This window comes from Methylosinus sp. is20ea, assembly GCF_059718135.1.
The window spans coordinates 1,691,398-1,746,624 of the sequence record NZ_AP046088.1 but is presented as its reverse complement, the minus strand read 5'-3'; the positions used below and the strand labels follow the sequence as shown (position 1 = coordinate 1,746,624).

The window sequence follows — 55,227 nt, the reverse complement described above, 5'->3', positions numbered from 1 at the left end:
GTGACCGAGGCCTATTACTCGCAGAAGACCCATGGCCCGTTCGAAACCGAGGAACTCGGCGATTTCGAGCTCCTGAGCGGCGAGAAAATTCGCGGCCTGAACATCGCCTACGCCACATTCGGAAAGCTCTCGCCGGCGCGCGACAACGCCGTGCTGTTTCCGAGCTGGTATTCCGGCTCGTCGAAAATTCTCGAGCTCGCCTATGTCGGCGCCGGCCGCGCGCTCGATCCAGAAAAATACTTCATCATCCTGGTCAATCAGATCGGCGCCGGCCTCTCGAGCGCGCCGAGCAATACGCCCTCGCCTTTCGGCGCGGCGCGCTTTCCGAAGGTCGAGATCGCCGACGATGTGCGCGCCCAGCATCGTCTGGTGACGGAGAAATTCGGGATCGAGCGCCTCGCTCTCGTGCTCGGCGGCTCGATGGGCGCGCAGCAGACTTACGAATGGGCGGTGCGCTTTCCGGGCGCGCTGCGCCGCGCCGCGCCCATCGCGGGCCTCGCGCGCGGCACGCCGCATAATCGGCTGCTGGTGCAGACATTCATCGACGCGATCACCTCCGATCCCGCCTATGAGGACGGCTGGTACGAGAGCGCCGCGCGCGTTCATCGCGGCCTGCGCCGTCACGCGCGCGTCTTCGCGGCCTCCGGCTTCTCGCCGGCGCTCTACAACACGCGCGGCTTTGCGGAGCTGGGCTTCACGACGACGGATGATTTCGTCACCGGCTTTGTCGAAAATCACTTCCTGCCGCAGGACCCGAACAATTTGCTCCTGCTGCTGCGCAAATGGCGCGACGCCGATGTGTCGCGAAGCACGAACGGCGATCTCGCGGCGGCGCTCGGCGGCGTGCGCGCCAAGACCTTCGTCATCGCCATCGACGAAGACGGATTCTTCCCGCTCGCCGACATAGAAGCCGAGCAGAAGCTCATCCCGGGGAGCGAGTTGCGACGCGTGTCGTCGCCATGGGGCCATCTCGCTCTGTTCGGAGCCGACCCCGCCTACAACGCGAGCGTCGATCGTCATCTGAGAGAACTGCTCGCCGCGTGACACGCGCGCTAAGCCTCTGTGCAAGCGTAAACCAAGCGGAAGCCAAGCGTAAACAAGGAGCACGCAATGTCGAACAGCACCGCCGAGGCCATCGCCATTCCCGCGGATCGCCCGCCGATCGATCCCTATCCGCTGAGCCCCTATGTCGCCTGGGCGGGAAATCGCAATCGCGATCCCATTCTGCAGGTGTTCAAGGAGATTTTTCCCAAGAGCGGAAACGTGCTCGAGCTGGCGAGCGGCGCGGGCAACCACATCAATTATTTCGCGCCGCATTTTTCGGAGCTGTTTTTCCAGCCCTCCGATTATGATGCGGATGTCTTCGAGACGATCAAGCAAAAGCGCGCGGAAGCCGGCAACGCCAATGTCGCCGATCCGCTGAAGATCGATCTCACGAGATCGGAGAGCTGGCCCGACGCGAAGGATCGCCTCTATGACGTGATCTTCGTCGTCAATCTGTTCCAGGTCGCGCCGGTCGCCATCGCCAACGGCATTGCGCAGCTCGCCGCGCGCGTGCTGGCGAAGGATGGATTCGTCGCGATCTACGGTCCGTTCAAGGTGGAAGGCGGCTATACGACCGCCTCCAACGAAGCCTTCGACAAAGAGATTCTCGCCGCCAAGGTCTCCGAATGGGGATTGAAGGATGTGAAGGATCTCGAGAAGGCGGCGGCGCCGCATGGAATCGCGCTGAAGAAGATCCTCGATCTTCCCGCCAATAATTTCATCCTGGTCTTCGGACGGGCCTGAATCTCAGGCGCCGACGAGGCGCGAGGACCAGTCCTCCACGGCGCCGCGCGCGAGACGGCGCGCGGCGAGCTCGCGCCAGGAGGGCGCGAGCTCATGCAATTGCGCCATTTGCGCCAGCGCGTCGCGATCGAGCATGCGCAGATAGAGCAATTCATTGAGCCGCGACAATGGCCAGTCCGGCAGAGGCCGCTCGACGCGCGCGAGACTTTCGCCGGGCTCGGCGACGCCCTCGCGCAGCACGCGATAATACCAGCCGGTGCGCCCGCTCGTCTGCACGCGGCGCGCCATATCCGGCCGCGCGAAACGGGCGTTGAGCTTCCAGCAGGGCTGGCGCCCCTGGCTCACCTGCAGCAGCGCCGAACCGAAGGCGAAGACGTCGCCGATGCAGACGTCGCTCTCCGTGACGCCCAGCGTCGAGATATTCTCGCCGAAGACCGGCGGCGCGCTGAGCGCCTCGACCAGTTCCGGCCCCTCCTTCGCCCAGGCGTCGTAATGATCGCGCGGATAATGATGCAGCGCCTTTTCCGGGCCGCCGTGGTGACGCAGATCGCCCTGATGGTCGCCGGCGAGACCGTCGCGCAGAATGCGCCAAGGGGCAGGCGCCGCGATCTTGACGATGCCGCTCGGCGCGTCGCGCGGGCCGAGCGGGACGAGAGCGGGCGCCGCGAACATGGTGGTGATCGTCGGGGACATCATGACAATCTCGCTTAAAAAAGGCCTCGCGCGAGCAGGGCTCGGCGAGGCAGTTCGGAGTCGTCGAAGTGACATCGGTAGGCGGGGGGACGCCCCGCTTATTTCAGCGCAGCGAGATCCGCGCCGAAATTAATGTGATAGGCGCGCCCGTCGATAACGAAGGCGGGCACGGATTTGACGCCGGCGGCCTCGGCCTCTCCGAGCCGCGCCTTGTTCTCGCCGAGATGGACGATCTCGACATCGAAGACGTGCGGGTCGAGCGATTGCGCGAAGGCGGTCTCGGCATCCGCGCAAACCGGGCAACCCGCATGGTAGAATGTCGCTTTCTTCGCCATGGCCTTGGTCCTCCTCTCTCCTGCATTCGGCGCGCCGAAATCATGTGGCGAGCCGTTCTTCTGCGAGGCCGCCGACGGCTTCTGGCGGCGGCGCCATATGCCTTTGCGCCTCGAGAAACTGCGATACATCGGCCCCTCCGGCGGCTAAGGAGCGCGGCGCTCGAAGACGCGCCACGCCTCTTCGAGAAGCGGCGGCGGAGCCGCATCATGTTCCGGGCAATCCAGCCGCAAATGGCGGCCGCCGAAGGCCGCGTCGACGAGCGCGCAATGATGCGGAAGCTCCGCATCCTCATGCGCATAGGGCCGGAAATGGCGGCAGGTGACGCAGAGCCGCTGCGGCGGAATGGCTTTGGCCTGCTGCAAGGCGCGGATCGTCTTGATGACGAGCTCGAGCAGCGTCTGCTGCTCGGGCGGCGTCAAGCTCTCGAGCGCCCGCTCGGCGGAGGTCATGGCGAGGCCGATCGCGCGAACGACGTCGCAGCCGGCCAGGGTGACTCGAATGGCGACGGCGCGCTTGTCCTGCGCGTCGGTGAGCTTGACGACGAGACCCTTGCGCGCGAGCGCGGCGATGGAATCGGTGGCTGTCGGCTGGGTGACGCCCAGATGCTCGGCGACGGCGCGCAGACGCAGGCCCGTCTCGCCGCGTCCGGCGATGAAGGTGAGCGCGTGCAATTGCGTCGGCGTGAGGCCCGCCTCTTCCGCGACGCCCCATTCATCGGCGCGCATGGCGGCGGCGATGCGGTCGAGCCCCTCGCGCAAGCGGCGCGGCAGCGGAGTGGAGATGGCGTCGAAAAGCGTCATGGGTTTTTAATTAGGAATCCTATCTATATTTGTCAAGCGTCATGCGCGCTTGCGGTTCGCCATGCGCTTGCGCTAGGCCATCGGGGCCCTCGCCCACCGCAGGATCGCCCCCGATGCTCCGTCCCGCCGCCGCCTGTCTGCTCGCCCTCGCCGCCGCCCTGCCCGCGCACGCCGCGGACCTCAATGATTATCCGACCTCGGCGCGGGCGGATTATGTGTTCGGCTGCATGAAGGCCAATGGCGATTCGCGGCAAGCGTTGGAGCAATGCTCCTGCTCGATCGACATCGTCGCCACCATTCTTCCCTATGACCGCTATGTTTCGGCGGAGACCGTCGCCAGCATGGACCAGCAAGCCGGGCAGATCGGCTCCTTGTTCCGCAACTCGCGCCTCGCCAAAGAAGCGCTGGAGGAGCTGCGTCGCGCCCAGGCCGAGGCGCAGGTGCGGTGTTTCTGAAATAGCTCCGGAACGGGGCCTGCCTCACGCCCCCGAGAGCCGGGCCACGGCCCGCGCATGGCCGATCAGCGGCAATAGAAGCGACAGCTCCGGCCCATTCTCGGCGCCCGTCAGCGCCAGCCGCAGCGGATGGAACAGCGCCTTGCCCTTGCGGCCCGCGCCCGCCTTCACCGCGCTGGTCCAGGCCGACCATGTGGTCTCGTCCCAGGGCTCGGGCGGCAGCAGCGCCAGCGCCTCGGCCAAAAATCCCGCGTCCTCGCGGACGGGCGCGATCTCGCCCTCGACGACGCGCCACCAGTCCAGCACATCGGCGAAGCTCGTCAAATTCCCGCGCACGGCGCGCCAAAAGGGCTCGACCTTGAAGCCGACGATGTCATGCGCCTCGAGCCGCTCGCGGACGTCGTCGCAATCGAGAATCGCCAGAGTGCGATGGGTGAGCGGGCCGAGATCGGCGGGATCGAAACGCGCGGCGTTGCGCGAGAGATGCGCGAGATCGAAAGACGTCGCGAGATCGGCGAGCGAGCGCACCGCATGGACGCTGTCCGACGAGCCGGTCAGCACGGCGAGCGCGGCCACGGCCAGCGCCTCATAGCCCTCCTCGCGCAGCGAGGCGATGGCGAGCGAGCCCGTGCGCTTGGAGAGCGCCTCGCCGGTTCCGCCGACGAGCAGATTGTGATGGGCGAAGATGGGATAGGGCCGTTCCGGCGCCAGCGCCTGGAACAGGCGGATCTGCACCGCCGTATTGGTCACATGATCCTCGCCGCGAATCACATGCGTGACGCCGAGCTCTATGTCGTCGACGACCGAGGGCAGCGTGTAGAGAAAGCTGCCGTCCTCGCGCAGCAGCACGGGATCGGAGAGCGTGGCGCAATCGATCGCGCAATCGCCGCGCACGAGATCGCGCCAATCGACGACGCCCGCCGGCAGCCGGAAGCGCCAATGCGGCTTGCGTCCTTCCGCCTCGAGCCGCGCCCGATCCTCGGCCGAAAGCTTCAGCGCGGCGCGGTCATAGACCGGCGGCAGGCCGCGCGCCTGCTGCAATTTGCGGCGCTTCTCCAATTCCTCCGGCGTCTCGTAGCATGGGTAGAGCAGCCCCGCCGCCTGGAGCCGCGCAGACGCCGCCTCATAGAGCGCAACGCGCTGCGACTGGCGGACCACCATGTCCGGGCGCACGCCGAGCCAGGCGAGATCGACCTCGATCGCCTGCGCGAACTCCTCGCTCGAGCGGGCGAAATCGGTGTCATCGAATCGCAGCACGAATCTTCCATGGTGGGAGAGGGCGTATAGATAGTTCAGCAAAGCCGGGCGCGCATTGCCGATATGAATGCGGCCGGTCGGCGAAGGCGCGAAGCGAACGATCGGAGTGGTCATGAGCAAACTTCGGCAGGAGGAGAATGCGAGGGCCGCGCGACGCGACAAGATTCTCGCGCCGCCCCCCTTTTGCCAAGAGCTGAGCGAGTTGTCAGGCGGAATATCGGTCTGGCCCGCTCCGGGGCTGCGCAGCCGTCGCCGCTCGCCGGCGCAGGCCAAGGCCGTCGCCGCCGCCCGTCTCGAATCCCGCAAGTGACAGGCAGGGACCACGCATGATCATCGCCTATGTGTGCGCCGCCTTCTGCGCGACGCTGCTCACGCTCAACCTCGCCAGCATCGCCATCACCGCCTTCCGCTGCAAAGCCCGTCCCCGCACCCGGCCCGTCCCCGCCCATGCGCCGCCGGTCAGCATCGTGCGGCCTCTGCGCGGGCTCGAGACCTTCAGCGAGGAGACGCTCGGCTCGACCTTCGCGCTGAATTATCCGAGCTATGAGGTCCTCTTCTGCGTGCAATGCGCCAATGATCCGGTGATTCCGCTGGTCGAGCGGCTCATCGCGGCGCATCCGCAGGTTCCGGCGCGGCTGCTCGTCGGCGATGATTTCGTGAGCGTCAATCCCAAGCTCAACAATTGCGTGAAGGGCTGGGACGCCGCGCGCCATTCCTGGGTCGTGCTCGCCGACTCCAACGCGCTGCTGCCGCCGGACTATATCCAGACCATGCTCGCCGCCTTCCGCAAGGACACGGCGCTGTCCATCTCCATGCCGATCGGCTCGCGGCCCAAGGGCTTCTGGGCGGAGGTCGAATGCGGCTTCCTCAACACCTTCCAGGCGCGCTGGCAATATGGCGCGGAGGCCGTCGGCATCGGCTTCGCGCAGGGCAAGAATATGATGTGGCGCCGCGAGGTGCTGGAGCGCGCCGGCGGCATCAGAGCGCTCGGCGCCGAGATCGCCGAGGACGCCGCCTCCACTAAGATCATCCGCGCGCAGAAGATGAAGGTGCGGCTCGTCGACATGCCCTTCGAGCAGCCGCTCGGCCATCGCAGCGCGCTCGAGGTCTATTCGCGCCATGTGCGCTGGGCGCGGCTGCGCCGCGTGACCTTCCCGGCCTATTTCGCGCCGGAGTTCATGAATGGCAGCTTCATGCCCGTGGTGACGGGCGCCTATGCCGCGCATCTGCTCGACGCCAATGTGGCGCTCACCGCCGGCGCCATTCTGGCGTCGCTCTATGGCGCGGAATGTCTCCTGGCCCGCGTCGCCGGCTGGCGCCTGTCCTGGCGCAGCCCGCTGGCGCTGCTGACGCGCGACATTCTGCTGCCGGTAATGTTTGTCGACGCCTGCCTCTTCGATGATTTCGTCTGGCACGGCAACGCCATGACCGTGCGCGACCAGGAAGAGCAGACGACCGGCTGAACCATCCCCCACGACCCGCGAAGACGAAGGGGCGCCGCGAGGCGCCCCTTTTTCATTTCGCCGGCTCCTCCGGCGTCGCTATGTCGATCTTGCGAATGACGCGCTCCGGCTCCGGCCGCACGAGATCGATGGACAAGAGTCCGTTGACGAGATCGGCGCCCAGAACCTGCATCCCTTCCGCCAGCAGAAAGGCGCGCTGGAACTGCCGCGCGGCGATGCCGCGATGCAGGAACTGCCGCTCACGATCGTCCACCTGCTTGCCGCGAATGACGAGCTGGCTCTCCTCCAGCGAGATCTCGAGCTGGTCGCGCGTGAAGCCGGCGACGGCGAGCGTCAGCCGCAGCCGATCCGGGCAGGACTCCGAGCGCGGCAGCCTTTCTATATTATAGGGGGGATAGCCGTCGGAGCCCGAGCGGGTGACGCGGTCCAGCGCGCGTTCGATCTCGTCGAACCCCAAGAGGAAGGGGGAATTCAGCGTCGGCAGTCGTGCCATGTCGAAGCCCTCGCGGCGCTTCTCTCTTGCGAAGATTGCGAGGCCCGGCGTCGGCGCCTCGCGGCGTATATGGAGCCGAAGCTCAGCGCGATCAAGCGGGGCCGAAACGCGCCGAAAACTCTTCGCGGAACCGCCGAGCGCCGCCCTCGAGAGCGATCGGCGGCCCAGTCGAGGCTAGCCATGCGCGCCGATTTGTTGTATGCGCCCCACACGAGTTTTCACCCCGCCCCCGATGCGGGGAGTTGGAGATCGAGACAAATGGCCGTTCCGAAGCGAAAAACCTCCCCGATGAAGCGCGGGTTCCGCCGCTCCGCCGACGCGATCAAAGCGCCGACCTATGTCGAGGACAAGGATTCGGGCGAGCTGCGCCGTCCGCATCACATCGACCTCAAGACCGGCATTTATCGCGGCCGGCAGGTGCTGAAGGTCAAGGCTCAGGAAGCCTGATCCATTCAGCCGGTGGGAATTTGCGAGCCCGACGCGCGAAAGCGCCGTCGGGCTCGCGGCGTTTCAATGCGCCTGCTATTCAGCGCGCCTGCTGCGCCTTGGCCAGCAGCGGCAGTAGAATCGCGCGCGGCGCCGCGCGTCCCGCCGCGACGAAGAATTTGTTGACGAGCCCCGGCACCACGACGCGCCGGCCGGAGAACAGCGCCTCATAGCCCTGCCGCGCGACCTCCTCGGCCGGCAACAGCGCGGGCTTCACCGCTTTCATCTCGCCCTTGTAGTCGAAGCCGGCGCGCGCCTGGAAACCGGTCTGCACCGGGCCGGGGCAGAGCGCAGTGACGCGCACGCCATGCGGCTTCAGCTCCTCGGCCAGAGCCTCGCTGAAGGAGCGGACATAGGCCTTGCTGGCGTAATAGACGGCGAAGCCCGGCCCCGGCATGAAGGAGGCGACGGAGGCGACATTCAATATGCCGCCGCGCGCCTCTATGACCGAGGGCAGAAAGCGCAGGGTCAGCGCCGTCAGCACGCGGATATTGAGATCGACGATCGACAATTGCTCGGCGGCGTCCAGCTCGGCGACCCGGCCGACGAGGCCGAAGCCCGCATTGTTGACGAGAATGTCCGGCTTGCGCCCGGCCGCGCTCAGCGTCTCGGCCAGACTCTCGCAGGCGCCCGACTCGCAGAGGTCGAGGTCGACGACCAGCGGCCGTTCGGGAGCGCCCGCGGCCTCGATCTCGCCGGCCAGCGCCTCCAGCCGCTCGCGGCGGCGGGCAACCAAGGTCACATGATGGCCCTTGCGGGCGAAGAGCTTGGCCAGCTCGAGGCCGATGCCGTCCGAGGCTCCGGTGACGATTGTGGTGGTCGCGGCGTCGCTCATGGCTCTAGCCTCCCCAGGGTCCGGGCCGGACCGGCTTGCCCACGTCCTTCGCGGCCTGACGCAGCGCGACGCGATCGCGCGTCGAGACGCCGAGCAGCTCGGCGACGCGCCAGATCACATTCTCCTCGAACTCATGCACCTCGCCGTCGGCATAGGCCATTTCCCACAACATGCCGATGACGGCGCGGCGTCCGTCCTCGTCGAGCAGCCGCTTCAGCACTTGGGTGAAGCGATAGAGGTCGACGGCCTCGCGCTCGCTGTCGGCCGCGGCCTCGATGAGCGCGCGGGCGGCGGCGTGATCGAGGCCGAAACGGCTCTCCACCAGCTTTTGCAGCAATGCGCGCTCGCCGGCGTCGAACTCCCCGTCGATGGAAGCGAGATGCACCAGCAGCGCGACGGCGGCCAGACGATAATCGGCCGCCTCGAGCGGCCGCGGCCGCCCGGCGCCGGAGACTTCGTCGAGAAAAGCGCGGAGGGCGTCGAGCATGGAAGGCGCGGCCTCGAGGTCAGGGGACGTCCCAAGCTCTATATGGCGGCCGGCGCGCGAAGCATAGCCCGCGACTGCGCCCTCTTTGTGCGCCGCCGGGCGCCGCGGACTCGCCGCGACGACAGGAACTGCGCAATTGGCGATTGACAATGCTTTGAATTCTCTTTACCTACGTTGTTGCTGCAATGCAGCGTGACTCGTTCCGGCCGCGTGGATCGCTTCCCACAGGGGATCGGAGCCGTAGAGCGGGTCCTCTTCACGACGACGGCCCGATACGCGGGGCAGGTCTCCCATCCATCGCTGCATGGCCACGCGCGGGAGCCGTTTTCGCGCGCATGCCGCCCATTTCGAAAGTTACGCAGTGACCAATTTCGCAGATCTCGGCTTCGCCGAGGTCATTCTGCGCGCGCTCGCGCAGGAAGATTATGTGACGCCCACGCCCATTCAGGCCCAGGCGATTCCCGCGCTTCTCCAAGGCCGAGACCTGCTCGGCATCGCCCAGACGGGCACCGGCAAGACCGCCGCATTCGCACTGCCGATCCTGCAACGGCTGCTCGACGAGCGCCGCCGTCCGGCCCCCAACACGACGCGCGCGCTGGTGCTCGCGCCGACGCGCGAGCTCGCCGCGCAAATCGCCGAAAGCTTCCGCGCCTATGGGCGCTTCGCCCGCATGAACATCGGCGTCATCGTCGGCGGCGTCGCCCATGGCCCGCAGATCCGAATGCTCGCCGGCGGGCTCGACGTGCTCGTCGCGACGCCCGGCCGCCTGCTCGATCATGTCGCCGCCGGCCATATGCGGCTCGAGTCGACGCGGACGATCGTGCTGGACGAAGCCGACCATATGCTCGATCTCGGCTTTGTCGTTCCGATTCGCAAGATCGTCTCGCGTCTCCCCAAGGAGCGGCAGAATCTCTTCTTCTCGGCGACCATGCCGAAGGAGATCGCCTCGCTCGCCGACGACATGCTGCGCGATCCCGTCACCGTGCGCGTGACGCCGGAGGCGACAACGGCCGAGCGCGTCGCGCAAAGGGTGATCCTCGTCGACGGGGCCGCCAAGCGCGACGTTCTGCTCGAGCTCTTTTCCGATCCGAGCTTCTCGCGCGCCATCGTCTTCACGCGCACGAAGCGCGGCGCCGATCGCGTCGCGCAGCATCTCGCGGTGAACGCCGTCGGGGCCTCGGCGATTCATGGCAATAAGAGCCAGAATCAGCGCCAACGCGCGCTCGAGGACTTCCGCGCCGGGCGCACGCGCGCGCTGGTGGCGACCGATATCGCCGCGCGCGGCATCGATATAGACGGCGTCAGCCATGTGGTGAATTTCGAGCTGCCGGAAACGCCCGAGGCCTATGTTCATCGCATCGGCCGCACCGCGCGCGCCGGCGCTGCGGGCGCCGCCGTCTCGCTCTGCGACAATAGCGAGAAGCCGCTGCTCAAGCAGATCGAGCGCGTGACCCGCCAGACGCTGGCTGTCGTCGACCGCCGTAGCGCCGGGGGCGCCGCCGCCGAGAGCGATTCGCCGCGCCGTCCGCATGAGCACAGGCGCACGCATCAGGAGCCGGGCCGCGCCGCGCGTCATCCGGGCAAGCCGGGCGAGCATGCGCGCCCGCCGCAGCAGCAGCAGCGCCGCTCCGGCAAGCCGGGCGGACGTCGGCCGGATCATTCCGCGCCGCGCTCGCTCGCCTCCGAGTAAGCAAATCTCCGAGTAAGCAAATCCTGCGACTCTCCGCTTTATTCTCGTGAAGCTCTTCGTGTCTTAGTGGTTCCTTCACCACGAAGACACGAAACTCACGCAGTCGAAGCGGGGAGCCGACAATGGTCTTCGATCTCGTCATCGTCGGCGGCGGCGTCAATGGCTGCGCCATAGCGCGCGACGCCGCCGGGCGGGGCCTCCGCGTCCTTCTGCTCGAGCAGAAGGATCTTGCCGCCGCCACCTCCTCCGCCTCGACCAAGCTCGTCCATGGCGGCCTGCGCTATCTCGAGCACTGTGAATTCCGCCTCGTGCATGAGGCGCTGGCCGAGCGCGAGCTGCTGCTCGCCGCCGCGCCGCATATCATTCATCCGCTGCAATTCATCCTGCCGCATGAGCGCTCGATCCGCCCCGCCTGGCTGGTGCGGCTCGGGCTCTTTCTCTACGACCATCTCGCACGGCGCGAGCGCATCCCCGGCTCGGCGACGGTCCTGCTCGACGGAACGCCTTTCGGCGCGCCGCTCACGGCCGATCATCGCCTCGGCTTCTCCTATTATGATTGTCGGGTCGATGATTCGCGGCTCGTCGCGCTGGAGGCGATCGACGCTTTCGAACGCGGCGCCGATATTCGCGTCGGCGCGAAGCTCGTCGGCGCGCGGCGGGACGGCGCGCAATGGATCGCCAGCGTCGCCGACGCCGATGGAAGGCTGGAAGAGATCCGCGCCCGCGTGCTGGTCAACGCCTCCGGGCCCTGGGTCTCGGAGACGCTGGGGCAGCGCCTCGGCCTCAGCTCGCGCAAGCATGTGCGGCTGGTCAAAGGCTCGCATATCGTCACGCGCAGGCTCTATGAGGGCGCGCAGGCCTATATGCTGCAGCGTCCGGACAAGCGCATCATCTTCGCCATTCCCTTCGAAGAGGATTTCACCCTCGTCGGCACGACCGACATTCCCTTCCCCGGCGCGCCTGGGCCCGTCGCGATCAGCGCGGAGGAGACCGATTATCTGCTCGCGGCGATCGATCATTTCTTCCGCCGGAAGATCGCGCGCAGCGATGTCGTCTGGAGCTATTCGGGCCTGCGCCCGCTCTTTGACGACGGCTCGCTCGAGGCCTCCGTCGTCACGCGCCACTATGCTTTCGATCTCGACGTCGAGGGCGGCGCCGCGCCGGCGCTGTCGATCTTCGGCGGCAAGATCACCACCGCGCGGCGCCTCGCCGAACATGCGCTGGATACGCTCGCGCCTTTCTTTCCGCATATGCGCGCGGCCTGGACCGGCGGCGCCGTTCTGCCGGGCGGCGACCTCGGCCCCGGCGGCTTCGACGCCTTTCTCGCCGATGTGATTCGCGCCAAGCCTTTTCTCGAGCCCCGCCTCGCGCGCCGGCTGGCGGGCGCCTATGGGACGCGGCTCTGGCGCTTTCTCGAGCCGGCGAAATCTCTCGCCGATCTCGGCGCCGAGATCGGCTGCGGCCTGACCGAGGCGGAGCTCGATTATCTCCGCGCGCAGGAATGGGCGCGCACGGCGGAGGACGTGCTGTGGCGGCGCTCCAAGCTCGGCCTGCGCTTCGACGCCGCGCAGACGGAGGCGCTCGCGCGCGCCCTCATGCCGCGCGGCGCCGCGTGACGCCGGCACCACCGAGACACGAAAGACGAGCAAGGCGGAGACGATCATGACCAGATATGTCGGCGCGATCGATCAGGGCACGACGAGCTCTCGCTTCATCGTCTTCGATCACGAGGGAGAGATCGTCGCGCTCGACCAGCGCGCGCATGCGCAAATCTACCCGCGTCCCGGCTGGGTCGAGCATGACGCGACAGAAATCTGGCGCAACACGCGCGACGTCATCGCCGGCGCGCTGGCGAAGGCGGGGCTTTCTCCCGCCGATCTAACCTGCGTCGGTATCGCCAATCAGCGTGAGACGACGCTGCTCTGGGACCGCCGGACAGGCGCGCCGCTGCACAACGCGATCGTCTGGATGGACACGCGCACCGATGCGCTGGTCGCGCGCTTTTCCGCGCAGGGCGGCAAGGATCGATTGCGCGCCAAGACGGGCCTGCCGCTCTCCACCTATTTCTCGAGCCTGAAGCTCGTCTGGCTGCTCGAGAACATTCCCGGCGCGCGCGCGAAGGCGGCGGCCGGCGAGGCGCTGTTCGGCACGATGGATTCATGGATCGCCTGGAATCTCTCCGGCCGCCATTTCACCGACGCGACCAACGCCGCGCGCACGCAGCTGATGAATCTCGCGACGCTGCAATGGGACGAGGAGCTGCTCGCGCTCTTCGATATTCCACGCGCCTGCCTGCCGGAGATTTGCTCGTCGAGCGAGATCTATTGTTCCTGCCGCGCGCCGCTCGAAGGCGTCGCTCTCGCGGGCGCGCTCGGCGATCAGCATGCGGCGCTGATCGGCCAGGCCTGCTTTTCTCCCGGCGACGCGAAAAACACCTATGGCACAGGCTGCTTTCTGTTGATGAACATCGGCGAGACGCCGCGTCTCTCCACCAAGGGCCTGCTCACGACGCTCGCCTATAAGCTCGGCGACGCAAAGCCCGTCTATGCGCTCGAGGGCTCTGTCGCCATCGCCGGCGCGCTGGTGCAATGGCTGCGCGACAATCTCGGACTCATCGAGAAGAGCGCGGACATAGAACAGCTCGCGGCCAGCGTTCCCGACAATGGCGACGTCTATTTCGCGCCCGCATTCTCGGGACTCTATGCGCCCTATTGGCGCGAGAGCGCGCGCGGGGTGATCGCCGGGCTCACGCGCTTCTCGACGAAAGCGCATATCGCGCGCGCCGCGCTGGAGGCTGTCGCCTTTCAAACGCTCGACGTCGTCGCGGCGATGGCGGCCGATTCCGGCGTCGCGCTCGAGGAGCTGCGCGTCGACGGCGGCATGGCGGTGAATGAGCTGCTGATGCAGTTCCAGGCGGATATTCTCGCGGCGCCGGTGGTGCGGCCGCGCTGCATTGAGACGACGGCTCTCGGCGCCGCTTATGCCGCGGGACTCGCCACGGGCTTCTGGAGCGGCGCGCAGGAGATCGCCGCGCATTGGCGCGCCGAGAAGCGATGGAGCCCGGCGATGTCGCAGGAGGAACGCGAGCGCCGCATCGCCAAATGGGCGAAGGCGGTGACGCGCTCGCTCGATTGGACGGAGTGACGCGCGCGATTTTCTGTTCGGGAGCGAATTCTGATCGATCGAACGATTCCGTTCGATCGGAAAGCGCTCTAGAATTTTGCGAGCACCGGAATCGTCGGCGCCTTGCCCTCGAAGGGATAGTAACGGAAGCTGGTGAAGACCATGCTGTCGCGCGCCTGCGGCGCGCCGCCGATGCCGGAAAAGCCGTCCTTGATCGTGTAGGAATATTGCACGCCGCCGCGCACCTTGCCGAATTGCCCTTCGTAAAAAGTGTGCCAGAAGCCGCCGGTGACCTGTCGAACGTCTTTGATGATTCCGGCGCAAGAGAAGGCTCCGCCGAGCGGAATATTGGCCGCCGTGCCGCCGGGCAGGAAAACCGGCTGCCCGGCCGCGACCGCCAATAGCTGATCATTCTCTATGTTGCAGCCGAGATTGTTGAAATAAGGATTGGCGAAGCCGCCGAAAATCACATTTCCCGGTATGGCCGCATATTGCGGATTGCGGCTCGTGAACTCGCCGCCCGCATAGGCGTAGATGTCCAAGTCGGGCCTCGGATGCAGCACGCCGCCGATGAGAATCATGCGTTCGTTGATCGGCAACGGGCCGCCGTCGTAGATCGACCATGTGGCGTCCGCGAGCTGCCCGGCGCCGTAGCGGCCGATGCCGTGACCAGCCGCGCCGGAGACCTGGAAGTCGAGCAAGTCGGGAACGACCGGCACGAAGACGCCGCCCCCGAATCCGCCCCCCCAGGCGCTGCGATTGCCCCAATAGGCGCGTGTGGTGAAATTTCGCATCAGGCCGAAACCCTCCACATGCACGATGCGGTCGCCGAGTTTGGCGTCCCATGCGGCCTTGCCGATGAGATCGGGAGCGCGATTGAGCGAATAGCTGTTCACGACGTTGAAGAGTCCGCCGCCCGCAGCTTGTCCGAACAGGATCGGATTTTGCAACGGCAGCGCGGTCGTGCCGAAGACTCCCGGCGGCAGGGAGCCATAGCCGGCGAATGTCGTCGCGGCGCCCTCGGCCGCCAGCGACAGCCAGAGCTCCTTGTTGAAATCCACGGTGAGGCGCATGCCCGGCTGCCGCGCCCAAGTGTAGCCGGGGACATATTGCGCATCGATGGTCAACGGCTGAACCGTCGTGTCGGGCTTGATGCCGATCCTGTTCAACGTCACGAGCGACCAGGCCTGTCCCGCCATGAAATGCGCGCCGAACGACTCCCAATCGATATTCGCATACATCTGTCGCAAGCGCAGATTATAGGAATTGCTCTCGTTCGAATTGGCGGTCTGCGCCGCGCCGAGAAAATCGGTTTCGACATAGCCGGTGATCTTGGTGAGAGGATCGATGTCGCCCTTCACCAGCATCGACAAGCGGCTCTGTCGCGCGCTGAAGCGGAACTCGCTCGAATGCGCGGTCGCGAAGAAATTATAGGGAATATTCTGAAACGGCGTGTTGACGTCCGCGCCGATCCAACGGCTGCGCCAGACGCTTTCGAGCGCGATGAAGCCGCCGGGCGTGATCGTGATCCCTCGAAAACGAAAATTGTCGGGCCCTTTCTTTTCGGCCTCCTCCTTCTTCTCTTTTTCTTTCTGCTTCTCCTCCTTCTCTTTTTTCTTATCGGCTTGCGCGGTCTTCTGGGTCTTGTCGAGCCGGGCCTCTAGCTTGTGCAAGCGCTCGACGAGCGCGCGAACCTCGGCGCGCAACTCCTCTTCGCTGGCGCGAGCCCAGTTCGTCGAATCGGCGAAGAACGCGATCGCGAGCGAGCCGCGCACGAGCGCCGCCCGACATTGAGGATGGAAAAGTATCATTTGCGCCGATCCCTCTGGACGGCGCCGCGCCGATGAATAGGGCGAACCGGCGAGCATCGCCGAGACGGCCCGCAGGAAGCAGCCGAAACGCTGTGCGGCGCGACGCCATGATCACTGTCGAAAACGAAGAGGTGATAAAATCGCACGCGACGCGAATGCGCGCGGTCAATGCCGGCGCGCGGCCGATTCGCTCGGCGTCGTGATGCTACGTGCAGGCTATGACGAATCGACGACCGAGGGAATGGCTGCGCGGACTCGCGTTGCGCCGCATACCGACGTTCCCGCGCGCGACATGCGCTAAAGGCGACGCGAGCGTCGCCTGCGCAGCGCGATCTGGAAAGCATCGCGAATCGAATGCGTCGTCGAATCGTGCGCGGCGAAGCCATGCGCGACGAATCGATGCGCGAGCGTCGCTTTTTCGGGCGACCGCCCGCGCTCGCGGCGGCGCGATCGGCGCGCTCTGCGCCGCACGGCCGCGGACGCCCCGGCAACATCTTGCTTTTTATCGAAATTTTCGACGCTTTACGGCTGCCGCGCGAGCGAAGGCTTCGCTGGTGTTTCCGCGGCGATTCGTCCCTGTCACGGCGGTAGGTGATTTGTGTCGCGATTATGTATATAAGGCGACACGAAGCGGAACGTCGGCCCTGTTTCGGCCGGCGTCATGCGAATGGCCGAGGCCAGCCACATTTCGGCCGCCAACGCGCTCGAACGTGGCGGCCGAACGGCGATGTTCCGAAAGCGGCGCGGTCAGACGAGCCGCCGATAACGACGAGTCGCAGCGTGGGCGCAAGACAAGCTCACGCCTCTCGATTCGAACATCGAGCCCGACATCGGACGTAACAGTAAAGGTTGAAGATGCCGACAATCGCTCTCGTCGACGACGACCGCAATATTCTGACCTCCGTCTCGATCGCTCTGGAAGGCGAGGGCTACCGCGTTCAGACCTATACCGATGGCGCTGCTGCGCTCGACGGTCTGCGCGCCAATCCGCCGGACCTCGCCATTTTCGACATAAAGATGCCGCGCATGGACGGGATGGAGCTGCTGCGCCGCCTGCGGCAGAAATCCGACCTTCCGGTGATCTTCCTCACCTCCAAGGACGAGGAGATCGACGAATTGTTCGGCCTCAAAATGGGCGCCGACGATTTCATCCATAAGCCCTTCTCGCAGCGCCTGCTGGTGGAGCGCGTGAAGGCGATCCTGCGCCGCGCCAATCCCAAGGAGGCCGCCGCGCAGAAGGAGTCCGAGGCCAAGGTGCTGGAGCGCGGCGCGCTGGTCATGGACCCGGAGCGCCACACCTGCACCTGGCGCGGCGATCCGGTCGTGCTCACGGTCACGGAATTCCTCATCCTGCAAGCGCTGGCGCAGCGCCCCGGCGTGGTGAAGAGCCGCAATGCGCTGATGGACGCCGCCTATGACGATCAGGTCTATGTCGACGATCGCACCATCGACAGCCACATCAAGCGGCTGCGCAAAAAATTCAAGGTCGTCGACAATGAGTTCGAGATGATCGAAACTCTGTATGGCGTCGGCTATCGATTCAAGGAAGCGCAATAACGATCCCGCTCATGACCGTCACGACAGAAAACGACCATGGCGTCGTCGAGACGCAGGCGCGGCAAAAGCGCATCGGCCGCGCCGCGTCGGTTCGCTTCGCGCGTCTCGCGCGCGCCATTCAGTCGCGTCTGTCGTCGTCGCTCACCCGGCGCATCGTCGTCCTCAATCTGGGCGGCCTCGTGGCGCTGCTCGGCGGCTTCCTCTATCTCAACCAGTTCCGCGAAGGCCTGATCGACGCGCGCGTGCAGAGCCTGCAGACGCAGGGCGAGATCATCGCCGCGGCGATCGCCGCCTCCGCCACCGTCGACACGGACGCCATCACCATCGATCCGGAGAAGCTGCTGCGGCTCGCGCCCGGCGAGAGCTACAGCCTCGCCGAGGGCAGCCAGCCCTCGATGGAGTTCTCGCTCAATCCCGAGCGCATCGGCCCGCTGCTGCGCCGTCTCGTGTCGCCGACGCGCACGCGCGCGCGCATCTATGATCGCGACGGCTATCTCTTGCTCGATTCGCGCTCCGTCACCGGCCGCTCCAATATTCTGCGCTTCGAGCTCGGACCGGCCGGCGGCGCGGCCGAGTCGACCGGCTATCTCGAGCGCGGGATCGATGCGCTGCGGCGCTGGACGCGGCGGCCGGAGCTGCCGCTCTATGAGGATATCGGCGCCGGCAATGGCAAAGCCTATCCGGAGGTGGCCGCCGCGCTCACCGGCGGCGCGCTCTCCGTGGTGCGCGCCAACGCCAAGGGCGAGACCATCATCTCGGTCGCCGTGCCGGTGCAGCGCTTCCGCTCCGTGCGCGGCGCGCTGCTACTGTCGACGCTCGGCGGCGACATAGACGCCATTCTCGCGCAGGAGCGCTGGGGCATCATCCGCATCTTCCTGGTCTCGGCCGGCGTCATGCTGCTGTTGTCGCTGTTCTTCGCCGGCACCATCGCCGAGCCCATGCGCCGTCTCGCCGAGGCGGCCGATCGCGTGCGCCGCGGCGTCAAATCGCGCCAGGAGATTCCGGATTTCTCGCAGCGCCAGGACGAGATCGGCCATCTCTCCGGCGCGCTGCGCGACATGACGCGCGCGCTCTACAATCGCATAGAGGCGATCGAGCATTTCGCCGCCGATGTCGCGCATGAGCTCAAGAATCCGCTGACCTCGCTGCGCAGCGCGGTGGAGACTCTGCCCATCGTCAAGGACGACAACGCCCGCTCGCGCCTGCTCACCATCATCAAGCATGATGTCGGCCGGCTCGATCGGCTCATCAGCGACATTTCCGACGCCTCGCGTCTCGACGCCGAGCTCGCGCGCGCGGATATGGAGATCGTCGACGTCGCCGGCGTGCTGAAGACGGTCGTCGGCATGGCGCATGACCTCGACCGCGGCGACGGCGTCGCGATCACGCTCGACATTCAGCCGGCCGATCCGCGGCGGCGCTGGCGCATTCTCGGCCATGATTCGCGCCTCGCGCAGGTGTTCGACAATCTCATCGACAACGCCCGCTCCTTCTCCTCGCCGGGCGGCGGCGTGCGCGTCTATCTGCGGCCGGAGCAGGCGATCGGGCCGGGCGGCGCGCCGATCGACGGCTATGAGATCATCGTCGACGACGATGGTCCGGGCATTCCCGCCCATGCTTTCGAGCGTGTCTTCGAGCGTTTCTACACGGATCGGCCGGAGCAGGGCTTCGGCCAGAATTCCGGGCTCGGCCTGTCGATCTCACGGCAGATCGTGGAGGCGCACAATGGCCGCATCCGCGCGATGAACCGCACGCGCGCCGAGCCGGAGGGAACCGACGAGATCGCGCCGGACGACGCCGTGCTGGGCGCGCGCTTCGTGCTCTGGCTTCCGGCGGCGCGATGAGCGGCGCATCCAGCCCGCGCCAAGTCAACGGCCAGGACGGCGGCCAGGACGACGGCCATGACCAAGACTGCGACGAAGACCGCGTCATGATTCACGCCGATGCTCTGCTCCTGGGCTCGGCCGGCGTTCTGCTGCGCGGCCCCTCCGGCGCCGGCAAGAGCGGGCTTTGCCTCGAGCTGATCCATCTCGCGCAGGGGCGGGGCCTTTTCGCGCGTCTCATCGGCGATGATCGCGTCGAGCTCGTCCGCCGCCACGGCCGTCTGCTGGCGCGGCCGCATCCGGCCATCGCCGGCGCGATAGAGGAACGCGGCAGGGGCGTCCTTCCGGCGGAATTCGAGCCGGCGGGGGTGCTGCGCTGTCTCGTGGATCTGCGCGGGCCGCGCGATGACGCGCCGCATCGATATCCGATGGAGGGGGACGAAGAGGCGAAACTCTGCGGGGTGACGCTGCCGCGGCTCGCCGCGGACGCCCGGGAGGCCGGGGCGACAAGAAAGATTTTGTCGTTTATTCATCAGTTTGTGGCATTTTAACGAGGATAGGAGGTTTTCGCTTGCCAATTTCGCCGCAACGCACAAAATGGCGCCCGAAACGCTGCGAACGTCGGGGCGACATTCGCGTTAGTAAATTGGTGAGCCGCAATGCCGGTCTGCTTCGGTTCTCCGGTTTCGACGATCTCGTTCTCCTGCGAGACGGTCTTCATGAGCGGTAGCTGCGAATGATCGGAATGGTCCTGGTGACCCATGGCCACCTCGCCACGGAGTTTCGCGCGGCCCTCGAGCATGTGGTCGGCCCGCAGAAACAGCTCGTGTCGATCTCGATTGGCCCCGAGGACGATATGGAGCGGCGGCGCCGGGACATTATCGACGCCATCGCCGAGGCCGACAGCGGCGACGGCGTCGTCGTGCTGACCGACATGTTCGGCGGCACGCCGTCGAATCTGGCGATTTCCGTGATGAATGGCGGCAAGGTCGAGGTGCTGGCCGGCATCAACCTGCCCATGCTGATCAAGCTGGCCTCGGTGCGCGAGACCGCTCCGCTGGAGCAGGCGGTGTTGCAAGCCCAGGACGCCGGGCGCAAATATGTCTATATCGCCAGCCGAGTTCTCAACGCCAAATGACCGATCAGTCCGTTTCCGCCGCGACCGAGGGCGGCCGCATCATCCGCGACCTCGTCATCGTCAACCGCAAGGGCCTGCACGCGCGGGCGACCGCCAAATTCGTCCAGTGCTGCGAGGCCTATGAGGCCGAGATCACCGTGTCCAAATGCGGCGACACGGTCGGCGGCAGCTCGATCATGGGCATATTGACGCTGGGCGCGGCGCAGGGCTCGACGATCACCGTGACCGCCGCCGGCCCCCAGGCCGCCCAAGCGATAGAGGCTCTGGCGGCGCTGGTCGGCAATCGCTTCGGCGAGGACGAGTAGCGGAAGGCCCCTCCCTCACTCTCCCCGCTATTCGCGGGAGAGGGAGGCGGCGAGCGTTTCGCGAAATCTCCCTGAAGCGCGGAATCTGCTCCCTCTCCCGCGCAGCGGGGGAGGGCTGGGGAGGGGGCCTGCGCGCTAAGCTTCCCCCCGCCGCGGCTTGAACAGCTCGCTCAGATCCGGCTCCCCGCAGCGCGCGAGAATGGCGGCGCGGACATGGTCCCGCAACCGCAGCGCGCAGATGAAATCCGCCCCGCCGGCGCGGATCGGCGGCAAAATAGTCAGCGACAGATCCGCCCGGCGCGGAAACCATTGCCCGCCGCGCAACATGCCGCGGGTTCCGCGCAAAACGCCCGGATAGACCGGCAGATCGGCCTCGGCGGCGATCTTGAACGCGCCGAGATAGAAGCCGCAGAGACCCGCGCGGCGGGTGAACGTCCCCTCCGGGAAGAAGACCAGATTGCGCCCCTCCCGCGCCGCGGCCGCGAGCTTCTCCGCATCGGCGACGCTCGCGGCTATGTCGAAGCGCTCGACGAAAAGCGCCCCGAGCCGCCGCAGGAAAGGACCGGCGAAGAATTGCCCGGCGAGCTCCATCTTGGCGACGAAGGCCGGCTCGCCCGGCAGGCGGGCGGCGAGCAGCATCACATCGACATAGCTCGAATGATTGAAGGCGAGCACGGCGCCGCCGGCGGGCAGAAGCTCCAGCCCTTCCGTCGTGATCTTCGCGCCGAGCCCGCGAAGCATGGTTCCGGCGATTTTCCGCACGGCGGACCAGCGCGTCGCGCGGCCGGGCAGACTCATCACCGCGACAAAGGTCGCGAAATAACCCCCGCAGACGAGGAGCCACCACCAGGCGGCGTAGAGCAGCTCGCCCGCCCGCCGCGCCGCGCCGCGCGTCGCCGGCCACAGGCCTGAGAACGCCAGCCGCGCGATCTGGAACCAGACCGGGCCGCGCGGCTCGCCGAGCCGGCCCTCCTCGAACAGCGTCTTGGCGGCGCTGCGGCGGATCTTGCCGCTCGAGGTCTTGGGGGTCGAGCGCGGCGGGACGAAGCGGACCTCATCCGCCGGCGCGCCGCAGACGGCGCCCACAGCGGTCTGGACCTTGGTCTCGAGCGCGCCGAGCGCCTCGGGGACCGTCTCATAGGTCTCGGCGACGACGATCAGCCGTTCCGTGCCCGTTTCCGTATCCGCCACGCCGAAGGCGGCGACGCAGCCCTTGCGGATTCCGTCCACCTCGGCGACGGCCTCCTCGATCTCCTGCGGATAGAGATGGCGCCCGGCGCGAATGACGATATCCTTGACCCTTCCGGTCACATAGAGCTCGCCGCCGGCCATATAGGCGCGGTCGCCGCTGTCGAGCCAGCCGTCGCGAATCAGCGCCTTCGTCTTCTCCTCATTGCGAAAATAGCCCGCGGTCGCGGACGGCCCGCGGAACTCGAGCCGCCCTTCGCGCCGCTCGCCGAGCTCGCGTCCCGCCGCGTCGACGATGCGGATCTCATGGTCCGGCAGCGGCGCGCCGCAGGAGACGATCTCCAGCTTGGGCGAATCCTGCGTGGGCGAATCCTGCTTGGACGAATCCTTCCCCGCCGGCTCGGCGCGTTCGCCCGTCGAAAGCGCGTCGCGGTCGATGCGGTCGATCATCGGCGCGCGGCCGGGCGGCGGGAAGGCGAGGCCCACAGAATTCTCGGCGAGCCCATAGACCGGCGCCATGGCCTCCGCCCGAAAACCATATCTGGCGAATTTCTCGGCGAAACGGCGGATGGTGCGCGGCGAGATCGGCTCGGCGCCATTGGCGACCAGACGCAGCGAGCCGAGATCGAGCCCTTCGATCTGCGCGGGATCGATCTTGTCGAGGCAGAGCTCGAAGGCGAAATTGGGCGCGGCGCTCAGCGTGCCGCGATGGCGATCGATCGCCTCCAGCCAGCTCGCCGGCCGCGACAGAAAGGTGAGCGGCGACATCACATAGAGCGGCGCGCCGAAATGCAGGCAGCCGAGCCAGGCGCCGATCAATCCCATATCGTGATAGAGCGGCAGCCAGCTCACGAAAGTGTCGGCCGAGCTCGCGCCTATGGCGAGGCCCATGGCGCGCACATTGGCCAGAAGATTGGCGTGGCTCAGCACCACGCCTTTGGGATCGCCGGTGCTGCCCGACGTATATTGCAGCATGGCGGTCGCGCCCGCCTCGCGCGTCGGCGGCAGCGGCGCGCCGCTCGCCGCGCTCACGAGATCGGCGACGGCGACGATCTCCTCCAGCGTCTCGACCTGCCGGCGGGCGAGGCCGGCGAGGCGCAGCCCCTCCGGCGCAGTGATGAGCATTTTGACGCCGGCGTTGCGCAATATGCCGATCTGGCGGGTGAGATGCTCCTCGATCTGCGCCATGCGCATCGGCGGATAGATCGGCACGGGAATGGCGCCCGCATAGAGAATGCCGAAAAAGCCGACAAAAAATTCGATTCCCGTCGGCAGCATCAGCGCGATTCGATCGCCCGGCGCGACATCGCGGGCGACGAGCCCTTCCGCCGCCCGGCGCGCGTCGTCGGCGAACCGCCAATAGGTGAGCGCGCCGCCGGGCGTCGCCGCATCGCGCAGAAAGGTGAGGTGCAGGCGCTCGGGATTTTGCGCGGCGTGCCAGTCCAGCGCCTCGGTCAGCGTACGCGCCTCGAAGGCGGCGCGAATATGCGGCAGCGCCTCCCCGGCCGGTGGCTCGACGAAGGGCGGCGGCTCGGCGCCGGGCGCGTGCTCGAGCGCATTCAGCAGATCGCCGACCGTATCGGCGCGGCCGAGCTCCTCGATCGGCAGAGGGGCGTGAAAAGCCCGCTCGAGCCGCATGTTCAATTCGGCGCGCGCCAGGCTGTCGACGCCGAGATCCTGCTCCAGCCGGCTGGACAGGGAAATCTCGGCCGGCGCGTTTCGCCGCGGATGCATCTCCCGCGCAAGCGAGCCGACGACCGCGAACACCTCCCGCCGCGCCGCCTCCTGCGTCGCGCGCCGACGTCCTGGATAATTGGAGACTGCATGCATGGACGCCCCTCCCGCGCCGCTCCCTTGCGACGCAGATAGAGCGGGGTCGGCGGCATTCGACTCTTTTCTGTAACCCGGCGTCGACAGGGCGCCGCGATAATCGCTCCGGTTGCGCTCGCGTCAGCTTCGCGCAAGCCGGACAGCCGAAACTGCGCGCGCGTACGACGCGCCTGGATGGTCTCGAGACATGGTTTCGCCGATTTCCGCCGTCACATCGAGAGCGCCCAGCGTGCGCGCGTTGTCGCGCGTCTCGCCGGTCGCCGCAAAGGCCGAGCCGGTCGAAGAGGCCGCCAGCGCGACGACACTCGTCAAGACGCCGCCCCCCGGCCCCGGGCTTCGGGATGCGCTTCCCGCCGGCTATCGAAATTTCGCCGTGCCGCTCGGCGCCGAGTCGGACGAGCAGCTCTCCCGCGAGGAAGCGGCTGTATTGTCCGCCTATGGGCCGAGCGCTGCGGCGCTCTCCGGCCTTCCGCGCCTCGTCGGCGAACGCATTCCGCTGCGGATCATCGTTCGCGAGGCGCAGGCGGCGGCGCGCTCCGCCGCCGAGGCGCGGGGCGAATCGACCGAGAAATTCCTCGACGAGGCGGCGATCGTTCCGCGCTCGCGCCTGCCGTCGCGCAACGCCGATGACGCCGCGGCGACGATTCGCGCCGCTCTGCTGGTCCGCGACGGCGAGCGCGACACGGCGACCATCGACATTTATCTGACCAAGACCGGACCCGGCGCCTTCGAGGCGACGACCTATGACCGCGACTTCGCCTCGCCTGCGGGCGGCTTTCCCTATTCGGCGCCGCCGCTCTCGGTGGATCGCTTCATTTTCGACCCCGCCTATCAGGCGATCGTCTCGGTCGTCGCCGGCCAGCCGCGCCGGCGCAGCGCGGCGGCGGCGGCCGGCTCCGCATCGCCGCTCGGCTCGTTCATCGTCACCACAGTGATCGGCGTCGCGACTTTCGTCGCCGTCATGCTCACGCTCGCCGCTGGCCAGCCGATTTTCGCCGCCACGATCGCGCTGCTGGGCGCGATGGGCTTCGTCTCCGCCGTGCGGTCGCGCGCAGGCGGCTGAACTGTCGCGGCTGAACTGCCGGCCGAACGGCTTGCGCTCCGGCGCTTCCCCCGCTAACCCTGCGGCCACCCTCAGCAGCCGAACCCATGGAAAGCCGCCGCATGAAAGCCCGCGTCATCGTCACATTGAAGACAGGCGTGCTCGATCCGCAGGGCAAGGCCATAGAAGGGGCGCTCGCCTCGCTCGGCGTCGAGGGCGTCGCCGGCGTGCGGCAGGGCAAAGTGTTCGATATCGAAATCGCGGACTCGGAGCTCGAGGGCGAAGATCGCGCCGGCGCCGAGGCGCGGCTGCGCGCCGCCTGCGAGAAGCTGCTCGCCAACACCGTCATCGAGAACTTCCAGATCGAGATATGATCCCATGAAAGCCGCCGTCATCGTCTTTCCCGGCTCCAATCGCGAAGGCGATATGGCGCGCGCGCTCGCCCAGGCGACCGGCCATGAGCCCGCCATGGTCTGGCATTCGCAGACCGAGCTGCCGGCGGGCACGGATCTCGTCGTGCTGCCGGGCGGCTTTTCCTATGGCGATTATCTGCGCTGCGGGGCCATCGCCGGGCGCGCGGCGATCATGGACGCGGTGCGCGCCCATGCGGCGCGCGGCGGGCTGACGCTCGGCGTCTGCAACGGCTTCCAGATTCTCTGCGAGGGCGGCCTGCTGCCCGGCGTGCTGATGCGCAACGCCAATCTGCGCTTCGTCTGCCGCATGCAGCATTTGCGCGTCGAGCGCGCCGACACCGCTTTCACCAGACACTACCGCCAAGGCCAGACGATCAAAGTGGCCATCGCCCATGGCGAGGGCAATTACGAGGCCGATGACGAGACGATCGCGCGGCTCGAGGGCGAGGGACGCGTCGCCTTCCGCTATTGCGATTCGCTCGGGCGCGTCGGCGGCGAGGCCAATCCCAATGGCTCGCGCAACGACATCGCCGGAATCTATTCCGAGCGGCGCAATGTGCTCGGCCTGATGCCGCATCCGGAAAATCTCATCGATCCGCTGGTCGGCGGAATCGACGGCCGCGGATTATTCGAGAGCCTCGCGGCGGCGTGAGGCTGATCGGCTCGCGCGGCCTTCGCCGCCGGCCCTCTCCCCGCGAGCGGCTATCGAATGCACATCCTCCTCGCCCCCGCGACGTCTTGGCCGGGCTCGTCCCGGCCATCCACGCCAGCACGGCGAGGCGTCTCGAAATTTTGGCGTGACGCCGAAGCTCCAGCGGCGCCCGCCATGAAATGAAATCCGTCGATAGCGGGCGCTTTCCTTTGGTTTCTCAGCTGCTCGGCGTGGATGGCCGGGACGAGCCCGGCCAGGACGGCCGCAGTGTTTCGCGATGTGTGAATCCGATAGCCGCACGCTGCGAGCGGCCGCGAGCTCCGCTAGCGCTCGCGTCTCCTGATCCACACCAGCGCGACAAAAGCCGCCGCCGCGGAGGCGACGCAGATCGCCGCCGCATAGAGCGTGCCCTGCTCATTGTCGGCGAAGAACAGACTCTTCGTGTTCATCCCGAAAATGCCCGAGACGAGAGTCGGCGGCATCAGCAGCGTGCCGAGAATGGTCAGCACATAGAGCTGGCGATTGGTCTCGGCGGTGAGATTGGAGACGATCTCGTCCTGCAGCAGACGCGCGCGCTCCTCCGCCGCCTGCAGCTCCTGCTGCAGCGAATCGAAGCGTTGCGTCAGCCGGCGCAGCGCCGCATGGGTGGGCTGCGAGATGCGCGGCGAGAAGGCGGCGCGCGAGAAGACGCGCTGCCCGTCCGCGAGCTCGCGCCGCAGCCGGATCGTCTGGCGACGCAAGGCGCCGAGCTCGCGCCGCTCGTCATGCGCTTCGTCGTCGAGCACGCGATCTTCGATCTGATTGAATTTGACCAGCAGCCTGTCGAGACCGACGTCTATGGCGACGAGGCTGCGCGACACCAGCGCCTCGAAGAGGTCGAGCGGCGTGGGCAGACGCTGGCCCTCCAGCGCCGCCTGCCGAATGGTCGCCGTCGATTCGACGGCGTAGCGACGCGCGGTGACGATGCAGCGATCGGTGACGGCGACCCGCAACGGGCGCAGCACATCCTCCTCACGCTCGAGATCGCGGCCGTAATCGGCGATCACGCCCCATAGCGCCTGCTCGTCGGCGTCGAGCCGCTGATGGCTGTCCTGGTCGATGAGCAGGGCGCGCGCTTCCGCCGGAATTTGCGTTCGGCCGGCGACCCAGTCGCGATAGCGCAGATCGGCGACATTGAGATGGACCCAGAAATAGCCGCCGACGCCGGAGTCGAGCTGCGGCAATTCGTGATCCGCCATCAGCGTGGACGCTCCGTCCTCGTCGAAGCGCAGGACCCAGAGAAAGGGCGAATCGCCCACGATCGGGCCGCTCGGCGGTGGCTTCATTTTCGCGCGTCCTCGCGGGCGCGCCCCCGCGGCGGCGCCAGTCGCCGCGCCAATAGCGGAAGGATGCGACGTTTCGTCGACAGGCCGCTCTGCGGACGGGTCCGCGCTCATGCGTCGGCTTTCTCGGGCTCACGGACGATCTCCTCCGTGACCGGCGGCGGGAAGCGCCTGCGCCGCCAGTCCTCGGCCGCCTCGAAGCCCGCGCGCAGCGCCCGCCGCGCGGCGTTGGTGCGCGCCTCCGTCACGCGGGAGAACAGAAAGCCGAAGAGGATTGCGGCCGTCATCACCGCCGCCATCGTGATCCAATGGGCGGGGGTCGCCAGCTCGCGCGCCCATAGCGCGCCGAAACGCTGGTCGACAATGGCGCGGGCGAGGATCAGCAGCGGCATATGCACGCTGTAGAGCGAGAAGGAGAAATCGGCGAGACGCCGGTGCAGCTGCGGCCGGAACAGCGCCCAGCCCTCCTGCGGCCCGAAGCGCAGCGACACCACCAGATTGAGGAAGAGGACGGCCGCGAGCAGATCGGCGAGATCGGGGAGGAAAGGAAACGCCACGAGAATGGGGCCGCGCACCAAGAGGCGAATGGGGATGACGGCGGCGACATAAAGAGCGAGCGCGAGCCAGCGCGATTTGACCAGCGGACGCGTCGCCAGCGTCGCCAGCGCGCCGAGGCCCCAGAGCAGATAGCCGAAACGAAACCAGCCGCCAGACGGAATCGACATCACGACGACAATGGCGAGGCCGAGCGCAAATCCCAGCGCGCGCGTCCGCGGCGAATAGGCGCGGGCGAAGGGCAGCAGCAGCAGCGGGAAGGAGATGTAGTACCAGAATTCGCAGGCGAGCGACCACAGCGGCCCATTGGTGCCGAAGAAGTCGCAATAGATCGCCGCGAGATTGCCGAGCGAGCCGAGGAAGAGATCGGCGCGGAAATGGTCCTTGAACACGGGCCAGTCATAGACGCCGCTGTCGCCGAACCAGCTGCGGCCGATCCAATCTACCGCCGCCGTGGCGAGCAGCGCCGGGGCGAGAACGATATAGATGCGCGCGAAGCGATGGATGAGATAATCGCGCAGAAAGGGCTTGTCCTTGCGCAACTGCGCGAGCACCGCGCCGCCGACGAGATAGCCCGAAATGGCGAAGAAGCCGACGACGGCCTGATGACCGAGCTCGAAGCTGACGAAGAACCACCAAGCGTAGACGCTCGCCGAATGCGGAGCGCTCATTATGTCGGCGAGATTGACGAACATATTGGTGGAATGGACGGCGAGCACCAGCAGCGCGCCCACCCAACGACAGGCTTCGATGAATTGCGACAAGAGGACCGGCATGAGTCTCCGATGGCTTTTGGCCTCGCTCGGCTTATAGCCCCTCGGCTCGACCTTGGCCAACCCAGCGCGCGCGCTCGCCGAGACGGGCGCGCCGATCCGCCATGGCGAAAGCCGCCTGCAGCAATCGGCGCAGCGCCGCGGTCCGCGCCTCGGTGGCGAGCGAGAAGACCCAGGCCGCGGCGAGCGCGACGAGAAGGACAGTCGCCGCCGCGATCCAATGCGCCGGCGTCGGAAGAAGTCTGTGCCAGTCCTTGCCGAAAATATGGCCCGTTCCCGCCCAGAAGAAGAAAACGATCGGCATATGCGTGGCGTAGAGCGAGAAGGAGAAATCCGCGAGCCGGCGATGCAGCGCCGCATGGCGCACGCAAAAGCCGGTCTCGCAGAAGCGAAGCGTCGTCAGCAGATTGGCGAAGGTCGCCGCAGTGAGCGCGTCGGCGACGTCGTGCAGCGCCGGATGCGCCTCGACGAAGGGGCCGCGCACGGCGAGCCGCGCGACCACGACGACCGCGAGAAAAAGCAAGAACGACAGATATTTGCCGCGCAGGAGCGGGCGCGGCGCGCGGGCCGCCAGCGCGCCCATCGACCAGATCGCGAAGCCGAAGGGAATACGCGAGGAGGGTAGTGAGAGGAGCAGGAGGAGGAGGACGCCGGCGCAAAAGGCGGCGAGGCGGACCGTCTTAGAATAGCAGCGCGCGAAGGGCAGCAGCAGCAGCGGGAAGAGCAGATAGCACCAGAATTCGCAGGCCAGCGACCAGAGCGGGCCATTGGTGCCCGCCTGGCCGGCCCAGATATGCTGCTGCATGGCGAGCGTCGTGAGAATGCGCGAGGGCTCATAGGCGCCTTCGAGGCCGGCGAGCTCATAGACGCCGGCTCCGGCGAAAAGGTCCCGGCCGAGGGCGTCGAGCGCAAAGGTCAGCGCCAGCGCCGGCGCCAGCACGATATAGATGCGGCTGATGCGATCGATGAAATAGGCGCGCAGGAACGGCCTCTGCCGCTCTATGGCCGTGAAGACGCGGCCGCCGACGAGAAAGCCCGAGAGCACGAAGAAGACCGTCACCGCCTGACGCGAGAAGGCGGCGGCGAACCACCAGACATAGACCAGCGGCCCATGCGGCGCGACCATTATGTCGCTCAAGGCGATGAGCACACCGGCGTGAGCGAGAAGAACGGCGAAAGCAGCGATCCAACGGGCGGCATGGATGAAATTCGATAAAGCGACAGGCATGAAAAAAGCGCTCGTCCGAAAAAGGCGCGGACGAGGCTAGGGAAATGGCGGTCGCGCGTCATCTTGCGGAAAAACCGCAGGCGCGGGCCGGCGGGGCGCCACGGCCGAGCTTGCGGCGCGGCGGCAAAATTGTCGCCTCGCCGGCCGGGGTCCTGTATAGCTGGGCCGCGCGGGGGAGCGGCGAGCAGGAGCTGGACGATCGTGGAGAATTGGACGCCCGGAAGCTGGAGAGCCAGGCCGATCGAGCAGACGCCGGTCTATCGGGATCCGGCGGCGCTCGCCGATGTCGAGCGGCAGCTCGCTGGATTTCCGCCGCTGGTCTTCGCCGGCGAGGCGCGCAATCTGAAGCGCTCGCTGGCGCAAGTGGCGGAGGGCCGCGCCTTTCTGCTGCAGGGCGGCGATTGCGCCGAGAGCTTCAGCGAGCATTCGGCCGACAATATCCGCGATTTCTTCCGCGTCTTCCTGCAAATGTCGGTGGTGCTCACCTATGCGGCGGCCTCGCCCGTGGTCAAGATCGGCCGCATCGCCGGGCAATTCGCCAAGCCGCGCTCCGCCCCCACCGAGAAGCAAGGCGACATCGAGCTGCCGAGCTATCGCGGCGACATCGTCAACGACATAGAATTCACCGCCGCCGCCCGCACGCCCGATCCGCATCGGCAGCTGATGGCCTATCGGCAATCGGCGGCGACGCTCAATCTCCTCCGCGCCTTCGCGACCGGCGGTTTCGCCAATCTCGTCAACGCGCATCGCTGGATGCTGGGCTTCGTGCGCAACAGCCCGCTCTCCGAGCGCTATTCGCAGCTCGCCGACCATATCAGCGAGACGCTCGGCTTCATGCGCGCCATCGGCCTCGATCCGGAGCATCATCCCGAGCTGCGGCAGACGGATTTCTACACCTCTCACGAGGCTCTGCTGCTCGGCTATGAGCAGGCGCTGACGCGCGTCGATTCGCTCGACGGCGGCTATTTCGCCACCTCCGGCCATTTCCTGTGGATCGGCGACCGCACGCGCCAGGAGGACGGCGCCCATATCGAATATTTGCGCGGCGTGCAGAATCCGATCGGCCTCAAATGCGGGCCGAGCCTGAAACCCGACGCGCTGCTGCGCCTCATCGACAGACTCGATCCGCAGAACGAGGCGGGGCGGCTGACGCTCATCTGCCGTTTCGGCGCGGACAAGGCGGCCGAAGCGCTGCCGCCGATCTTGCGCGCCGTCGCCCGCGAGGGGCGCAAAGTCGTGTGGTGCTGCGACCCGATGCATGGCAACACGATCAGCGCCGGCGGCCGCAAGACCCGGCCTTTCGATCGCGTGATGGCGGAAATCCGCAATTTCTTCGAGGTTCACCGCGCCGAGGGGACTTACGCCGGCGGCATTCACCTCGAGATGACGGGACAGAATGTCACCGAATGCATGGGCGGCGCGCGCGATATTTCCGAGCAGGAGCTCGGCGTGCGCTATGACACGACCTGCGATCCGCGCCTCAACGCCGAGCAGGCGATAGAGGTGGCGTTCCTGGTGGCGGAATTGCTGAAGGCCGAGCGGCTCGCGCGCGGCGCGCAGGAGCAGGACGCGGCGGAGTAAAGGCAAATCGGCGATGCGCTCTTGCGAGCCTGAAGGCTCGCGGTCCAAAGCGCTCCCTGGACCGCGAGCCTTCAGGCTCGCAAGCAGCCGTCACTCCGCCGCGGCGTGGACATTGGCGGCGCGAGCCCGCGGGGCGGCGAGGCGGGTGGCGATGAATATGCCCGCCAGCGTCGCCACATAGACGACGACCTGCAGCGCCGTCGGCTGGTCGACATAGCCGATCAACGTATGCAGCACACGGCCGAAGAGGCTCGAATCCGGCAGCACGCCGGAGGTGTCCCACATCGTCTGCGACAGAGCGGTGACGATCCAGGCCTGTTGCAGGAAGCCCGCGCATTGCGCCGCGAGACCGGCCGCGAGCAGAGTGATCATCGCCGTCGTCACCGCGAACAAATGCCGCGCCGGAATGGTGACGAGGCCGAAATAGGTGAGCGCGCTGACCAGCGCGCCGAGCACGAGGCCCGCGACGCCGCCCGCCAAGAGATCGGCCGCCGGCTCGCCGGAGGCCAGAATTCCATAGAGGAACAGCGCCACCTCCGAGCCCTCGCGCAGCACGGCGAGCGCGACGACAAGCGCCAGAGCGAGGAAGGATTTGTCGCCGGAGACGGCGGCGCGGCCGGCGGCCGCCAGCTCGCTCGCGAGCTCGCGGCCATGGCGCGCCATCCATATGTTGTGAGAGGCGAGCATCACCACCGCCACCGCGAGGACGCCGGCGTTGAACAGCTCCTGTCCGCGTCCGGCGACGGCCTGCGACAGCGCATCGGCGAAGAGCGCGACGACGCCAGCGCCGAGCGCGCCCGCGGCCACGCCGCCGAAGACATAGGCCCGCGAGCCGCGCGCCCCGCGCGTGACCGCGAGCACGATGCCGATGACGAGACCCGCCTCTATGACCTCGCGAAAGACGATGATGAGAGCGCCCAGCATTGTTCTGTCCTTACTCGACGACGAGATCGCCCTTGGCGGTCGCCTCGTGATATTCGCCGACGAAATGATAGCGGCCGGGCTTCAGCGGACGCACGCGAACCGTGATCTCGGCGGAGCCGGCGACGACCTTCTCGATCTTGAGCGCCTTGCTCTCGAATTCCTCCGGCGTCGCATCGAGGTTCTTCACGACGATGGTGATCGGCTTGTCGGCGGGCGCGTGCAGCTCGGCAGGCGAGAAGCGATGATCCTTGATGGAGATTTCGAGAGAGGTCTCGTCGGTCGCGCCGGCGGCGCCTGCGCCCGCCGCGAGCGCGGCGGCGACGAGAAGAATTCGGGAGGATGTCATTTCACGCCTTTCGGTGAATCGTTTCGACGCCTTCGCCCACGCCCGCAGTCAGCAAAGCAAGAACCGGCCCAACGCCCACGCGCGACGCCGCCGTCGCGAGCCTGGCCGCGAATGCGCTAGAGCTTGAATATCAAGGTAGTAGAAGGCCTGTCGCGCCACAACGCCTCGAGTTGAGATTGCTTCCAATCTGACTGGACGAAATGTCGCGAGCGCTCAGCCCGGATAGCCGTGGCGCGCCTTGCTCGCCCGCACCAGCGCGACGGCCTGAGCGTCCCGGCCCGCCGAGCAGGCCGCGGCGGCGGCGTCGATCTCGCTGTGAATGGTCGAATAGACGCCCTGATTGACGTGGCCCATGGCGAGGTCGTTGTCCATGATCGCGCGATAGCGAGCGATGGCGCCCGAGCAACCGGCGCCCTCGGGAAGATTGAAACCGGCCGGCGTCGTATTGCGCGTCGCCGGCGCCTCGGCGACGACGGCGGGCTGCATGGAGTTGCAGGCGGCGATGGAGAGGGCCGCGAACGCCGCGGCGAGGAGCTTTGCGGGCGTCATCTTCGAAACCGGTCCTTCTACCTGTTTCCCTCGAGCGAGCCTTCAGGCTCGCATCGCGAGCAATCACCCAGAAACCGTATCACTCGCTCAACAGACGCGCGACGAAAGCCTCTATGCCGGCGACGCGCCGCGGCCGGCGCTGACGCTCGGCGCGCAATATGGCGAGCAGATCGTCGAAGCTGCGCTGCAGATCGTCGTTGACGAGCACATAGTCATATTGCTTCCAACGCTGGATCTCGTTGCGGGCGTTCTCGAGGCGGCGCTCGATCGCCTCGCGCGAATCCTCGGCGCGGCGCTCGAGACGCGCGCGCAGCTCCTTCATCGACGGCGGCAGGATGAAGACGGTGACAGTGTCCGCGCCCATCTTCTCGCGCACCTGCTGCGTGCCCTGATAGTCGATGTCGAAGAGCGCGTCGCGGCCTTCGCCCAATATCTCGTCGACGGGTCCACGCGGCGTGCCGTAATAATTGCCGTGCACCTCGGCCCATTCCAGCAATTCGCCATTGTCGCGCATCGACTCGAAGCGGCTCTTCGAGATGAAGAAATAATGGATGCCGTCGACCTCGCTGGAGCGGCGCGGGCGCGTCGTCACCGAAATGGAGAGGGTGAGGTCGAGCTCGCGGTTCTGCAGCAGCATGCGCGTCAGCGTCGTCTTCCCCGCGCCGGAGGGCGAGGAGAGGATGAGAACGATTCCGCGGCGGTCCGGCGTTATGGGCATCTTTGGTCCAGCGAATAGCGAAGAGCGAATAGGAAGTAGCGAGTAGCGAGTAGCGAGTGGCGCGTCCCTGCTCGCTACTCGCTACTCCCTATTCGCTATTTTCTCCTCACTCAATATTCTGCACCTGCTCGCGCCACTGCTCGACCTCGATCTTGAGCTCGAGGCCGATTGCGGTGAGCGCGCCGTCATTGGATTTGGCGCAGAGCGTGTTGGTCTCACGCGACAATTCCTGGGCGAGGAAATCGAGGCGCCGGCCGATCGGCCCGCCCTTCTCGATGAGCGCGCGGCCGCTCGTCACATGGGCCTTCAGCCGGTCCAACTCCTCGCGAATATCGGCCTTCACCGCGAGCAGCACCGCCTCCTGATGCAGGCGCTGCGAATCGAAGGAATGGCCCGTCTCGAGCAGAGCGGCGATCTGGCTCGCGAGCCGCGCGCGCACCGCCTCGGCCGAGCGGCCCGGCAGCGCTTCCGCCTGCGCGGTCAATTCGCCGATGCGCGCCAGCCGCGCCGTCAGCACATCGCCTATGGCCGCGCCTTCCGCCGCGCGCGAGGCCGCGAGCGCGTCGAGCGCCTGCGCCAGAGTCGCGAGCACCTGCGCGTCGAGCGCATTGCGCTGCTCCTCGTCGTCCTCCTGCTCGATGACCTCGACAATGCCGCGCACGGCGAGCAGACCATCGAGCGACGCCGGTCTCAACGACGCATGCAGCGGCACGTCGTCCAGCGCCTTCAACAGACGCTCGAGCGCGGCGCGATTGACGCGTGTCTCGACGAGCGCGTCGTCGCGCTTGGCGGTGAGATTGGCGAAGCAGGAGCCGCGAGCGATCTTGGCGGCGATGAGCGCGCGCGCCTTCACCTCCACCGCGTCGAAATTGGGCGGGACGCGCAAACGCAGGTCCAGCCCCTTGGAATTGACGGTCTTGATCTCCCAGGCGTAGCGCCACGGTCCGAGACTGTCATGGGCGCGAGCGAAACCGGTCATGCTGGCGAGGGACATTGCGATCCTTGGTAGGGGCGAATAGCGAGCGGCCGTCTATTCGCTACTCACTATTCGCCGTAACCGCTGCTCGCTGTTTCGTCACCGAAACTTCGCCACGTCGGGCACGGTCTTGGCGGAGTTCAAATCCCAGCCGCGGTCGCGCAGCGGATCGAGCGCCGTGCCTTCCGAAGCGTCGAAGGCGCGCGCCCGGGCGGAGCGCGGCGGCTGGCCGGCGTCCGCCGAAGCCGAGAGCGGCAATGGCCGCTCCTCCACGGATAATCCCAGCCGGGCGGCGCGGGCGCGCTGCTCGGCGCGCAGGGCCCCGGAGACCGGATAGCTCGCAGAATCGAGCCCGTCGTCCTCGACAGCCTCCGCGAGCTCGTCGGAGCCGGCCTGCGAATCATCCGAGGCGGCGCTCGCCATCATCATGACGGCTGCGCGCGCCTCGGGCTGCGCGCGCTGCGCGAATTGCGTGGTGAACAGGGGCGTCGCCATCGCGGCCGCGGCGGCGCGCTCGGCGGCGAGCCGCAGGCTCTCCTCATTGTCGCCGGCATATTCGAAAGGAATGGCCGGCAGAGCGGCGCCGATTCGCTTCAACGCGCCATGACGCGGATCGCCCGCCGCGATCGGCGGCTCCATCGTCGCATCGGCGAGCGCGACGAGCCGGCCGATCGCCGCATCGCCGCGCTTCTCGCGCGGGGCCGGCTGCGTCGGCCCGACCACGGAGCCGGGCTCCAGCCGGTCGACGCCCGAGGAGGCCCGGTCCTTCTCGATCTGCCGCCAGCGCTGGACATTGCGCGAATGCTGTTCGAGCGTCTCGGCGAACACATGGCCGCCCGTGCCATCGGCGACGAAATAATACTCCTGCGTGCGCGAGGGATTGGCGACCGCCTCCAGCGCCGCGCGGCCCGGATTGGCGATCGGCCCCGGCGGCAGGCCGTCGACGGCGTAAGTGTTGTAGGGCGTCCACTTCTCGACCTCGGACCTCAATATGCCGCGGCCGAGCGTGGCGCGGCCGCCGACGAGGCCGTAGACGATGGTGGGGTCCGATTGCAGGCGCATGCCCTTGCGCAGGCGGTTGACGAAAACGGCGGCGACGCGCGGGCGCTCGTCGGCCCTGCCGGTCTCCTTCTCGACGATGGAGGCGAGCGTCACCAGCTCATAGGGCGTCTTCACCGGCAGATCGGGATTGCGGCGCGCCCAGATCTGATCGAGCAGCTTGCGCTGATCCTCCTGCATCTTCAGCAGCAGCTTGGCGCGTGGATAGCCGCGCGCGACCTTATAGGTCTCCGGCAGCAGCGCGCCTTCCTTGGGCAGTTCCGCCATGTCGCCGGCCAGAAAGTCGCTCTCGCGCAGCCGCGAGACGATCTGCTCGGTCGTCAGCCCCTCGGGAATGGTCACGCCATGCAGGATCTGCCGGCCATTGACCAGCTCGTCCATGACCTCGCGCAGGCTGGCGTTCTGCTTGAACGCATATTCGCCGGGCTTCAGCTTGCCGCGCACGCCCTCGATGACCAGCGCGATATTCATCAGCATGGGATTGTCGATGACGCCGTCCCGCTCGAGCTGCGCGAGAATCTCGGGGACGTCGCTGTGCGGAGCGATATAGACGATCTTCTCGGCGGCGAGCGGACCCGGCTCGCGCAGCTTGTGCAGCACGGCGATGAGGCCGAAGACGCCGGCCACGGCGAGCACCAGCAGGAAGGAGAGGAAGCTGCTGACCACGGAGAGCGCTCCCTCGCGCTTCTTCGCGCGCGGAGGAGGCGGAGGCGGCGCGTCCGGCTGCAACGCCCCGCCGGGGCTGCGCAGGCTGGCGCGGCGGCGAAAGAAAGAGGAGGACTCCTCGCCCTTGGGTTCGGATTTGGGGGCGGGCGCGGCGTCCTTCGGCGTCTCGGACGAATCGTTTGGAGCATCGCTCATCGGGAAACTCCGTCTCTTGGGTTTCGGGCCGCGTCGTGATTCGGATCAAAACCAAATTCGCCGACCAGAAAAAACGCGACGGACCGACAATAAAGCGCCGCCGCGCCGCGCTCGGAAAGAAATGCGACGACTTTGCGGCGCCCCCCCGCGTCCGTTACCCTATCGTTCTTTGTGGCGAAATCAGGAACGGCCTCTCGTCCACAGGCGCGAGCGGAAGCGCGGCCGCGCCCCTCATTGCGGACGCCGGAAGACGAGGGACGCGTTGGTGCCGCCGAAACCGAAGGAATTGGACAAAACGATATCGATTTTCCGCTCCCGCGCCTTGTGCGGCACGAGGTCTATTTCGGTCTCGACCGAAGGATTGTCCAGATTGCGCGTGGGCGGCGCGACGCCGTGATTGAGCGCCAATATGGAATAGATCGCCTCCACGGCTCCGGCCGCGCCGAGCAGATGTCCGATCGCCGATTTGGTCGAGGACATGGACAGGCGCGGCGTCTCATTGCCGACGAGCCGCTGCACCGCCGAAAGCTCGATCTCGTCGCCGAGCGGCGTCGATGTGCCGTGCGAATTGACATAGTCCACGTCGGACACGCTGACGCCGGCGCGCTTCAGCGCGATCTCCATGCAGCGATAGGCGCCGTCGCCATCCGGCGCGGGCGCCGTGATGTGATAGGCGTCGCCCGACATGCCATAGCCGATGAGCTCGGCATAGATTTTCGCGCCGCGCGCCATGGCGTGCTCATAGGATTCGAGCACGACGCAACCCGCGCCCTCGCCCATGACGAAGCCGTCGCGATCGCGGTCATAGGGACGCGATCCCGCCTCGGGGCGATCGTTGAAGCCGGTCGACAGCGCCTTGCAGGCGGCGAAGCCCGCGACGCCGATGCGGTTCACCGGCGATTCGGCCCCGCCGGCGACCATCACCTCCGCCTCGCCGAGCGCGATCAGCCGGCCCGCGTCGCCGATGGCGTGCGCGCCGGTCGAGCAGGCCGTGACGACGGCGTGATTGGGGCCCTTGAGGCGGTGCATGATCGACACATAGCCGGAGGCCAGATTGATGATGCGGCCGGAGATGAAGAAGGGCGACACGCGCCGCGGACCCTTGTCCTTCAGCGTGACCGAGGTCTCGTAGATTCCGCCGAGCCCGCCTATGCCGGAGCCGATCAGAACGCCGGTCGAATTCTGCTTCTCGGGCGTGTCCGCCACCCATCCGGCGTCGGCCAGCGCCTGAGTCGCCGCGCTGACGCCATAGATGATGAAGTCGTCGACCTTGCGCTGCTCCTTCGGCTCGAACCAGGCGTTCGGATCGAAGGTTCCGTCGGTTCCGTCGCCGCGCGGCACGAAACCTGCTATTTGACACGGGAGGTCCGACGCCTCGAAAGTATCGATGCGACGAAAGCCGTGTTCTCCGGCGATCAACCGTCGCCAATTGACGTCCACGCCACAGCCCAACGGCGAAACGATGCCGAGACCAGTGACCACCACCCTGCGCATGGATTCTCTTCTCGAGCGCTATGCCTTACTTTTCAGTGAGTGTCTCGAAACCGCGACAGCGCGGATCGTCCGACGATCCGCGTCGCGAAGGCTCGTCGCCTCAAGCCGCCTTGGCTTTTTCGAGATAGTTGATCGCGTCGCCGACCGTGTTGATCTTCTCGGCCTCTTCGTCCGGGATCTCGACGCCGAACTCCTCCTCGAAGGCCATGACCAGCTCGACGGTATCGAGCGAGTCGGCCCCGAGATCGTCGACGAAAGACGCCTCCGGCTTCACCTCTTCTTCTTTGACGCCGAGATGTTCGACAACGATACTCTTAACGCGCGGGGCGATATCGCTCATCTGCTCTGATCCTCGTTCGATCGCTCTGCTGACACCGATGTGGCGGATCCCGAGTTCGGCTCGGACCACGCTCGATCGCTTCAGGGGTAAACTACGTCACATTTCTGCGGTTTCGCTCGCACGATCCGCCGAAATGTCGCCATTGGGAGGCGGGCCGATTGGCCGGCCCGAATTGCTCTTACGGCGTCGCCCCCGGCCAGCGACGCGTCTGGTAGCATAATTAATTCGCCGTGGCGAGAGGCGCCCCGCGGCAATTCGGGGGCTTCAGATCATCGCCATTCCGCCATTCACATGCAGAGTCTGGCCGGTCACATAGGCCGCCTCCTCGCTCGAAAGATAGACCACGGCGGCGGCGACATCGGCCCCCGTTCCGAGCCGCCCGGCCGGCACGGCGCGCAGAATCGTCTGTTTCTGCGTCTCGTTCAGCGCGTCGGTCATCGGGCTCTCGATGAAGCCCGGCGCGACGCAATTGACGGTGATGTTGCGCGAGGCGACCTCGGCCGCCAGCGACTTGGTCATGCCGATCATGCCGGCCTTGGCGGCGGCGTAATTCCCTTGGCCGGCGTTGCCGGTGACGCCGACGATCGAGGTGATGCCGATGATGCGCCCGAAGCGCTTGCGCATCATGCCGCGCAGCGCCGCCCGCGACAGGCGAAAGGCCGAGGTGAGATTGACGTTCAGCACCGCGTCCCAATCCTCGTCCTTGAGGCGCATGAACAGCATGTCGCGGGTGATTCCGGCGTTGTTGACCAGAATATCCAGCCCGCCCATGGCCTTTTCCGCCGCCGGGACCAGCGCCTCGGCCTGCGCCTTGTCGGAGAGGTCGCAGGGCAGCACATGGACGCGGTCGCCGAGCTCGGCGGCGAGCGTGGCCAGCGCCTCCTCGCGCGTTCCCGAAAGCGCCACGACCGCGCCGCTCTTATGCAGCGCGCGCGCGATGTCCCGGCCGATGCCGCCGCTCGCGCCGGTGACCAGCGCCGTCTTGCCGCTCAGTTCGAACATCTTTCCCCCCCTCGCCGCCGCTTTCGTCGCGCGGCTTCGCGAAACTCGATGCGCTTCTATAGGGCGCCGGCCGCGCGGCGCGCAATCGGAGGGCGGGGCGCCTTTCTTTGTCGCCTTAGGTAGTTTCGCGGAGAGAAAAACCTGATCAGTCATAGTACAAATTCAGCAACTCGTAATTACTTAGGGGTGCTTTTTTATCACACCGCCGACAGAAAGCAGCGATAGGCTCGAATATAGCCTTTTTAGGCGTTTACAGTGTCAGCATTTTACGAAATCTTGGCTCCGCAGCGGTTCGAATGCTTTTGTTGCTGGGGTCGAACAGCGAGATTGGCGTGTGTGCGCCGAGTTTATAGAGAATTGAAGGAGCCATCTATGAAACACAGGATTTCCGTTCTGGCGATCTCTACGGCGCTGCTCGCCGGCTCGGCCAGTGCGGCCGATCTGCCCTCCCGCAAAGAAGTCGTGCCGGTCTTCATCCCGCCGCCAGTTTTTTCCTGGACCGGCCCCTATGTCGGCCTGAACATCGGCGGCGGCTGGGTCGACCGCAGCCGCAACAACAACAATTGGGCCTGGGGCGGGAACAACAACAACGGCAACAACAGCGGCGGCGTCGTCGGCGGCGTCCAGCTCGGCTGGAACTATCAGATCTCGCCGCTCTTCGTCGTCGGCCTCGAGACGGATATCCAGGGCACGAGCATCGGCAGCGGCCGCAACAACAATAATAATTGGTGGGGCGGCTTGGGCAATGTCGATCGCGTGCGCGTGCCGTGGTTCGGCACTGTGCGCGCCCGTATCGGCCTCGCGCTGCTCGATTCGCGGCTCCTGATCTACGGCACCGGCGGCTTCGCCTATGGCGAGGTGGATCGTCCCTTGATCGGCTGGTGGGGCAACAACAACAATGATGTGCGCGGCGGCTGGACCGCCGGCGGCGGCGTCGAATGGGCTTTCCTGCCCAATTGGTCGGCCAAGCTCGAATATCTCTATACGGAGCTCAACGACAACGCCAACAACAACAATAATAATTGGTTGCTGCTCGCGCCGGTCATTGCGCCCGGCCCTCTCGGCGTCGGGGCTTTGGGCTGGAACTGGAACCGCCGCACGCAGGTCAACACTGTGCGCGCCGGGGTCAATTACCACTTCAATCTCTTCAGCCCCATTCCCGTGGTGGCGAGATACTGAAGCGTCCTCCTCCTCCCGGACGGAGAGCCCGGCCCGCGCGGCCGGGCTCTTTTTTTCGCGCTCAGGCGAAAGCGCGATAGGCGTCGAGATCCTCCGGCGCGCCAACGGTGAGGCCCGCGGCCCCGGAGACGATGCGCTTCAACAGGCCGGTCAGCACTTTGCCGGCGCCGCATTCGACGAATTTGTCGACGCCCTCGCCGGCCATGAAGACGACGCATTCGCGCCAGCGCACAGTTCCCGTCACCTGCTCGACGAGAAGGCTGCGGATATCGTCCGGCGAAACGACGGGCCGCGCCGTCACATTGGCGACCACGGCGACCTTGGGCGCGAGGATCGTCGTCGTCGCCAGCGCCTCGCGCATGGCGTCGGCGGCGCCTCGCATCAGCGCGCAATGGAAGGGGGCCGAGACGGGCAGCGCCACGGCGCGCTTCACGCCGCGCTCCTTGGCGATGAGAATCGCCTTCTCGACCGCACCCTTGGCGCCGGAGACGACGATCTGGCCGCCGCCATTGTCATTGGCGACCTGGCAGACCTCGCCCGCCGCCACGGCGGCGGCCTCGGCGATGGCGCGGGCGGCCTCCAGCTCGACGCCGATGAGCGCGGCCATCGCGCCCGCGCCGACCGGAACCGCCGCCTGCATCGCCTGCCCGCGCAGACGCAGCAGGCGGGCGGTGTCGGCGATGGAGAGCGCCCCTGCGGCGGCGAGCGCCGAATATTCGCCGAGCGAATGGCCGGCGACGAATTTCGCGTCGCGGGAAAGATCGAGCCCGGCCTCGGCCTCGAGCACACGGATAGCGGCGAGCGAGACCGCCATCAGCGCCGGCTGGGCGTTGGTGGTGAGTGTCAGCTCCGCTTCCGGGCCCTCGAACATGATCGTCGAGAGAGGCGCGCCGAGCGCGGCGTCCACTTCCTCATAGACGGCGCGCGCCTGAGGAAAGGCCTCGCCGAGCGCCTTGCCCATGCCGACCGCCTGCGATCCCTGCCCCGGAAATACGAATGCCTTCGCCATGCGCTGCTCGTCCCTCTTTTGGATTGACGAGCGCCGAGTGGCGCAGGCGGGGGCGAGTGTCAAGCCTGACGGCGACGAACGCGACCGCTCAATGGAGGAAGAGCTTCAGCGCCACGGCGGAAAGAATGGCGATGACAAAGCCGAGCATCCATTTGATGACGGCCATATCGTTCTCGATCTTGGAAAATCGGCTTTCGTAAACGGTCAGCGCCTCCGCCGCTCGACGAGCCTTCTCCTCCGGCGCTCCAGCCGAGACAAAGGCGTCGTAGACCTCGGAAATCATAATGCTCATGTCGAGTCCCTGTCGCCAAAAGCCACTTTTACGGTCGGCGCCTCATAAAACATAGCGCGGAAAGGGTCTGCGCGCGAGAGGCGCTCGTCGCCAACGCGCGCGCCCCGCCCGATCTCGCTCCCCTCGTCACCCCGCCGGCCGGTTCTTGATCAGATCCTCCACCACGCTCGGATCGGCGAGCGTCGACGTATCGCCCAGCGCGCCGAATTCATTCTCCGCGATCTTGCGCAATATGCGCCGCATGATCTTGCCGGAGCGCGTCTTCGGCAGGCCGGGCGCGAATTGGATCACATCCGGCGAGGCGATGGCGGAAATCTCCTTGCGCACGAAATCGACCAGCTCCTTGCGCAGACGCTCGGACGGCAGGGCGCCGCCCATCAAGGTCACATAGGCGTAAATGCCCTGGCCCTTGATCGCATGCGGGAAGCCGACGACCGCCGCCTCGGCGACCTTCTCATGGGCGACGAGCGCGCTCTCTATCTCCGCCGTGCCGAGGCGATGGCCGGAGACATTGATGACGTCGTCGACGCGGCCGGTGATCCAATAATAGCCGTCGGAATCGCGCCGGCAGCCGTCGCCGGTGAAATATTTGCCCGGATAGGCGGTGAAATAGGTCTGCACGAAACGCTCGTGATCGCCGAACACGGTGCGCGCCTGTCCCGGCCAGCTATCGGCGATGACCAGATTGCCCTCGCAGGCGCCCTCGAGGACTTTGCCATTGGCGTCGACGATCTCCGGCTGCACGCCGAAGAAGGGAAGCGTCGCCGAGCCCGGCTTCAACGCCGTCGCGCCCGGCAACGGCGAGATCAGAATGCCGCCCGTCTCCGTTTGCCACCATGTATCGACGATGGGGCAACGGCCCTCGCCGACGACGCGGTGATACCACTCCCAGGCTTCCGGATTGATCGGCTCGCCGACCGAGCCGAGCAGGCGCAGAGATTTGCGGCTGGTCTTTTTCACCGGCTCCTCGCCCGCGCTCATCAGCGCGCGGATCGCCGTCGGCGCGGTATAGAAGATGTCGACCTTGTGCTTGTCGATCACTTCCCAGAAGCGCGAGACGGTCGGATAATTCGGCACGCCTTCGAACATCAGCGTCGTCGCGCCATTGGCGAGCGGGCCATAGACGATATAGCTGTGGCCCGTCACCCAGCCCACATCCGCCGTGCACCAATAAACGTCGCCCTCGCGATAATCGAAGACGAGCTCATGGGTGAGCGAGGCGTGGACGAGATAGCCGCCCGTCGTATGCAGCACGCCTTTGGGCTTTCCGGTCGAGCCCGATGTGTAGAGGATGAACAGCGGATCCTCGGCGCCGACCTCGGCGTAAGGGCAATCCTCGGGAACCTTCTTCGCCTCGTCCTCGTAACGGAAATCGCGGCCGGGCTTCATATCCACTTTCGCGCCGGTGCGCGTGACGACGATGACGGTCTTGGCGGAGACCTTCTCCAGCGCGGCGTCGACATTGTCCTTGAGCGGCGATTTGCGGCCGCCGCGCACGCCTTCATCCGCCGTGATGACGACATCCGATTGCGCATCTTCTATGCGGCCGGCGAGCGCGTCCGGCGAGAAGCCGCCGAACACCACCGAATGCACGGCCCCGATGCGCGCGCAGGCGAGCATGGCGTAGGCGGCCTCCGGTATCATCGGCAGATAGATCGTCACCCGATCGCCTTTGCGCACATTATGCGCCTTCAGCACATTGGCGAAACGGCAGACCTGCTCGTGCAATTCGCGATAGGTGATGTGACGCGAGAGCGAGGGGTCGTCGCCCTCCCATATGATCGCGACTTGATCGGCGCGATGCGGAAGATGCCGATCGATGCAGTTCATCGCGACATTGGTGGAGCCGTCGCCGAACCATTCGATCGCGACATTATGCGTGTCGAAGCTGACGTCTTTCACGCGCGTGAACGGCGCGATCCATTCGATGCGCTGCGCCTGCTCCGCCCAGAAACCATTCGGATCGGCGACGGAGCGCCGGTAGAGCTCTGCATATTGCTCGGCGTCTATACGCGCTTCCTTGCCCCAGGCCTCCGGCACAGCATAGATCTTGTCAGACATTCGAGCGTTCCCTCGGGTGACCGCGGCGCGTTGGCGCGCCGTCTGCTTTGTCGTCAATATGACCTTTTTCGTCGCCTCGGGCTATGGCGTCCTCGCGCCAGGGGCGCCCGCCTTTTCGGCGCCGCGAGCCTGGCCGGGCTCTGCGACGCGGCGCCGCGCGGGCGCGACATCAGGTCGCAGATCGTTTCGAAGTGCTACGTATTACAGGAGCAATGCGCATGCTGCGAGCTGAATTTCTTCCCGGCGAGAGACTGGTCGGCGCCGGATTTGCGGCTCTTTTAGACGGCGTGACGCCCCAATGCCTTCGAGGAGCCGAGATGAAGACCCCTTTGTTCGACGACATTCGCGAACTATGCCTTCGCCGTTGCGACACGATTTTCTATTCCCTCGTGGCGATCGTCGCCCTGGCCCGCGCGATCGTCGACTTCCAGGACGGCGCCTTCAGCCTCGAGCTCTATTCGATGCTCGTCAATATCGTCGGCTATCGCGAATTGCTGCGGCTGTTCCTGTGGGCGCGCGAGAATCCGCGCTATGCGATCGCCTCGCTCTATGGCGCGGTCATCGCTTCGGCGCTGCCGGTCATGTTCTCGCATCCCAGCGCCTTCCTCTTCGAATGCACGGTCTATCTGCTGCTGCGCCTTGCCGCTCATATGCTGTTCGGCCTCGATGAGAAGATCGTCATCAAGCTGTATCGCGAAGTGCTGTTCGATTATTACAATCGCAAGCCGCCGCAGAAGCGCGACCGCAAGCGTCGTAAATCTCTGCTCGAGCGTCTCGGCCTCGAGGAAGGCTTCGCTCCGGGGACGGCGTGAGCTGTGACGCTCAGCGCTTCGGCCCCGTCTCCGGCCGCGTCTCCGGCATGGCGACGATCACCAGAGCGAGACCCGCGAGCGCGATCACGGCGAGCGTCAGAAAGCCCGCCGCATAGCCGCTCGAGGTGACGATGAAGCCGGCGACGGAGAGGCTTGTCGCGCCGCCGACGCCCTGCACGAAGCCGAGGCCGCCGCGCGCGAGACTGTAATGGCCCGTGCCGCGCATGATATCGGCGAGCACGAGCGGCAGCAGCGCGTCGAACAGTCCGCCGCCGACGCCGTCCAGCAATTGCGCCGCGAGCAGATGCAGCGGCGTTTGCGCAAAGACGCAGGCGAGATCGCGCGCAAAGAGCGCGGCGAAGGCGAGAACGAGCAGCGGCTTGCGGCCGATGACGTCGGCGCGCTCGACGAGCAGCGCCATGGCGATCGTCGAGAGCTGTGCGAGAATGATCGCCGCCGAGGTGACGCCGCTCTCGAGGCCGGGGTTTTCCGAAGCGAGCTTCTGCGCGATCAGCGACAGAGTCGGCGCATTGGCGAAATTGAACAGCGCCGCCGCCGCCGCATAGATCAACAGCGTGCGGTAATGCAGGAGATCGCGCAGCCTGCCGGGCTGCGGCGGATGCGCGGGATCGAGCTCCTCGAGCCCGCGCTCGAGCCCGCGGGCGCGGTCGTGATCGATCGACGCGGCCGGAATGGCGAAAGCCGCCCGCGCCGCGAGCGCGGCGAAGATCGGCGTCAGATAGAAAGGCGCCGTCTGCGAGACGAGGACGCCGACGAGGCCGACGATTCCGGCGATGAAAATATTGCCGGCGCGATCGAAGGCGGCGTTGCGGCCGAGCCGCTCGGCCAGCCTGTCGCGGCCATAGAGGCCGAGCGTGATCGCCGCCACAGCGGGCGCGAAAACGGCGCCGAGAGTCGCCATGACGACATCCGCCGCCACCACGACCGGAACGCTCGGCGCATGAATGATGGCGAGCCCGCAGGCGCAGAGGACGAAGCTCGACAGAACCAAAAGCTCGCGCTTGGCGCGCGTGCGGTCGATGAAGGCGCCGACGGCCGGATGGGCGGCGATGCCGACGAGGCCGCTCACCGTCAGCACGGCGCCGATCTCCGCCTGGCTCCAATGCGCCTGCGTGAAGAGAAAGACCCCGACATAAGGCCCGAGCCCGCCGCGCACATCGGCGAGGAAAAAATTGAGCCGGTCGAGAGCGTCCAGGCGCATGGAACAGAACCGGTAATTATGCTGTGTTGAATAGCCGTCGGGTGAATCGGGAGCTTTAGCTAGGTAGCGACATCACGCGACGCGCTTTTCGGGCAGCGCAGGCTTTCGGGGACTAGGTATGATTGCAGCTATCTGTCAGCTACATATATGTTTGGCGACTATGCGCAGCTACGCCATTCAGGCAGCATTGGCCGAGAAAGCGGCGGACCGCGACGCGCGCATAGCTGATCTTTTAATACGCGCACACGAAAGACTTTCGGCCTTGCAGAAGTATTGCGTCGATTTTGAAATGCAGCAAACGATAGCCTTTATAAAAGGCGTATCTTCACAACTAAATACAAATTCTTCGTGTGAAAGAATATCAACATTTCTTCATTCTATATATCAGGTTGCAGAGGATGAGGGCAGGAATCGCACAGTTTATTATGTTAAATATCACAAATCTATTATATATAGAAATGAGTTAGATTTTATAGAAAAACTTTCTGTTTCATTTCCTGAGTTATCAGCTGATCTATGCTCTGCAATAAAATGTTATGCTGTTGATGAAAATACGGCATGCGTTTTCCATTTAATGAGAGTTCTTGAGCACGGATTAGCATATATGGCCGCTGATGTTGGGCTAAGTTTCGATCGAGAGCAATGGTATAATATATTGAATAATATAGAAAGAAATATAAAAATTGAACGATCTTCTGGGATAAAAAGTTCAGAGCGTAACGAGCGGCTACAATTTCTGTCTGAGGCTGCAAAGGAGTTCTCGTATTTTAAGGACGGCTGGAGGAATCACGTATCTCATAACAGAGCACAGTATGATGAGCACCAAGCGCGCGTAGTATATGATCATGTAAAATATTTTATGGTAATTCTTATATCGAACCTCAAGAAGCAGCCCGCCAAGTTATAGCTGTAGCCTTTCCGCGACGGCGTCCTTCCTTGAACGCGGCCAAGACAGGCCGGGGACAACATGCTCCCTCCGATGAGTAAAATTTCAGACGAAGTGTCAAGGGACGTTTCCGAAACGGTGCTTTTGGGCTAGAGCGACTATCGAGCAGGCGGAGGGGCCGCATATGGGGCAGTTCTTTCGGGACAGGCTGCGGCGTCTCCGGGATCGGCTCGTGTCGAGCCCGCGCTTCCAGCGCCTCGCCGCCGCGCATCCGCTGACCCGCGCCAAGGCGCGGCGGCGCGCGCGAGACATGCTCGATCTCTGCGCCGGCTTCGTCTATTCGCAGGTGCTGCTCGCCTGCGTGCGGCTGAAGCTCCTGGAGCTTCTGCTGGAGCAGCCGCGCAATGTGGAGCAGATCGCCGAGAAGCTCGAGCTCTCCGTCGACGCCGCGGCGCGGCTGCTGGACGCCGCCGCCTCGCTCGGCCTCGTCGAGCGGCGCGGCAAGGAGCGCTTCGGCCTCGGCGAGCTCGGCGCAGCGCTCATCGGCAATCCGGCGGCGCTCTCGCTCGTCGCGCATCAGCCCATGCTCTACGCCGATCTCGCCGATCCCGTGGCTCTGCTGCGCGGCGATGAATCGGCGGAGCCGCGGCTCGCCGATTATTGGCCCTATTCGGCCGCGGAAAATCCCGCCGCCCTCTCCGCCGAGGAGGTCGCGCCCTATAGCGCGCTGATGGCCGCCTCGCAGCCGCTGGTCGCGCAGGAGCTGCTCGACGTCTACCCCATTCGCCGCCACAAGAAGCTGCTCGACGTCGGCGGCGGCGAAGGCGCCTTTCTCGCCGCGGCGGCGGCGCGCGCGCCGCGGCTGCAGCTGATGCTCTTCGATCTGCCGTCCGTGGTGGAGCGCGCCCGCGCCCGGCTCGACGAAGCGGGGCTGACCAAGCGGACGAGCTTCTTCTCCGGCAATTTTCTCGTCGATCCGCTACCCCGGGGCGCGGATGTGATCACGCTGATTCGCATCGTCCATGATCACGACGACGCCTCGGCGCTGGAGCTGCTGCGCAATGTGCGCCGCGCCCTGCCGCGCGACGGGACGCTGCTCGTCATCGAGGCCATGTCCGGCGTCGAGGGGGCGGAGCCGCTCGACGCCTATTACGGCTTCTATACGCTGGCCATGGGCCGCGGCGAGCCGCGCACTGTCGCCGAGCTGCAGAAGCTCGCGAAAAAAGCGGGCTTTGGGCGCTTCCGCCTGCTGAGCAATCCCATGCCCATCGTCGCGAGCATTCTGGTCGCGCGGCCGGATCCGGACTATCACGGGCCCTGAGCTTATCGGGAATGGTCGGCGCGTCGCCCCATCGCGCCCGTCCCGACTTGCCGGGACCGGGTGGAGCGGCCATGTCTCCGATGAGAGAAAGGCCGGCCGATGATCGAACCTCTGCTGCTCACCACCGCGCGCGTCTGCACCTTCGAGGGCCGAGCCCCGCTGACCAACGCCAGCGGCTTCTTCTTCGAGCGCGGCGAGCGCCTGTTTCTGGTGACGAGCCGGCATGTGCTGAGCGATGCGGCGAGCGGCCATTTTCCCGACCGCATCGAGATCGAGCTGCACAATGACGCGCAGAATATGGCCCAATCGACCGGCTTCTCGATTCCGCTCTACGAGAATGGCAAGAGCATCTGGCGCCAGGGCGTCGACGCCGGCGGTGAAGTGGATGTGGCGGCGATCGAGATCGAGCGACAGGCGCTGCCGAATCCGACCATCTATCGGGCCTTCGGCCCGGCGAATCTTCCCGGCGGCTTCGATCAGGTCGAGATCGGCTCCTCGGTGCTGATCCTCGGCTTTCCGCTCGGCTTTCACGACACTCTGCACCACATGCCGGTGGCGCGGCAGGGCGTCGTCGCCTCCTCCTTCGGCCTGCGCTTCCAGGGCCAGGGCTATTTTCTGACCGACGCGCGCACCCATCGCGGCGCCAGCGGCGCGCCCGTCGTCGCCCGTATTCCGGCGCTGGAGGCGCGGCAGGGCGATCTGCCTTGGACGTTGCTCGGCGTCCATTCGGCGCGGCTCGACGTCGGCCGCGACGCCCAGCAGGACGAGGCGCTCGGCCTCAATTGCGCTTGGTACGCGGATATTCTGCTGCCGCTGACCGAGGGCTGAGCCGCCGCCGCTTTGCGCCTTGTTCGGCGATTTGGTAAAGGGCGCGGAGTTTCGCGCGATGCGCCCAATGCCGCCGAGGACACGAGATATGGAAAAATTCGTCACGCTGACCGGCGTCGCCGCGCCGCTGCCGATCATGAATATCGACACCGACATGATCATCCCCAAGCAATTTCTGAAGACGATCGCCCGCACCGGCCTCGGCAAGGGTCTCTTCTCGGAGATGCGCTATAAGGACGACGGTTCGGACAATCCCGATTTCGTGCTCAACAAGCCCGCCTATCGCAACGCCAAAATATTGGTGGCGGGCGATAATTTCGGCTGCGGCTCGTCACGCGAGCACGCCCCCTGGGCGCTGCTGGACTTCGGCGTGAGGGCGGTGATCTCCACCAGCTTCGCCGACATCTTCTATAATAACTGCTTCAAGAACGGCATTCTGCCGATCATGGTCGCGCAGGCCGATCTCGACAAGCTCATGGACGACGCCGCGCGCGGCGCCAACGCCACTTTGACGATCGACCTCGCCGCCCAGGAAATCCGCGGCCCGGACGGCGGGGTGGTGACATTCGACATCGACCCGTTCCGCAAGCACTGCCTGCTCGAGGGCCTCGACGATATCGGCCTCACGCTGCAGAAGCAGAGCGCCATCGACGCCTTCGAGGCGAAATCGGCGACCGCCCGGCCCTGGGCCTGATCGCGGTTTCCCGGATTGCAAAAAAGTAACGAGGGTTTTTCGTCGGGGAGGCTTAGGATCGCAGCGAGGCGGCGCGCGATCCCACATTCCGTCTCTCACTTCCAGGGCGCCAAAGCTTGAGCTTCCGATCCTACCCATCCGCGAGCGACACCCGCCGATCCGGCCTGCTGAGCCGGATCGCCGAACGCTTGCGCCTGCGTCGGCCGGCCGCGCGAGAGAACGCTTCGGCCCATTTCACGGCCGAGATCGACGCTTGGAAGGGAGACGGCGCCGAAAATTTAGGCGCCGAGGAGCCCCCCGCCGAATTCGCCGCCGACTCGGGCGACGCGGCCCTTTCGGAGGAGGAGAACGCCTGCGCGGCGCATAAGGGCGTTCTGGCGATCCAGCATCTCGCCAAGGCCTATAAAACCCGCCGCGTCGTCGAGGATGTGAGCCTGCATGTGGCGCGCGGCGAGGCGGTCGGATTGCTCGGCCCCAACGGCGCCGGCAAGACCACGGTTTTCTACATGATCACCGGGCTGGTGAAGCCGGACCGCGGACTCATCGCGCTCGACGGCTATGACGTCACCGGCCTGCCCATGTATCGGCGCGCGCGGCTCGGCATCGGCTATCTGCCGCAGGAGGCGTCGATCTTCCGCGGCCTCACCGTCGAAGACAATATTCGCGCCGTGCTTGAGATCACCCAGCCGGACAAACGCCTGCGCGAGCAGGAGCTCGACGCGCTGCTCGAGGAGTTCAAGCTCGAGCGCCTGCGCCGGACGCCGGCGGTGGCGCTCTCGGGCGGCGAGCGGCGCCGCTGCGAGATCGCCCGCGCTCTGGCCGGCAAGCCCTCCTTCATGCTGCTGGACGAGCCCTTCGCCGGCATCGATCCCATCGCCGTCGGCGGCATTCAGGATCTCGTGCGCCATCTCAAGGCGCGCGGCATTGGCGTGCTGATCACCGACCATAGCGTGCGCGAGACTCTGGGCCTCACCGACCGCGCCTACATCATCCACAACGGCCATGTCTTGACCGAGGGAACGCCCGAGGAGATCGTCGCCAATCCCGATGTGCGGCGAATTTATCTCGGCGAAGATTTCCGCATGTGATTTTGGGATCGTGTGATTTTCAAGATGATGTGATTTTCGAGATGTGATTTCGGACCGGAAGCGTCGCGGCGATTAACTGCTAGGCGGAATTTCCGGGGGGCGCCGAATAATTGGTCCTGCGCCCAATTCCTCCCCGTGCTATAAGCAAGAAACAGGCCGAGAACAGCCGTTGCGGCGGTCCACAGCCGTGCGTAATGGCGGAAAGTTTCGAGTAGGCGGAAAATGGCTATTTCCACCAAACTGATGATGCGTCAGGGCCAAGCCCTGGTGATGACGCCCCAGCTTCTGCAGGCGATCAAGCTGCTGCAATTCTCCAATCTCGAACTTTCCGCTTTCCTACACGAGGAACTGGAACGTAATCCTCTGCTCGAGGCGGTGGAATCGGACGACATTCCCGATCCGCACCAGGAGCCGCGCGGCGAGGGCGACGGCGGCGACGCTTCTTTCGAGGGAGCCGGCGAGCCGCGCGAGGGCGATTGGGCGCAGGACAGCCTCGCCGTCGACGCCGGCCAGCTCGCCGCCGAGCTCGGCACGGAGATCGGCAACGCTTTCGAGCTCGAGGGCCCGCGCAGCGTGGCCGTCGACTCCTCCGGCTCGCTGGAGGGCGCGGGTCTCTCGGCCAATTCCTGGACCGGCGCGAGCGGCGCCGGGAGCGATGGCGAGACGCCCAATCTCGAGGCCTATGTCGCCGCCGACGCCAGCCTCCACGATCATCTCGCCGAGCAGCTCGCCCTCGCCTCCGCCGATGCGCGCGACCGGCTGATCGGCCACGCCATCATCGACGCCATCGACGAGACCGGCTATCTGCGCGAGGACGTCGACGAGATCGCCCTGCGGCTCGACGCCGATCCCGTGCGCGCCGCGGCCGTGCTGGCGACCATACAGAGCTTCGACCCGTCCGGCGTCGCCGCGCGCGATCTGCAGGAATGTCTCGCCATTCAGCTGCGCGAGCGCGATCGCTTCGATCCGGCGATGCAGATTTTCATCGCCAATCTTCCGCTGCTGGCCAAGCGCGATTTCCCCGCTCTCGCGCGCCTCTGCGGCGTCGACGAGGAAGACATCGCCGATATGGCGGCGGAGGTTCGCCGCCTCGATCCCAAGCCCGGCCGCGCCTTCGGCGGCGCGCCGATCCAGCCGCTCGTCGCCGACGTGATCGTGCGGCCGGCGACCGACGGCAGCTGGATGGTGGAGCTCAACTCCGATGCGCTGCCGCGCGTGCTGGTCAACCACTCCTACGCCGCCCGGGTGAGCGCCGGCGCCAAGCGCGACGGCGACAAGACCTTCATCTCGAGCTGCCTGCAGAACGCCAATTGGCTGACCAAGAGCCTCGAGCAACGCTCGCGCACCATTCTGAAGGTCGCCTCCGAGATCGTGCGGCTGCAGGACGCTTTTCTCGCCAAGGGCGTCGAGCATTTGCGCCCGCTCAATCTGCGCACCATCGCCGACGCCATCGGCATGCACGAGTCGACCGTCTCCCGCGTCACCTCGAACAAATATATGATGACGCCGCGCGGCATATTCGAGCTCAAATATTTCTTCTCGGCCTCCATCGCCACGACCAGCGGCGGCGAAGCCCATTCGGCCGAAGCGGTGCGCTACAAGATCAAGCAGATGATCGATAAGGAGAGCCCTTTCGACGTGCTCTCCGACGACGCCATCGTCGCCCGCCTCAAGGAGATCGACATCGACATCGCCCGGCGCACCGTCGCAAAATATCGCGACAGCCTGCGCATTCCTTCCTCGGTCGACCGCCGCCGCGCGAAACAGGCGATGGCGCGGGAGAGCGCTCCGGCGCTCTGAGCGGCTCCGGGTCGCCACCAACTCGAAGGCGCCTCGGTGCCGTGTGAATGGGCAAATCGCTCACCCATTGACTTCGCCGGCCGGGACACTTAGAGCCTGTCGCCGAAGCGGACCGGGCGCAAAAAGCGTCTTTGGCCCGTCTTCCGCCACGTTCGAACGGCAAGAATGACGCTCGGGGCTCTGGACCGAGACTTCGCCGACGTCGCGGCGAGGACCGTGGGGGACGGTCGAAACCGAAGCTCACGAAAGCCATCGCGGATTTTTTTCGAAGGAATGCGCTCTCGCGCCCGGCGCGAGCGCTCGAATGGACGAGGCAGATCCGACATGTCGCTGCGAGTGTCCGGCAAGAACATCAATATCGGCGAAGCCTTGCGGACTCACGTCGCCGAGCGGCTGACGACGGCCGCCGGCAAATTCTTCGACGGCGACATCAGCGGCCATGTGACGATCTCGCCGGAAGGATCGGGCTTTCGCGCCGATTGCAGCCTTCATCTGGCCTCCGGCGTCGATGTGCAGGCGGACGGCCGCGCGCAGGAGCCCTACGCCTCCTTCGATCAGGCGGCCGACCGCATCGAGAAGCGTCTGCGGCGCTACAAGAGCCGGCTGAAGGATCATCACGGCGCGGCGCGAGACGGCGAGGGCGAGACGGCCCAGAGCTATGTGCTCGAGGCGCCCGATCAGGAGCAGGACGCGCCCAAGGAATTCGCGCCGACGATCGTCGCCGAGACGACGTCGCGGCTGCGGCGGCTGTCAGTCTCGTCCGCGGTGCTGGACCTCGATCTGACCGGCGCGCCGGTGATCGTTTTCCGCAACGCCGACACGGGTCGGCTCAATGTTGTCTATCGACGCGACGACGACCATATCGGTTGGATCGACGCGCCGGGCGGCGAATAAGCGGCATATATCTTGCCTTTAGATTGGACGCGACAGCTGTGAGGGCGGCTATGCTCATTATGCGCGATCGGAGTTCGCCCTGCGACCCGAAGAACGGCGTGAACCGCCGCAGCGGGTCGCGATGCATCCTTTGAACAATAACTACGACCTCGCGCGCCGCGATTCGCGCGGCGGCGGAGCTCGGCCCGGACAAGGCCTCGAATGGGATAGACGCCACATGCGGCTCGCGGATTTGCTCTCCACAGAAGCGGTCATTCCCGCGCTCAAGGCGAACAACAAGAAGCAGGCGCTCCAGGAGCTCAGCGACAAGGCGGCCGAGATTTCCGGCCTGCCCGCCCGCGAGATATTCGACGCGCTGCTGCAACGCGAGCGTCTCGGCTCGACCGGCATAGGCGACGGCGTCGCCATTCCGCATGGCAAGCTGGCGCGAATCAAGTCGATCTTCGGGATTTTCGCGCGGCTCGAGCGGCCGATCGACTTCGACGCGCTGGACGGCGCTCCGGTCGATCTCATTTTCCTGCTGGTGACGCCGGAGGCTTCCGGCGCCGATCACCTCAAAGCGCTGGCCTGCGCGGCGCGCGTGCTGCGCGACCCCGGCATCGTCGCGACGATTCGCGCGACGCGGGACCCTTCGGCCCTCTATTCGATCATCGCGCAAACCTCTACGCCCCACGCCGCCTGAGGCTCTCGCGCCGCTGACGTCAGCCGGCCGCGATACGGCGAAGGAACGAGCCGCGGATTACTCCGCGGCTGTTCTCGGCTTGCTGTGGGAGGCGTGGCCGCCCTTGCGTCCGGCCTCTGACGCGAGCTGGTGATCGCGGGAAAAGCTCCGCTTCGTCGGATCGACGCTCTGGCCGCCCTTGCGGCCGGCCTTGGCCGCGAGCTCGGGATTTTGGGAGAAGCTGCGCTTTTCGTCCGGGACGTTCTGGCCGCCCTTGCGCGCGATCGCCCGCTGCTTCTCAGGGTCCATCGAAGCAAAGCCACGGTTCGACTTTTTCGTTTCCTGGATCGCCGTCATATCTTCTACCTTCTCTTGTCCCCCGGGAGTCAACGCCCGAGTCAAGACAAGGTTGCGCTCTATTCGTTCCCGATTGAAGTTTTTTTTGCCGCAATTGGGCCTGTGGTCTTTACGTACGAAATCGAACGATTACATCAGCTATGGCTTATTTCTTCACTTGTGCTTATCGTTGTATTTGAGATGGGACCGTCTGTCGAAAAATAAAGCTTGGCTGATAATCGCTTTCAAACTGTCGACGCTGAACGGCTTGGCGATCAAAAAGGCCGGCTCCGGCGGCTCTCCGGTCAGAAATCGCTCCGGATAGGCGGTGACGAAGATCACCGGGGTCGACAGCGAGCCGAGTATTTCATTGACCGCCTCGAGACCAGAGCTGCCGTCCGCCAACTGAATGTCGGCCAGAATGAGGCCGGGGGGAGTCTTGGATATGGCCTCGACCGCCTCCTTATGGGTGCGCGCCACCGCGACGACCTTATGCCCGAGCTCCTCGACGAGCCCGCGCAAGTCCAGCGCGATCAGCGGTTCGTCCTCTATGATCAGCACGTCGGTGGCCAATTGGCCGGCAATCTCCGAGCTCGCCGTGTCGATCAGCGCCGCCGCCCGCGCCTCGGTGACGGCGAGCGCGCGGGCGATCTCGCCGAGCGGGAAGCCCTCCAGCGCATGCAGCAGAAAGGCGATGCGCGGCTGCAGCGAAATGGCGTCGAGATTGCGCCGCGCGCTCGCCTCGTCGCCG

Annotated in this window: 55 protein-coding genes (1 of these 55 only partly in view); 28 read left to right on the top strand and 27 right to left on the bottom strand. The window is 66.0% G+C overall.

Annotated features, from left to right (window positions below; all coding sequences use genetic code 11):
• Together AC6IY7_RS07990 and AC6IY7_RS07985 are read left to right on the top strand one after the other, a co-directional pair.
• Positions 1–1,044, top strand: coding sequence for an alpha/beta fold hydrolase (locus tag AC6IY7_RS07990; RefSeq protein WP_497782524.1), 1,044 nt, complete (start codon positions 1–3; stop codon positions 1,042–1,044).
• A gap of 66 nt (positions 1,045–1,110) precedes the next feature.
• Positions 1,111–1,788: a DUF938 domain-containing protein gene (locus AC6IY7_RS07985; protein ID WP_497782523.1), complete on the top strand. Its 678-nt coding sequence runs from the start codon at positions 1,111–1,113 to the stop codon at positions 1,786–1,788.
• Positions 1,789–1,791: 3 nt separating this feature from the next.
• Here AC6IY7_RS07985 and AC6IY7_RS07980 read toward each other — a convergent pair whose 3' ends face one another.
• The 3 genes from AC6IY7_RS07980 to AC6IY7_RS07970 form a co-directional block, all read right to left on the bottom strand.
• Positions 1,792–2,481 (bottom strand): MOSC domain-containing protein, encoded by a 690-nt coding sequence (locus tag AC6IY7_RS07980; protein WP_497782807.1) that lies wholly within the window; start codon positions 2,479–2,481, stop codon positions 1,792–1,794.
• Positions 2,482–2,579: 98 nt separating this feature from the next.
• Complete coding sequence (locus AC6IY7_RS07975; RefSeq protein WP_497782522.1) at positions 2,580–2,816, bottom strand: thioredoxin domain-containing protein; 237 nt, start codon at positions 2,814–2,816, stop codon at positions 2,580–2,582.
• A 144-nt stretch (positions 2,817–2,960) separates the two neighbouring features.
• Positions 2,961–3,617: a MarR family winged helix-turn-helix transcriptional regulator gene (locus AC6IY7_RS07970; RefSeq protein ID WP_497782521.1), complete on the bottom strand. Its 657-nt coding sequence runs from the start codon at positions 3,615–3,617 to the stop codon at positions 2,961–2,963.
• Positions 3,618–3,730: 113 nt separating this feature from the next.
• Between AC6IY7_RS07970 and AC6IY7_RS07965 the strand changes: the two genes are divergently transcribed.
• The gene (locus AC6IY7_RS07965; protein WP_497782520.1) at positions 3,731–4,072 is read left to right on the top strand and encodes a hypothetical protein; all 342 of its coding nucleotides are present in this window, start codon (positions 3,731–3,733) and stop codon (positions 4,070–4,072) included.
• Positions 4,073–4,096: 24 nt separating this feature from the next.
• Here the strand turns inward: AC6IY7_RS07965 and AC6IY7_RS07960 are convergent, their stop codons facing one another.
• A complete protein-coding gene (locus tag AC6IY7_RS07960; protein ID WP_497782519.1) occupies positions 4,097–5,443 on the bottom strand; it encodes a glutamate--tRNA ligase in 1,347 nt (448 codons plus the stop codon).
• Here AC6IY7_RS07960 and AC6IY7_RS07955 point away from each other — a divergent pair.
• Both AC6IY7_RS07955 and AC6IY7_RS07950 read left to right on the top strand, forming a co-directional pair.
• Entirely contained in the window at positions 5,442–5,639 is a 198-nt protein-coding gene (locus AC6IY7_RS07955) for a hypothetical protein (protein WP_497782518.1), read from the top strand. The two genes, AC6IY7_RS07960 and AC6IY7_RS07955, sit on opposite strands and share 2 nt — an antisense overlap.
• Positions 5,640–5,655: 16 nt before the next feature.
• Positions 5,656–6,792 (top strand): ceramide glucosyltransferase, encoded by a 1,137-nt coding sequence (locus AC6IY7_RS07950; RefSeq protein ID WP_497782517.1) that lies wholly within the window; start codon positions 5,656–5,658, stop codon positions 6,790–6,792.
• Positions 6,793–6,844: 52 nt separating this feature from the next.
• Here AC6IY7_RS07950 and AC6IY7_RS07945 read toward each other — a convergent pair whose 3' ends face one another.
• Positions 6,845–7,285 (bottom strand): Hsp20 family protein, encoded by a 441-nt coding sequence (locus AC6IY7_RS07945; protein WP_497782516.1) that lies wholly within the window; start codon positions 7,283–7,285, stop codon positions 6,845–6,847.
• A 258-nt stretch (positions 7,286–7,543) separates the two neighbouring features.
• Here AC6IY7_RS07945 and rpmF point away from each other — a divergent pair, with 258 nt between their 5' ends.
• Positions 7,544–7,732, top strand: coding sequence for a 50S ribosomal protein L32 (rpmF, locus tag AC6IY7_RS07940; RefSeq protein ID WP_024878183.1), 189 nt, complete (start codon positions 7,544–7,546; stop codon positions 7,730–7,732).
• A 79-nt stretch (positions 7,733–7,811) separates the two neighbouring features.
• Here rpmF and AC6IY7_RS07935 read toward each other — a convergent pair whose 3' ends face one another.
• Positions 7,812–8,606, bottom strand: a complete 795-nt coding sequence (locus AC6IY7_RS07935; RefSeq protein ID WP_497782515.1) for an SDR family NAD(P)-dependent oxidoreductase — start codon at positions 8,604–8,606, stop codon at positions 7,812–7,814.
• A gap of 4 nt (positions 8,607–8,610) precedes the next feature.
• The gene (locus tag AC6IY7_RS07930) at positions 8,611–9,093 is read right to left on the bottom strand and encodes a tellurite resistance TerB family protein (RefSeq protein ID WP_497782514.1); all 483 of its coding nucleotides are present in this window, start codon (positions 9,091–9,093) and stop codon (positions 8,611–8,613) included.
• 361 nt (positions 9,094–9,454) lie between these two features.
• Here AC6IY7_RS07930 and AC6IY7_RS07925 point away from each other — a divergent pair, with 361 nt between their 5' ends.
• The 3 genes from AC6IY7_RS07925 (at position 9,455) to glpK (ending at position 13,927) form a co-directional block, all read left to right on the top strand.
• A complete protein-coding gene (locus tag AC6IY7_RS07925; RefSeq protein WP_497782513.1) occupies positions 9,455–10,783 on the top strand; it encodes a DEAD/DEAH box helicase in 1,329 nt (442 codons plus the stop codon).
• Between the two features lie 122 nt (positions 10,784–10,905).
• The gene (locus tag AC6IY7_RS07920) at positions 10,906–12,399 is read left to right on the top strand and encodes a glycerol-3-phosphate dehydrogenase (RefSeq protein WP_497782512.1); all 1,494 of its coding nucleotides are present in this window, start codon (positions 10,906–10,908) and stop codon (positions 12,397–12,399) included.
• 46 nt (positions 12,400–12,445) lie between these two features.
• Positions 12,446–13,927, top strand: coding sequence for a glycerol kinase GlpK (gene glpK / locus AC6IY7_RS07915; RefSeq protein ID WP_497782511.1), 1,482 nt, complete (start codon positions 12,446–12,448; stop codon positions 13,925–13,927).
• Between the two features lie 68 nt (positions 13,928–13,995).
• On the opposite strand, the gene AC6IY7_RS07910 is transcribed toward glpK, so the two are convergent.
• Positions 13,996–15,717 carry a hypothetical protein gene (locus AC6IY7_RS07910; RefSeq protein WP_497782510.1) on the bottom strand — a complete coding sequence of 574 codons (1,722 nt, stop codon included), beginning with the start codon at positions 15,715–15,717 and terminating at the stop codon, positions 13,996–13,998.
• A gap of 855 nt (positions 15,718–16,572) precedes the next feature.
• Between AC6IY7_RS07910 and AC6IY7_RS07905 the strand changes: the two genes are divergently transcribed.
• From AC6IY7_RS07905 to AC6IY7_RS07885, 5 genes are all read left to right on the top strand, one after another.
• Positions 16,573–17,274 (top strand): response regulator transcription factor, encoded by a 702-nt coding sequence (locus AC6IY7_RS07905; RefSeq protein WP_159731728.1) that lies wholly within the window; start codon positions 16,573–16,575, stop codon positions 17,272–17,274.
• A gap of 11 nt (positions 17,275–17,285) precedes the next feature.
• Positions 17,286–19,118 carry a sensor histidine kinase gene (locus tag AC6IY7_RS07900; protein WP_497782509.1) on the top strand — a complete coding sequence of 611 codons (1,833 nt, stop codon included), beginning with the start codon at positions 17,286–17,288 and terminating at the stop codon, positions 19,116–19,118.
• Positions 19,115–19,648, top strand: a complete 534-nt coding sequence (locus tag AC6IY7_RS07895) for an HPr kinase/phosphorylase (RefSeq protein ID WP_497782508.1) — start codon at positions 19,115–19,117, stop codon at positions 19,646–19,648. The genes AC6IY7_RS07900 and AC6IY7_RS07895 overlap by 4 nt, the downstream gene beginning before the upstream one ends.
• 185 nt (positions 19,649–19,833) lie before the next feature.
• Positions 19,834–20,235 (top strand): PTS sugar transporter subunit IIA, encoded by a 402-nt coding sequence (locus AC6IY7_RS07890; protein ID WP_196408001.1) that lies wholly within the window; start codon positions 19,834–19,836, stop codon positions 20,233–20,235.
• Positions 20,232–20,540, top strand: coding sequence for an HPr family phosphocarrier protein (locus AC6IY7_RS07885; RefSeq protein WP_497782507.1), 309 nt, complete (start codon positions 20,232–20,234; stop codon positions 20,538–20,540). The genes AC6IY7_RS07890 and AC6IY7_RS07885 overlap by 4 nt, the downstream gene beginning before the upstream one ends.
• Before the next feature lie 135 nt (positions 20,541–20,675).
• Here the strand turns inward: AC6IY7_RS07885 and AC6IY7_RS07880 are convergent, their stop codons facing one another.
• Positions 20,676–23,558: an AMP-binding protein gene (locus tag AC6IY7_RS07880; protein ID WP_497782506.1), complete on the bottom strand. Its 2,883-nt coding sequence runs from the start codon at positions 23,556–23,558 to the stop codon at positions 20,676–20,678.
• Positions 23,559–23,787: 229 nt separating this feature from the next.
• On the opposite strand from AC6IY7_RS07880, the gene AC6IY7_RS07875 reads away from it, so the two are divergent.
• The 3 genes from AC6IY7_RS07875 to purQ all read left to right on the top strand — a co-directional run bounded on the left by AC6IY7_RS07875 (position 23,788) and on the right by purQ (position 25,665).
• Entirely contained in the window at positions 23,788–24,621 is an 834-nt protein-coding gene (locus AC6IY7_RS07875) for a hypothetical protein (RefSeq protein WP_497782505.1), read from the top strand.
• Positions 24,622–24,722: 101 nt separating this feature from the next.
• Positions 24,723–24,974, top strand: a complete 252-nt coding sequence (gene purS / locus AC6IY7_RS07870) for a phosphoribosylformylglycinamidine synthase subunit PurS (protein ID WP_497782504.1) — start codon at positions 24,723–24,725, stop codon at positions 24,972–24,974.
• Between the two features lie 4 nt (positions 24,975–24,978).
• Positions 24,979–25,665, top strand: a complete 687-nt coding sequence (gene purQ / locus AC6IY7_RS07865; protein WP_497782503.1) for a phosphoribosylformylglycinamidine synthase subunit PurQ — start codon at positions 24,979–24,981, stop codon at positions 25,663–25,665.
• 323 nt (positions 25,666–25,988) lie between these two features.
• On the opposite strand, the gene AC6IY7_RS07860 is transcribed toward purQ, so the two are convergent.
• The 3 genes from AC6IY7_RS07860 to AC6IY7_RS07850 all read right to left on the bottom strand — a co-directional run bounded on the left by AC6IY7_RS07860 (position 25,989) and on the right by AC6IY7_RS07850 (position 29,543).
• Positions 25,989–26,990 (bottom strand): CorA family divalent cation transporter, encoded by a 1,002-nt coding sequence (locus tag AC6IY7_RS07860; protein ID WP_497782502.1) that lies wholly within the window; start codon positions 26,988–26,990, stop codon positions 25,989–25,991.
• 107 nt (positions 26,991–27,097) lie between these two features.
• A complete protein-coding gene (locus tag AC6IY7_RS07855) occupies positions 27,098–28,318 on the bottom strand; it encodes an acyltransferase family protein (protein ID WP_497782501.1) in 1,221 nt (406 codons plus the stop codon).
• Positions 28,319–28,349: 31 nt separating this feature from the next.
• A complete protein-coding gene (locus tag AC6IY7_RS07850) occupies positions 28,350–29,543 on the bottom strand; it encodes an acyltransferase family protein (protein WP_497782500.1) in 1,194 nt (397 codons plus the stop codon).
• 201 nt (positions 29,544–29,744) lie between these two features.
• On the opposite strand from AC6IY7_RS07850, the gene AC6IY7_RS07845 reads away from it, so the two are divergent.
• Entirely contained in the window at positions 29,745–31,124 is a 1,380-nt protein-coding gene (locus tag AC6IY7_RS07845) for a class II 3-deoxy-7-phosphoheptulonate synthase (protein ID WP_497782499.1), read from the top strand.
• A gap of 90 nt (positions 31,125–31,214) precedes the next feature.
• On the opposite strand, the gene AC6IY7_RS07840 is transcribed toward AC6IY7_RS07845, so the two are convergent.
• From AC6IY7_RS07840 to fabG, 9 genes are all read right to left on the bottom strand, one after another.
• The gene (locus AC6IY7_RS07840) at positions 31,215–32,048 is read right to left on the bottom strand and encodes an FTR1 family iron permease (protein ID WP_497782498.1); all 834 of its coding nucleotides are present in this window, start codon (positions 32,046–32,048) and stop codon (positions 31,215–31,217) included.
• A gap of 10 nt (positions 32,049–32,058) precedes the next feature.
• A complete protein-coding gene (locus tag AC6IY7_RS07835) occupies positions 32,059–32,394 on the bottom strand; it encodes a cupredoxin domain-containing protein (protein WP_497782497.1) in 336 nt (111 codons plus the stop codon).
• Positions 32,395–32,607: 213 nt separating this feature from the next.
• Positions 32,608–32,943 carry a hypothetical protein gene (locus AC6IY7_RS07830; RefSeq protein ID WP_497782496.1) on the bottom strand — a complete coding sequence of 112 codons (336 nt, stop codon included), beginning with the start codon at positions 32,941–32,943 and terminating at the stop codon, positions 32,608–32,610.
• A gap of 79 nt (positions 32,944–33,022) precedes the next feature.
• Complete coding sequence (gmk, locus tag AC6IY7_RS07825) at positions 33,023–33,661, bottom strand: guanylate kinase (protein WP_497782495.1); 639 nt, start codon at positions 33,659–33,661, stop codon at positions 33,023–33,025.
• 106 nt (positions 33,662–33,767) lie between these two features.
• Positions 33,768–34,655: a YicC/YloC family endoribonuclease gene (locus tag AC6IY7_RS07820; protein WP_497782494.1), complete on the bottom strand. Its 888-nt coding sequence runs from the start codon at positions 34,653–34,655 to the stop codon at positions 33,768–33,770.
• An 81-nt stretch (positions 34,656–34,736) separates the two neighbouring features.
• Positions 34,737–36,557 (bottom strand): endolytic transglycosylase MltG, encoded by a 1,821-nt coding sequence (gene mltG, locus AC6IY7_RS07815; RefSeq protein ID WP_497782493.1) that lies wholly within the window; start codon positions 36,555–36,557, stop codon positions 34,737–34,739.
• A 231-nt stretch (positions 36,558–36,788) separates the two neighbouring features.
• Positions 36,789–38,051 carry a beta-ketoacyl-ACP synthase II gene (gene fabF, locus AC6IY7_RS07810; protein ID WP_497782492.1) on the bottom strand — a complete coding sequence of 421 codons (1,263 nt, stop codon included), beginning with the start codon at positions 38,049–38,051 and terminating at the stop codon, positions 36,789–36,791.
• A 100-nt stretch (positions 38,052–38,151) separates the two neighbouring features.
• A complete protein-coding gene (locus AC6IY7_RS07805; protein ID WP_024878155.1) occupies positions 38,152–38,391 on the bottom strand; it encodes an acyl carrier protein in 240 nt (79 codons plus the stop codon).
• Positions 38,392–38,655: 264 nt separating this feature from the next.
• On the bottom strand, positions 38,656–39,393 hold the full coding sequence (gene fabG, locus AC6IY7_RS07800) for a 3-oxoacyl-[acyl-carrier-protein] reductase (protein WP_497782491.1): 738 nt from the start codon (positions 39,391–39,393) through the stop codon (positions 38,656–38,658).
• A 372-nt stretch (positions 39,394–39,765) separates the two neighbouring features.
• Between fabG and AC6IY7_RS07795 the strand changes: the two genes are divergently transcribed.
• Complete coding sequence (locus tag AC6IY7_RS07795; protein WP_497782490.1) at positions 39,766–40,572, top strand: outer membrane protein; 807 nt, start codon at positions 39,766–39,768, stop codon at positions 40,570–40,572.
• A gap of 61 nt (positions 40,573–40,633) precedes the next feature.
• Here the strand turns inward: AC6IY7_RS07795 and fabD are convergent, their stop codons facing one another.
• The 3 genes from fabD to acs form a co-directional block, all read right to left on the bottom strand.
• The gene (fabD, locus tag AC6IY7_RS07790) at positions 40,634–41,581 is read right to left on the bottom strand and encodes an ACP S-malonyltransferase (protein WP_497782489.1); all 948 of its coding nucleotides are present in this window, start codon (positions 41,579–41,581) and stop codon (positions 40,634–40,636) included.
• Positions 41,582–41,669: 88 nt separating this feature from the next.
• Positions 41,670–41,873: an integrase gene (locus AC6IY7_RS07785; RefSeq protein ID WP_497782488.1), complete on the bottom strand. Its 204-nt coding sequence runs from the start codon at positions 41,871–41,873 to the stop codon at positions 41,670–41,672.
• 126 nt (positions 41,874–41,999) lie between these two features.
• Positions 42,000–43,934, bottom strand: a complete 1,935-nt coding sequence (acs, locus tag AC6IY7_RS07780) for an acetate--CoA ligase (RefSeq protein ID WP_497782487.1) — start codon at positions 43,932–43,934, stop codon at positions 42,000–42,002.
• Positions 43,935–44,251: 317 nt separating this feature from the next.
• Between acs and AC6IY7_RS07775 the strand changes: the two genes are divergently transcribed.
• Positions 44,252–44,746 carry a hypothetical protein gene (locus AC6IY7_RS07775; protein ID WP_497782486.1) on the top strand — a complete coding sequence of 165 codons (495 nt, stop codon included), beginning with the start codon at positions 44,252–44,254 and terminating at the stop codon, positions 44,744–44,746.
• A 10-nt stretch (positions 44,747–44,756) separates the two neighbouring features.
• Here AC6IY7_RS07775 and AC6IY7_RS07770 read toward each other — a convergent pair whose 3' ends face one another.
• On the bottom strand, positions 44,757–45,968 hold the full coding sequence (locus AC6IY7_RS07770; RefSeq protein WP_497782485.1) for an MFS transporter: 1,212 nt from the start codon (positions 45,966–45,968) through the stop codon (positions 44,757–44,759).
• 118 nt (positions 45,969–46,086) lie between these two features.
• Here AC6IY7_RS07770 and AC6IY7_RS07765 point away from each other — a divergent pair, with 118 nt between their 5' ends.
• The 8 genes from AC6IY7_RS07765 to ptsN all read left to right on the top strand — a co-directional run bounded on the left by AC6IY7_RS07765 (position 46,087) and on the right by ptsN (position 54,161).
• On the top strand, positions 46,087–46,875 hold the full coding sequence (locus AC6IY7_RS07765) for a hypothetical protein (protein ID WP_497782484.1): 789 nt from the start codon (positions 46,087–46,089) through the stop codon (positions 46,873–46,875).
• 163 nt (positions 46,876–47,038) lie between these two features.
• A complete protein-coding gene (locus tag AC6IY7_RS07760; RefSeq protein WP_497782483.1) occupies positions 47,039–48,175 on the top strand; it encodes a methyltransferase in 1,137 nt (378 codons plus the stop codon).
• Positions 48,176–48,274: 99 nt separating this feature from the next.
• Positions 48,275–49,003: a S1 family peptidase gene (locus tag AC6IY7_RS07755; RefSeq protein WP_497782482.1), complete on the top strand. Its 729-nt coding sequence runs from the start codon at positions 48,275–48,277 to the stop codon at positions 49,001–49,003.
• Positions 49,004–49,091: 88 nt separating this feature from the next.
• Positions 49,092–49,697, top strand: a complete 606-nt coding sequence (gene leuD, locus AC6IY7_RS07750; RefSeq protein ID WP_497782481.1) for a 3-isopropylmalate dehydratase small subunit — start codon at positions 49,092–49,094, stop codon at positions 49,695–49,697.
• A gap of 116 nt (positions 49,698–49,813) precedes the next feature.
• Entirely contained in the window at positions 49,814–50,785 is a 972-nt protein-coding gene (gene lptB, locus AC6IY7_RS07745) for an LPS export ABC transporter ATP-binding protein (protein WP_497782480.1), read from the top strand.
• Positions 50,786–51,007: 222 nt separating this feature from the next.
• Entirely contained in the window at positions 51,008–52,585 is a 1,578-nt protein-coding gene (gene rpoN, locus AC6IY7_RS07740; protein ID WP_497782479.1) for an RNA polymerase factor sigma-54, read from the top strand.
• 324 nt (positions 52,586–52,909) lie between these two features.
• Positions 52,910–53,479, top strand: coding sequence for a ribosome hibernation-promoting factor, HPF/YfiA family (hpf, locus tag AC6IY7_RS07735; protein ID WP_497782478.1), 570 nt, complete (start codon positions 52,910–52,912; stop codon positions 53,477–53,479).
• Positions 53,480–53,696: 217 nt separating this feature from the next.
• Positions 53,697–54,161, top strand: coding sequence for a PTS IIA-like nitrogen regulatory protein PtsN (ptsN, locus tag AC6IY7_RS07730; RefSeq protein WP_497782477.1), 465 nt, complete (start codon positions 53,697–53,699; stop codon positions 54,159–54,161).
• Between the two features lie 57 nt (positions 54,162–54,218).
• On the opposite strand, the gene AC6IY7_RS07725 is transcribed toward ptsN, so the two are convergent.
• Both AC6IY7_RS07725 and AC6IY7_RS07720 read right to left on the bottom strand, forming a co-directional pair.
• Positions 54,219–54,449 carry a con-10 family general stress protein gene (locus AC6IY7_RS07725; RefSeq protein ID WP_018267322.1) on the bottom strand — a complete coding sequence of 77 codons (231 nt, stop codon included), beginning with the start codon at positions 54,447–54,449 and terminating at the stop codon, positions 54,219–54,221.
• Positions 54,450–54,650: 201 nt separating this feature from the next.
• Positions 54,651–55,227, bottom strand: the 3' portion of a protein-coding gene (locus tag AC6IY7_RS07720) for a response regulator (RefSeq protein ID WP_497782806.1). Its footprint extends 239 nt past the window's final position; 577 of the gene's 816 nt are visible here — the last part of the coding sequence; its start codon lies beyond the right edge, outside the window; its stop codon occupies positions 54,651–54,653.

Bases quoted from the DNA above. Each gene is read 5' to 3' on its own strand.
- AC6IY7_RS07755 (WP_497782482.1), top strand. From the start codon at position 48,275: ATGATCGAACCTCTGCTGCTCACCACCGCGCGCGTCTGCACCTTCGAG.
- AC6IY7_RS07770 (WP_497782485.1), bottom strand. From the start codon at position 45,968: ATGCGCCTGGACGCTCTCGACCGGCTCAATTTTTTCCTCGCCGATGTG.
- fabD (WP_497782489.1), bottom strand. From the start codon at position 41,581: ATGGCGAAGGCATTCGTATTTCCGGGGCAGGGATCGCAGGCGGTCGGC.
- AC6IY7_RS07820 (WP_497782494.1), bottom strand. From the start codon at position 34,655: ATGTCCCTCGCCAGCATGACCGGTTTCGCTCGCGCCCATGACAGTCTC.
- AC6IY7_RS07960 (WP_497782519.1), bottom strand. From the start codon at position 5,443: ATGACCACTCCGATCGTTCGCTTCGCGCCTTCGCCGACCGGCCGCATT.
- AC6IY7_RS07935 (WP_497782515.1), bottom strand. From the start codon at position 8,606: ATGAGCGACGCCGCGACCACCACAATCGTCACCGGAGCCTCGGACGGC.
- AC6IY7_RS07835 (WP_497782497.1), bottom strand. From the start codon at position 32,394: ATGACATCCTCCCGAATTCTTCTCGTCGCCGCCGCGCTCGCGGCGGGC.
- AC6IY7_RS07965 (WP_497782520.1), top strand. From the start codon at position 3,731: ATGCTCCGTCCCGCCGCCGCCTGTCTGCTCGCCCTCGCCGCCGCCCTG.
- purS (WP_497782504.1), top strand. From the start codon at position 24,723: ATGAAAGCCCGCGTCATCGTCACATTGAAGACAGGCGTGCTCGATCCG.
- ptsN (WP_497782477.1), top strand. From the start codon at position 53,697: ATGCGGCTCGCGGATTTGCTCTCCACAGAAGCGGTCATTCCCGCGCTC.
- AC6IY7_RS07880 (WP_497782506.1), bottom strand. From the start codon at position 23,558: ATGCATGCAGTCTCCAATTATCCAGGACGTCGGCGCGCGACGCAGGAG.
- AC6IY7_RS07895 (WP_497782508.1), top strand. From the start codon at position 19,115: ATGAGCGGCGCATCCAGCCCGCGCCAAGTCAACGGCCAGGACGGCGGC.
- AC6IY7_RS07980 (WP_497782807.1), bottom strand. From the start codon at position 2,481: ATGTCCCCGACGATCACCACCATGTTCGCGGCGCCCGCTCTCGTCCCG.
- rpoN (WP_497782479.1), top strand. From the start codon at position 51,008: ATGGCTATTTCCACCAAACTGATGATGCGTCAGGGCCAAGCCCTGGTG.
- AC6IY7_RS07785 (WP_497782488.1), bottom strand. From the start codon at position 41,873: ATGAGCATTATGATTTCCGAGGTCTACGACGCCTTTGTCTCGGCTGGA.
- AC6IY7_RS07900 (WP_497782509.1), top strand. From the start codon at position 17,286: ATGACCGTCACGACAGAAAACGACCATGGCGTCGTCGAGACGCAGGCG.
- AC6IY7_RS07795 (WP_497782490.1), top strand. From the start codon at position 39,766: ATGAAACACAGGATTTCCGTTCTGGCGATCTCTACGGCGCTGCTCGCC.
- fabG (WP_497782491.1), bottom strand. From the start codon at position 39,393: ATGTTCGAACTGAGCGGCAAGACGGCGCTGGTCACCGGCGCGAGCGGC.
- AC6IY7_RS07765 (WP_497782484.1), top strand. From the start codon at position 46,087: ATGATTGCAGCTATCTGTCAGCTACATATATGTTTGGCGACTATGCGC.
- gmk (WP_497782495.1), bottom strand. From the start codon at position 33,661: ATGCCCATAACGCCGGACCGCCGCGGAATCGTTCTCATCCTCTCCTCG.
- mltG (WP_497782493.1), bottom strand. From the start codon at position 36,557: ATGAGCGATGCTCCAAACGATTCGTCCGAGACGCCGAAGGACGCCGCG.
- AC6IY7_RS07850 (WP_497782500.1), bottom strand. From the start codon at position 29,543: ATGCCTGTCGCTTTATCGAATTTCATCCATGCCGCCCGTTGGATCGCT.
- AC6IY7_RS07830 (WP_497782496.1), bottom strand. From the start codon at position 32,943: ATGACGCCCGCAAAGCTCCTCGCCGCGGCGTTCGCGGCCCTCTCCATC.
- glpK (WP_497782511.1), top strand. From the start codon at position 12,446: ATGACCAGATATGTCGGCGCGATCGATCAGGGCACGACGAGCTCTCGC.
- AC6IY7_RS07950 (WP_497782517.1), top strand. From the start codon at position 5,656: ATGATCATCGCCTATGTGTGCGCCGCCTTCTGCGCGACGCTGCTCACG.
- acs (WP_497782487.1), bottom strand. From the start codon at position 43,934: ATGTCTGACAAGATCTATGCTGTGCCGGAGGCCTGGGGCAAGGAAGCG.
- AC6IY7_RS07885 (WP_497782507.1), top strand. From the start codon at position 20,232: ATGACCGATCAGTCCGTTTCCGCCGCGACCGAGGGCGGCCGCATCATC.
- AC6IY7_RS07805 (WP_024878155.1), bottom strand. From the start codon at position 38,391: ATGAGCGATATCGCCCCGCGCGTTAAGAGTATCGTTGTCGAACATCTC.
- AC6IY7_RS07890 (WP_196408001.1), top strand. From the start codon at position 19,834: ATGATCGGAATGGTCCTGGTGACCCATGGCCACCTCGCCACGGAGTTT.
- AC6IY7_RS07860 (WP_497782502.1), bottom strand. From the start codon at position 26,990: ATGAAGCCACCGCCGAGCGGCCCGATCGTGGGCGATTCGCCCTTTCTC.
- AC6IY7_RS07775 (WP_497782486.1), top strand. From the start codon at position 44,252: ATGAAGACCCCTTTGTTCGACGACATTCGCGAACTATGCCTTCGCCGT.
- AC6IY7_RS07920 (WP_497782512.1), top strand. From the start codon at position 10,906: ATGGTCTTCGATCTCGTCATCGTCGGCGGCGGCGTCAATGGCTGCGCC.
- AC6IY7_RS07910 (WP_497782510.1), bottom strand. From the start codon at position 15,717: ATGATACTTTTCCATCCTCAATGTCGGGCGGCGCTCGTGCGCGGCTCG.
- leuD (WP_497782481.1), top strand. From the start codon at position 49,092: ATGGAAAAATTCGTCACGCTGACCGGCGTCGCCGCGCCGCTGCCGATC.
- AC6IY7_RS07760 (WP_497782483.1), top strand. From the start codon at position 47,039: ATGGGGCAGTTCTTTCGGGACAGGCTGCGGCGTCTCCGGGATCGGCTC.
- hpf (WP_497782478.1), top strand. From the start codon at position 52,910: ATGTCGCTGCGAGTGTCCGGCAAGAACATCAATATCGGCGAAGCCTTG.
- AC6IY7_RS07905 (WP_159731728.1), top strand. From the start codon at position 16,573: ATGCCGACAATCGCTCTCGTCGACGACGACCGCAATATTCTGACCTCC.
- rpmF (WP_024878183.1), top strand. From the start codon at position 7,544: ATGGCCGTTCCGAAGCGAAAAACCTCCCCGATGAAGCGCGGGTTCCGC.
- AC6IY7_RS07930 (WP_497782514.1), bottom strand. From the start codon at position 9,093: ATGCTCGACGCCCTCCGCGCTTTTCTCGACGAAGTCTCCGGCGCCGGG.
- AC6IY7_RS07970 (WP_497782521.1), bottom strand. From the start codon at position 3,617: ATGACGCTTTTCGACGCCATCTCCACTCCGCTGCCGCGCCGCTTGCGC.
- AC6IY7_RS07855 (WP_497782501.1), bottom strand. From the start codon at position 28,318: ATGCCGGTCCTCTTGTCGCAATTCATCGAAGCCTGTCGTTGGGTGGGC.
- fabF (WP_497782492.1), bottom strand. From the start codon at position 38,051: ATGCGCAGGGTGGTGGTCACTGGTCTCGGCATCGTTTCGCCGTTGGGC.
- AC6IY7_RS07985 (WP_497782523.1), top strand. From the start codon at position 1,111: ATGTCGAACAGCACCGCCGAGGCCATCGCCATTCCCGCGGATCGCCCG.
- AC6IY7_RS07945 (WP_497782516.1), bottom strand. From the start codon at position 7,285: ATGGCACGACTGCCGACGCTGAATTCCCCCTTCCTCTTGGGGTTCGAC.
- AC6IY7_RS07725 (WP_018267322.1), bottom strand. From the start codon at position 54,449: ATGGACCCTGAGAAGCAGCGGGCGATCGCGCGCAAGGGCGGCCAGAAC.
- purQ (WP_497782503.1), top strand. From the start codon at position 24,979: ATGAAAGCCGCCGTCATCGTCTTTCCCGGCTCCAATCGCGAAGGCGAT.
- AC6IY7_RS07840 (WP_497782498.1), bottom strand. From the start codon at position 32,048: ATGCTGGGCGCTCTCATCATCGTCTTTCGCGAGGTCATAGAGGCGGGT.
- AC6IY7_RS07955 (WP_497782518.1), top strand. From the start codon at position 5,442: ATGAGCAAACTTCGGCAGGAGGAGAATGCGAGGGCCGCGCGACGCGAC.
- AC6IY7_RS07975 (WP_497782522.1), bottom strand. From the start codon at position 2,816: ATGGCGAAGAAAGCGACATTCTACCATGCGGGTTGCCCGGTTTGCGCG.